Origin of the sequence: Citrobacter sp. Cb004, assembly GCF_030337065.1 — a bacterium.
GTDB lineage: Bacteria > Pseudomonadota > Gammaproteobacteria > Enterobacterales > Enterobacteriaceae > Citrobacter > Citrobacter braakii.
The window spans coordinates 1-57,671 of sequence record NZ_JAOWCH010000023.1 but is presented as its reverse complement, the minus strand read 5'-3'; the positions used below and the strand labels follow the sequence as shown (position 1 = coordinate 57,671).

53 protein-coding genes, 1 rRNA gene and 1 pseudogene (1 of these 55 running past the window's edge) are annotated in these 57,671 nt (G+C 52.2%); 29 read left to right on the top strand and 26 right to left on the bottom strand.

The genetic code is table 11. The features are described 5' to 3' along the window. A protein-coding gene (gene codB / locus OGV65_RS00395) for a cytosine permease (protein ID WP_286454486.1) crosses the window boundary here: on the top strand, positions 1-94 show its 3' portion. Its footprint begins 1,157 nt before the window's first position; only the last 94 of its 1,251 coding nucleotides appear in the window; its start codon lies off the left edge, out of view; its stop codon occupies positions 92-94. Further along, a complete protein-coding gene (locus tag OGV65_RS00390; protein WP_016157577.1) occupies positions 84-1,364 on the top strand; it encodes a cytosine deaminase in 1,281 nt (426 codons plus the stop codon). The genes codB and OGV65_RS00390 overlap by 11 nt, the downstream gene beginning before the upstream one ends. 60 nt (positions 1,365-1,424) lie before the next feature. Here the strand turns inward: OGV65_RS00390 and nanQ are convergent, their stop codons facing one another. From nanQ to nanR, 6 genes are all read right to left on the bottom strand, one after another. Further along, positions 1,425-1,892 carry an N-acetylneuraminate anomerase gene (gene nanQ, locus OGV65_RS00385; RefSeq protein WP_131380176.1) on the bottom strand — a complete coding sequence of 156 codons (468 nt, stop codon included), beginning with the start codon at positions 1,890-1,892 and terminating at the stop codon, positions 1,425-1,427. Between the two features lie 2 nt (positions 1,893-1,894). After that, on the bottom strand, positions 1,895-2,764 hold the full coding sequence (gene nanK, locus OGV65_RS00380; RefSeq protein ID WP_286454485.1) for an N-acetylmannosamine kinase: 870 nt from the start codon (positions 2,762-2,764) through the stop codon (positions 1,895-1,897). Beyond that, positions 2,761-3,450 (bottom strand): N-acetylmannosamine-6-phosphate 2-epimerase, encoded by a 690-nt coding sequence (locus tag OGV65_RS00375; protein WP_019077794.1) that lies wholly within the window; start codon positions 3,448-3,450, stop codon positions 2,761-2,763. Before OGV65_RS00375 ends, nanK begins: the two co-directional genes overlap by 4 nt. 47 nt (positions 3,451-3,497) lie before the next feature. After that, positions 3,498-4,988 carry a sialic acid transporter NanT gene (gene nanT, locus OGV65_RS00370; RefSeq protein WP_279265463.1) on the bottom strand — a complete coding sequence of 497 codons (1,491 nt, stop codon included), beginning with the start codon at positions 4,986-4,988 and terminating at the stop codon, positions 3,498-3,500. A gap of 116 nt (positions 4,989-5,104) precedes the next feature. Continuing rightward, positions 5,105-5,998 (bottom strand): N-acetylneuraminate lyase, encoded by an 894-nt coding sequence (nanA, locus tag OGV65_RS00365; protein ID WP_279265462.1) that lies wholly within the window; start codon positions 5,996-5,998, stop codon positions 5,105-5,107. A 134-nt stretch (positions 5,999-6,132) separates the two neighbouring features. Continuing rightward, on the bottom strand, positions 6,133-6,924 hold the full coding sequence (gene nanR / locus OGV65_RS00360; RefSeq protein WP_016154704.1) for a transcriptional regulator NanR: 792 nt from the start codon (positions 6,922-6,924) through the stop codon (positions 6,133-6,135). 359 nt (positions 6,925-7,283) lie between these two features. On the opposite strand from nanR, the gene dcuC reads away from it, so the two are divergent. Continuing rightward, on the top strand, positions 7,284-8,651 hold the full coding sequence (gene dcuC / locus OGV65_RS00355; RefSeq protein ID WP_019077796.1) for an anaerobic C4-dicarboxylate transporter DcuC: 1,368 nt from the start codon (positions 7,284-7,286) through the stop codon (positions 8,649-8,651). Positions 8,652-8,695: 44 nt separating this feature from the next. Here the strand turns inward: dcuC and sspB are convergent, their stop codons facing one another. The 5 genes from sspB to zapE all read right to left on the bottom strand — a co-directional run bounded on the left by sspB (position 8,696) and on the right by zapE (position 12,342). Next, the gene (gene sspB, locus OGV65_RS00350) at positions 8,696-9,199 is read right to left on the bottom strand and encodes a ClpXP protease specificity-enhancing factor (protein WP_200052110.1); all 504 of its coding nucleotides are present in this window, start codon (positions 9,197-9,199) and stop codon (positions 8,696-8,698) included. A 5-nt stretch (positions 9,200-9,204) separates the two neighbouring features. Continuing rightward, entirely contained in the window at positions 9,205-9,843 is a 639-nt protein-coding gene (gene sspA / locus OGV65_RS00345; protein ID WP_003025132.1) for a stringent starvation protein SspA, read from the bottom strand. Between the two features lie 316 nt (positions 9,844-10,159). Next, positions 10,160-10,552: a 30S ribosomal protein S9 gene (rpsI, locus tag OGV65_RS00340; protein ID WP_003025138.1), complete on the bottom strand. Its 393-nt coding sequence runs from the start codon at positions 10,550-10,552 to the stop codon at positions 10,160-10,162. A 15-nt stretch (positions 10,553-10,567) separates the two neighbouring features. After that, positions 10,568-10,996 (bottom strand): 50S ribosomal protein L13, encoded by a 429-nt coding sequence (gene rplM, locus OGV65_RS00335; RefSeq protein ID WP_003025141.1) that lies wholly within the window; start codon positions 10,994-10,996, stop codon positions 10,568-10,570. A gap of 218 nt (positions 10,997-11,214) precedes the next feature. Next, a complete protein-coding gene (gene zapE, locus OGV65_RS00330; RefSeq protein WP_286454482.1) occupies positions 11,215-12,342 on the bottom strand; it encodes a cell division protein ZapE in 1,128 nt (375 codons plus the stop codon). Positions 12,343-12,534: 192 nt separating this feature from the next. On the opposite strand from zapE, the gene zapG reads away from it, so the two are divergent. The 3 genes from zapG to degS all read left to right on the top strand — a co-directional run bounded on the left by zapG (position 12,535) and on the right by degS (position 15,626). Next, positions 12,535-12,933: a Z-ring associated protein ZapG gene (zapG, locus tag OGV65_RS00325; RefSeq protein ID WP_003025147.1), complete on the top strand. Its 399-nt coding sequence runs from the start codon at positions 12,535-12,537 to the stop codon at positions 12,931-12,933. A 168-nt stretch (positions 12,934-13,101) separates the two neighbouring features. Then, positions 13,102-14,469 (top strand): serine endoprotease DegQ, encoded by a 1,368-nt coding sequence (gene degQ / locus OGV65_RS00320; protein ID WP_046276025.1) that lies wholly within the window; start codon positions 13,102-13,104, stop codon positions 14,467-14,469. An 89-nt stretch (positions 14,470-14,558) separates the two neighbouring features. Continuing rightward, positions 14,559-15,626 (top strand): outer membrane-stress sensor serine endopeptidase DegS, encoded by a 1,068-nt coding sequence (gene degS, locus OGV65_RS00315; RefSeq protein WP_286454481.1) that lies wholly within the window; start codon positions 14,559-14,561, stop codon positions 15,624-15,626. Positions 15,627-15,746: 120 nt separating this feature from the next. On the opposite strand, the gene mdh is transcribed toward degS, so the two are convergent. Further along, on the bottom strand, positions 15,747-16,682 hold the full coding sequence (mdh, locus tag OGV65_RS00310) for a malate dehydrogenase (RefSeq protein WP_008785953.1): 936 nt from the start codon (positions 16,680-16,682) through the stop codon (positions 15,747-15,749). A 436-nt stretch (positions 16,683-17,118) separates the two neighbouring features. On the opposite strand from mdh, the gene argR reads away from it, so the two are divergent. Both argR and yhcN read left to right on the top strand, forming a co-directional pair. Further along, complete coding sequence (gene argR / locus OGV65_RS00305) at positions 17,119-17,589, top strand: transcriptional regulator ArgR (RefSeq protein WP_003025162.1); 471 nt, start codon at positions 17,119-17,121, stop codon at positions 17,587-17,589. A 376-nt stretch (positions 17,590-17,965) separates the two neighbouring features. Continuing rightward, positions 17,966-18,232, top strand: a complete 267-nt coding sequence (gene yhcN / locus OGV65_RS00300) for a peroxide/acid stress response protein YhcN (protein WP_003025165.1) — start codon at positions 17,966-17,968, stop codon at positions 18,230-18,232. Positions 18,233-18,288: 56 nt separating this feature from the next. Here the strand turns inward: yhcN and OGV65_RS00295 are convergent, their stop codons facing one another. From OGV65_RS00295 to aaeX, 4 genes are all read right to left on the bottom strand, one after another. Continuing rightward, positions 18,289-18,567 (bottom strand): barstar family protein, encoded by a 279-nt coding sequence (locus OGV65_RS00295; RefSeq protein ID WP_016154709.1) that lies wholly within the window; start codon positions 18,565-18,567, stop codon positions 18,289-18,291. 119 nt (positions 18,568-18,686) lie between these two features. Beyond that, positions 18,687-20,654: a p-hydroxybenzoic acid efflux pump subunit AaeB gene (aaeB, locus tag OGV65_RS00290; RefSeq protein ID WP_286454480.1), complete on the bottom strand. Its 1,968-nt coding sequence runs from the start codon at positions 20,652-20,654 to the stop codon at positions 18,687-18,689. 5 nt (positions 20,655-20,659) lie between these two features. Beyond that, on the bottom strand, positions 20,660-21,592 hold the full coding sequence (gene aaeA / locus OGV65_RS00285; protein ID WP_016154711.1) for a p-hydroxybenzoic acid efflux pump subunit AaeA: 933 nt from the start codon (positions 21,590-21,592) through the stop codon (positions 20,660-20,662). A 7-nt stretch (positions 21,593-21,599) separates the two neighbouring features. After that, on the bottom strand, positions 21,600-21,803 hold the full coding sequence (gene aaeX, locus OGV65_RS00280) for a p-hydroxybenzoic acid efflux pump operon protein AaeX (protein ID WP_003025177.1): 204 nt from the start codon (positions 21,801-21,803) through the stop codon (positions 21,600-21,602). 184 nt (positions 21,804-21,987) lie between these two features. Between aaeX and aaeR the strand changes: the two genes are divergently transcribed. Continuing rightward, positions 21,988-22,917: an HTH-type transcriptional activator AaeR gene (gene aaeR / locus OGV65_RS00275; protein WP_016157586.1), complete on the top strand. Its 930-nt coding sequence runs from the start codon at positions 21,988-21,990 to the stop codon at positions 22,915-22,917. A gap of 94 nt (positions 22,918-23,011) precedes the next feature. On the opposite strand, the gene tldD is transcribed toward aaeR, so the two are convergent. From tldD to csrD, 8 genes are all read right to left on the bottom strand, one after another. After that, complete coding sequence (gene tldD, locus OGV65_RS00270; RefSeq protein WP_016154713.1) at positions 23,012-24,457, bottom strand: metalloprotease TldD; 1,446 nt, start codon at positions 24,455-24,457, stop codon at positions 23,012-23,014. A 148-nt stretch (positions 24,458-24,605) separates the two neighbouring features. Beyond that, the gene (gene yhdP / locus OGV65_RS00265; RefSeq protein ID WP_286454479.1) at positions 24,606-28,406 is read right to left on the bottom strand and encodes an AsmA2 domain-containing protein YhdP; all 3,801 of its coding nucleotides are present in this window, start codon (positions 28,404-28,406) and stop codon (positions 24,606-24,608) included. Positions 28,407-28,520: 114 nt separating this feature from the next. Further along, entirely contained in the window at positions 28,521-29,990 is a 1,470-nt protein-coding gene (gene rng, locus OGV65_RS00260) for a ribonuclease G (RefSeq protein WP_003828822.1), read from the bottom strand. After that, the gene (locus OGV65_RS00255) at positions 29,980-30,573 is read right to left on the bottom strand and encodes a Maf family protein (RefSeq protein WP_016157589.1); all 594 of its coding nucleotides are present in this window, start codon (positions 30,571-30,573) and stop codon (positions 29,980-29,982) included. The genes rng and OGV65_RS00255 overlap by 11 nt, the downstream gene beginning before the upstream one ends. Positions 30,574-30,580: 7 nt before the next feature. Continuing rightward, positions 30,581-31,069 (bottom strand): rod shape-determining protein MreD, encoded by a 489-nt coding sequence (gene mreD, locus OGV65_RS00250; protein WP_047499764.1) that lies wholly within the window; start codon positions 31,067-31,069, stop codon positions 30,581-30,583. Continuing rightward, entirely contained in the window at positions 31,070-32,092 is a 1,023-nt protein-coding gene (mreC, locus tag OGV65_RS00245) for a rod shape-determining protein MreC (protein WP_047499766.1), read from the bottom strand. A gap of 64 nt (positions 32,093-32,156) precedes the next feature. Next, the gene (gene mreB / locus OGV65_RS00240; RefSeq protein ID WP_000913396.1) at positions 32,157-33,200 is read right to left on the bottom strand and encodes a rod shape-determining protein MreB; all 1,044 of its coding nucleotides are present in this window, start codon (positions 33,198-33,200) and stop codon (positions 32,157-32,159) included. Positions 33,201-33,506: 306 nt separating this feature from the next. After that, entirely contained in the window at positions 33,507-35,447 is a 1,941-nt protein-coding gene (gene csrD, locus OGV65_RS00235; protein ID WP_286454478.1) for an RNase E specificity factor CsrD, read from the bottom strand. Between the two features lie 225 nt (positions 35,448-35,672). On the opposite strand from csrD, the gene acuI reads away from it, so the two are divergent. From acuI to OGV65_RS00170, 13 genes and pseudogenes are all read left to right on the top strand, one after another. Next, positions 35,673-36,647, top strand: a complete 975-nt coding sequence (gene acuI, locus OGV65_RS00230) for an acrylyl-CoA reductase (NADPH) (RefSeq protein ID WP_286454477.1) — start codon at positions 35,673-35,675, stop codon at positions 36,645-36,647. A 119-nt stretch (positions 36,648-36,766) separates the two neighbouring features. Beyond that, positions 36,767-37,771, top strand: a complete 1,005-nt coding sequence (gene msrP / locus OGV65_RS00225) for a protein-methionine-sulfoxide reductase catalytic subunit MsrP (RefSeq protein ID WP_016157591.1) — start codon at positions 36,767-36,769, stop codon at positions 37,769-37,771. Then, complete coding sequence (msrQ, locus tag OGV65_RS00220) at positions 37,772-38,371, top strand: protein-methionine-sulfoxide reductase heme-binding subunit MsrQ (RefSeq protein ID WP_016157592.1); 600 nt, start codon at positions 37,772-37,774, stop codon at positions 38,369-38,371. A gap of 392 nt (positions 38,372-38,763) precedes the next feature. Next, the gene (gene accB / locus OGV65_RS00215) at positions 38,764-39,234 is read left to right on the top strand and encodes an acetyl-CoA carboxylase biotin carboxyl carrier protein (RefSeq protein WP_003025210.1); all 471 of its coding nucleotides are present in this window, start codon (positions 38,764-38,766) and stop codon (positions 39,232-39,234) included. A 10-nt stretch (positions 39,235-39,244) separates the two neighbouring features. Next, positions 39,245-40,594, top strand: a complete 1,350-nt coding sequence (gene accC, locus OGV65_RS00210; protein ID WP_003828838.1) for an acetyl-CoA carboxylase biotin carboxylase subunit — start codon at positions 39,245-39,247, stop codon at positions 40,592-40,594. Positions 40,595-40,701: 107 nt separating this feature from the next. Next, positions 40,702-40,944 carry a YhdT family protein gene (locus tag OGV65_RS00205; RefSeq protein WP_047499777.1) on the top strand — a complete coding sequence of 81 codons (243 nt, stop codon included), beginning with the start codon at positions 40,702-40,704 and terminating at the stop codon, positions 40,942-40,944. Continuing rightward, complete coding sequence (panF, locus tag OGV65_RS00200) at positions 40,934-42,385, top strand: sodium/pantothenate symporter (RefSeq protein ID WP_016157593.1); 1,452 nt, start codon at positions 40,934-40,936, stop codon at positions 42,383-42,385. Before OGV65_RS00205 ends, panF begins: the two co-directional genes overlap by 11 nt. 12 nt (positions 42,386-42,397) lie before the next feature. Beyond that, the gene (gene prmA / locus OGV65_RS00195; protein ID WP_047499780.1) at positions 42,398-43,279 is read left to right on the top strand and encodes a 50S ribosomal protein L11 methyltransferase; all 882 of its coding nucleotides are present in this window, start codon (positions 42,398-42,400) and stop codon (positions 43,277-43,279) included. A 128-nt stretch (positions 43,280-43,407) separates the two neighbouring features. Continuing rightward, a pseudogene (locus OGV65_RS00190) lies at positions 43,408-44,184 on the top strand (carbonic anhydrase). Positions 44,185-44,482: 298 nt separating this feature from the next. Further along, positions 44,483-45,448, top strand: a complete 966-nt coding sequence (gene dusB, locus OGV65_RS00185; protein ID WP_003025224.1) for a tRNA dihydrouridine synthase DusB — start codon at positions 44,483-44,485, stop codon at positions 45,446-45,448. Between the two features lie 25 nt (positions 45,449-45,473). Continuing rightward, on the top strand, positions 45,474-45,770 hold the full coding sequence (gene fis, locus OGV65_RS00180; RefSeq protein WP_000462905.1) for a DNA-binding transcriptional regulator Fis: 297 nt from the start codon (positions 45,474-45,476) through the stop codon (positions 45,768-45,770). A gap of 88 nt (positions 45,771-45,858) precedes the next feature. Next, entirely contained in the window at positions 45,859-46,743 is an 885-nt protein-coding gene (gene yhdJ, locus OGV65_RS00175; protein ID WP_047499792.1) for an adenine-specific DNA-methyltransferase, read from the top strand. An 82-nt stretch (positions 46,744-46,825) separates the two neighbouring features. Beyond that, positions 46,826-46,990, top strand: coding sequence for a DUF2556 family protein (locus OGV65_RS00170; protein WP_141875717.1), 165 nt, complete (start codon positions 46,826-46,828; stop codon positions 46,988-46,990). Between the two features lie 46 nt (positions 46,991-47,036). On the opposite strand, the gene envR is transcribed toward OGV65_RS00170, so the two are convergent. Beyond that, the gene (envR, locus tag OGV65_RS00165) at positions 47,037-47,693 is read right to left on the bottom strand and encodes an acrEF/envCD operon transcriptional regulator (protein WP_047359095.1); all 657 of its coding nucleotides are present in this window, start codon (positions 47,691-47,693) and stop codon (positions 47,037-47,039) included. Positions 47,694-48,106: 413 nt separating this feature from the next. Between envR and OGV65_RS00160 the strand changes: the two genes are divergently transcribed. The 7 genes from OGV65_RS00160 to OGV65_RS00130 all read left to right on the top strand — a co-directional run bounded on the left by OGV65_RS00160 (position 48,107) and on the right by OGV65_RS00130 (position 57,505). After that, positions 48,107-49,270, top strand: coding sequence for an efflux RND transporter periplasmic adaptor subunit (locus tag OGV65_RS00160; RefSeq protein WP_286454475.1), 1,164 nt, complete (start codon positions 48,107-48,109; stop codon positions 49,268-49,270). Positions 49,271-49,281: 11 nt separating this feature from the next. Then, positions 49,282-52,395, top strand: coding sequence for an efflux RND transporter permease subunit (locus tag OGV65_RS00155; RefSeq protein WP_047499797.1), 3,114 nt, complete (start codon positions 49,282-49,284; stop codon positions 52,393-52,395). A gap of 272 nt (positions 52,396-52,667) precedes the next feature. Beyond that, complete coding sequence (locus tag OGV65_RS00150) at positions 52,668-52,889, top strand: lipoprotein (RefSeq protein ID WP_003025292.1); 222 nt, start codon at positions 52,668-52,670, stop codon at positions 52,887-52,889. A gap of 460 nt (positions 52,890-53,349) precedes the next feature. After that, on the top strand, positions 53,350-54,375 hold the full coding sequence (locus tag OGV65_RS00145; protein ID WP_003025295.1) for an amino acid ABC transporter substrate-binding protein: 1,026 nt from the start codon (positions 53,350-53,352) through the stop codon (positions 54,373-54,375). 69 nt (positions 54,376-54,444) lie between these two features. After that, a complete protein-coding gene (locus tag OGV65_RS00140; protein WP_286454474.1) occupies positions 54,445-55,626 on the top strand; it encodes an amino acid ABC transporter permease in 1,182 nt (393 codons plus the stop codon). A gap of 9 nt (positions 55,627-55,635) precedes the next feature. Further along, positions 55,636-56,739, top strand: coding sequence for an amino acid ABC transporter permease (locus tag OGV65_RS00135; RefSeq protein WP_016154731.1), 1,104 nt, complete (start codon positions 55,636-55,638; stop codon positions 56,737-56,739). 7 nt (positions 56,740-56,746) lie between these two features. Then, positions 56,747-57,505, top strand: coding sequence for an amino acid ABC transporter ATP-binding protein (locus OGV65_RS00130; protein ID WP_016154732.1), 759 nt, complete (start codon positions 56,747-56,749; stop codon positions 57,503-57,505). A gap of 84 nt (positions 57,506-57,589) precedes the next feature. On the opposite strand, the gene rrf is transcribed toward OGV65_RS00130, so the two are convergent. After that, positions 57,590-57,671, bottom strand: a 5S ribosomal RNA gene (gene rrf / locus OGV65_RS25455); the annotation flags it as partial.

The following is a 57,671-nucleotide window of genomic DNA, read 5'->3' as shown; positions in this document are numbered from 1 at the left end:
CGCCGTACTCGGCGGCGTATTCAGCTATATCCTGCTGAACCCACTTTTCAATCGCAGCCTTGCTAAATCACCAGAGGTCAGCCATGCAGAATAATAACATCACCATTCGTCAGGCGCGTTTACAGGGACGCGAAGGATTGTGGCAGCTCACGGTTGAAAACGGGCGCTTCAGCCGAATTGAGGCTCAGGACGCAGCTACGTTGCCGCAGGGGGAAGTGCTTGATGCCGAAGGTGGCCTGGCAATCCCACCGTTCGTAGAGCCACATATCCACCTGGATACCACGCAAACCGCGGGGGAGCCGAGCTGGAACCAGTCTGGTACGTTATTTGAAGGCATTGAGCGCTGGGCCGAACGTAAGGCAATGCTCACTCACGATGACGTGAAAGCGCGCGCCATGCAGACTCTTAAGTGGCAGATGGCCAACGGCATTCAGTATGTTCGCACTCACGTTGACGTTTCCGACCCAACGCTGACCGCGCTGAAAGCCATGCTGGAGGTGAAGCAAGAAGTCGCTCCGTGGGTAGAGCTACAGATTGTCGCGTTCCCGCAAGAGGGCATTCTTTCTTATCCCAACGGTGAAGCGTTATTAGAGGAAGCCGTGCGTTTGGGGGCCGACGTCATTGGCGCTATCCCCCACTTTGAATTTACGCGTGAATATGGCGTGGAGTCGTTGCACAAAATTTTCGCCCTCGCGCAAAAATACGACAGACTTATCGACGTGCACTGTGACGAAATTGACGATGAGCAATCACGCTTTGTTGAAACCGTCGCGGCGCTGGCCCATCGCGACAATATGGGCGAGCGCGTGACCGCCAGCCATACTACGGCAATGCACTCCTATAACGGCGCGTATGCTTCCCGTCTTTTCCGCCTGTTGAAAATGTCCGGCATTAACTTTGTCGCGAATCCACTGGTGAATATTCACCTGCAAGGGCGCTTTGACACGTATCCTAAACGCCGCGGCGTCACACGCGTCAAAGAGATGCTGGAGGCGGAGATCAACGTCTGCTTCGGCCATGATGACGTCTTCGATCCGTGGTATCCGCTGGGCACCGCGAATATGCTGCAAGTACTGCATATGGGGTTACATGTGTGCCAGCTGATGGGATACGGACAAATTAACGATGGCCTGAATCTGATCACCACCCACAGCGCGAAAACCCTGCACCTGCAGGACTACGGTCTGAGCGTGGGGAATTCCGCGAACCTGGTGATTTTACCGGCAGAGAATGGGTTTGACGCGGTTCGTCGCCAGACGCCTGCACGTTATTCCATTCGTCACGGGCGAATCATTGCCGAGACTGTGCCGAGCCAAACGACGCTGCATCTGACGCAGCCGGAAGCGGTGACGTTTAAGCGCTAGGTTGTAATATCCGGTGTCGGATGGCGCAAGCCTTGCCATGCGACACCGTCACTCTCATCGTCAGGTGTGTAATAAACTGGCGCGCACCTTGATCACCACCTTTTTGATGTCCATCGGAGCCTGTACCACACAGCCCGGCTTATGCGGCTCGCCCGGCATAAAAATCACAAATCTTCCCGGCTTCAGTACCATCGCCTGCTCATCGGCAATCTGGCTACACAGCTGATAATCATCCTCAACGTGCATCTCTTCGCACTGACGAGCAGAATCAGTCATCCCGAACAGAATGCGTTCTTCACCAGATAACAGCACCTGAATATCAATGTACTCCCTGTGCAGTTCCGCTTTCTTTTGCTCCGGGCTCTGCGTTGCAAATTGCATAACATTCATAAAAATATTATCGCCCTGCAACTCGTAGCGCCCTGGCGTTTTCTCCTGCGGATTCGCCGCAACAGCCAGCGTTAACGCCTGCTGCAAAACCGGATGTAATCCGGCAGAAGGCAATGAACGCAACTCAGCTGACATCATAATCAATATCCCTGGGCCAACAGCGCGGCCCCCAGTAATCCAGCGTCATGACGGTAATGCGCCGCCCGTAATTCTACGTGGTAAGCCGAAGGCTCTTGTGCCAGATAGTTTTCCACCAGCGCCAGATACCCTTCTGCCAGCCCCACGCTGCCGCCAATCACCACAATCTGGCAATCGATCGTGGCCTTCACATCGGCGACAAGCCTTGCCAAAGTACGTGCCGAACGATGGATCAACCGACTGGCCTGCTCATCACCCTGCCCGGCGCGGCTAAAAATGGTTTTGGCGTCGCATCCAGCAAGCGCGCCTTCGGCAGCCGCCGCGATCCCACGACCGGAAGCGATCGCCTCGACACAACCCACACGCCCGCAACCGCACACCGGCCCATGCGGATCAGCCAGCGTATGTCCCAGATGCCCGGCCAGACCGCCAATCCCGGTCAGCAACTTCCCATCACTTACCACCCCGCCGCCTACACCGGTGGAGACGGTGATAAACACCATATCGCGGTACTCGCCGCCAAGCGCATGATACTCAGCCCACGCCGCGGCCTGCGCGTCATTGACTGCCAGCGTCGGCAAAGCGGTGAGATCTTTTAGCGTTTGCACCAGAGGAAAATGCAGCAGCCCGCCGAGGTTGTGCGGGTTCAGCGCCAGTAGAGAACCGTCGCGGATAATCCCCGTTGAGGCGATCGCCACCCGCGTTGCCTGCCCCTGTAGCAGCGCAACCAGTGCTTGTAACGCGGCACGCAGAGCATCCGGTGTTTTGCTGGCGGGCGTCGGCAATTCATGACGCTCTTGAATTTGCAGGCTGCTGTCTACCAGTGCGACAGCCAGTTTGGTGCCGCCAATATCAATCGACAGCGTGGTCATAGCACCGCCTTTTTAAGCGCTGTGTTGTACCACTGGCAAATGTGCTCCAGCCGGGTAATGGCTGAGCCGACTGTCACCGCCCATGCGCCATGACGCATCGCCTCAGCGGCCTGCGCTGGCGTGTTGTAACGTCCTTCAGCAATCACCCGACAACCCGCGTCGCTTAAAGACTTCACCAGAGCCAGATCCGGTTCTTCGGGCGTTTCTGGCGTGGTATAACCAGAAAGGGTAGTGCCAATGATTTCGGCACCGAGTTTCTGGCAGGCCATGCCATCCGCCATGGACGAACAGTCAGCCATCGCAAGGCGTTGGTGATGATGAATACGTGCCAGTAAGGTTTCTACAGGTACCGGACGTACGCGATCGGTACCGTCGATGGCGATGATGTCAGCGCCTGCCTGCGCTAACGCATCAACATCCTCCAGATATGCGGTGATGCGGACCGGAGAGTCATCAAGGTCACGTTTGAGAATGCCGATAATCGGCACCGAAACTACCGCCCTGGTCGCTTTCAGGTTTTCCACCCCTTCAATGCGTAACGCCACCGCGCCAGCCTGTTCTGCGGCCAGCGCCATCGCCGCAACAATTTCCGGTTTATCTAACGGGCTGTCAGGAACAGGCTGGCAGGAGACAATCAGCCCGCCGTTCGCGGCAATCTTGATATCCAGTTGTTCAAGTAACGACATGCTTATTCCCTTATGACTATTGCCCGGTGCAGGACCGGGCAAACGGATTAACTTTTGGATTTCACCATGGTGCTTTTGTCGCCGCCAAACGGCACGGCCCCGCTAAACGGTTTGCCATCAATGGCATCATGCGTACGCAATGCTTCAGGCCGCAGCCAGCGCTGTACGCGAGACGGCATATCGAGACCAATCAGCAGGATCACCACAAATGTCAGGCCGAAAGAGAGCGATCCCAACGCGGTGCCCAGATCCAGTCGTTGGGCAATCAGCGCACCGATGATCGGTGCCAGCGCCCCGCCCAGTGCACCCACGTTGTAGGTGAAGCCCAGACCCGCCGCACGCTGGTCGGTATCGAAATAGCCGCCAATCAGTTTTGGTAAGATCCCGGAGATCCCCTGACCGAGCATTTGCTGGAAAAACAGCAGTAAACCCAGTACCCAGACGTTTGAGCCGCCAATCGCAAACACTGGAATAATCAGCAACTGCGAAGCCAGCAGACTGCAGACATAGGCCTTACGCGTGCCCAGCCAGTCGCCAAGAAAACCACCGACGCAACAACCGACCGCCGCGCCAAAGCCGCTAAAGAAGAGCACCCTGGCGACAGTGGAAGGGTCATACAGCAATTCGGTTTTCAGATAGGTTGGCAGCAGCGCCTGAATCGGCCACGAGTAAAGGAAGGCAAACAGCACAACCACCATCAGCATGACGCCCGTCGGCCAGCGTTTCCCGCTGCTTTGCACCATAAAACTAATGAAGATAAACGCGCATATCAGGCCAAGGACCGCCACGATAGCCGCATTTTGCAGGTTGCCTGCAAAGCAGAACCACAGCGCGGTTGCGGCGGCGAGAGTCATCACAATATTGATAACCCGATGTTCACCCCGGTAGAGAATGTCCACCATCGTGCGTACCGGCGCTTTGCCTTCGTGTTTCTCTTTCCAGTCTTCCGCTTCCGGAATATTTTTACGCAGCCAGAGGGCGAAGATAATCGGCAAAATGCCGATGAAGAACAGCGCGCGCCATCCCCAGACCGGGACCACCAGGCTGTAGACCTGCGCGGCGATCACTGCGCCTACAGAGAAGCCGGAAATCAGGAAGCCGCTGGCTTTGTTTCGCAGGTGCCTGGGCCAGCTTTCAATAACATAAGTTGCGCTGGAGCCGTACTCACCAGCCATCCCCATACCGATAACCAGGCGGGCGATAAACATGGTGGTGTAGCCCGGCGCGAAGCCGCAGGCCAGCGTCCCCACAGAGAACAGAATGATACTGGTGACCATCGCCAGGCGGCGTCCATAACGGTCGCCCATCGCGCCCAGCATTAACCCGCCAAACCAGCGGGAGATAAAAGCGGCCGAGATCAGACTGGCCGCCTGCACCGTCGTCAGTCCGAATTCGCCTTGTACTTCCGTCAGCACAAGGGCGATTAATACAAAATCAAAACCATCAAGCAAATATCCCAGCCAGGCGGCAGAAAATGCCCGCCATTGTGCCCGATTGAGATGGCGATACCACGGGATGCTCAGGGTAGAAGTACTCATTTTACTCTCCCGACGATCTTTATTTTCGTTGTGGTGCCGGATGGCGGATTCGCCTTATCCGGCCTACGAGTCTTGTTTTTGCAGGCCGGATAAGCATTGTGCTATCCGGCGTCCGATCAGTCGCGTTCCAGCATTAATTGCTGGGCCAGCGCTTTCAGTTCCGGCAGATATTGTTCATCTACCGGGGCAAATGGTTTACGGCACAGCGGAACAGAAACCACGTCCATATAGTGCAATACCGTCTTCAGGCCGCGGAACACGCCAACCTTAATGAGCAGATCGATAACCTTATTGCACTCGGTTTGCAGCTTTTGCGCCGTCTGGATGTCGCCTTCTTTGAGCGCTTTCACAATTCCCTGATAACGCCATCCCATAATGTTGTAAGTGCTACCGATACCGCCATCTGCGCCCGCCAGCAGACCAGAAGCGAAGATCTCGTCATAACCGTTATAAAGCACCAGATCGGGGTGAGCGCGGCGGATCTGTTCCATCTGATAGAGATCGCCTGAGGTTTGCTTCAGCGCGCCAACGCCCGGCAACGTCACCAGCGTGTTGATCTGAGCCAGCGTCAGTTTTACGCCGCTCAGCGCCGGGATGTTATAGACCACCATCGGCAAGCCATCAGCGGAATCAATAATTGCACGGTAGTGATCGCAGTGCTCTTCAAAGCTGAACGGATAGTAAAACGGTGTGACGGCCGAAACCGCATCAAAGCCGTAGCGATGCGCGGCACTCGCCAGCTGTTGGCTCTCTTCGGTACTCACTGTGCCAACGTGAGCGATCAGCGTCACCTTGCCTTTCGCTTCTTCGGCAACAATTTCCAGTACCTGCTCTCTCTCAACGCGGTTTTGGACAAATGCCTCACCCGTAGACCCACCGACATAGAGCCCGTCGATCCCTTGCCCAATGTTGAAACGCACCAGGCGGCGCAGGCTCTCAATGTCCAGTCGCTGTTGGCTATCGAATGGGGTTAACAACGCTGGCATTACGCCTTTTAAATCTCTTGCCATAGCTACCTCTGATGATGATTAGTGTTATCTGACTGCATACCTTTATACCTGTTATACCAGATCAAATAAGCAGCAATACAATACAGAACGCTTATAGTGCGATCTGCCTCACTAAACGATCGTCAGGATCGCGATTACTTACGCAATTTTTTACTTTTGCTGAAGGCGTGCCAGGTAGCGGAAACGCTGTTGAGATGTTCTTGCAGTGCGCGGTCAGCTTCCTCAGGGTCGCGCTGACGAATCGCGTCGACAATAGCGATATGCTGCTGATAACTCACGTTATTGTGCTCATACAACTCTTGGTCGGCTACGGTCGGACGGGCGGCAATCAGCCAGTCTAACAGCGCAACATGGATAGCCATAAAGATGGGATTGCCCGGGATCTCCGCCAGTATGCGGTGAAAATCAACGTCCGAGCGAATGAACAGCGTATTGTCATCGAGCGACTGGCTGTTGATCTCCAGTGCTTTCGCCAGTCTGTCGATTTGCTCATCCGTCGCATGTTCTGCGGCGTATCGTACCAGGCTGGATTCAAAGAACAGTCGCAGCTGTTCGAAGTGGGCAATGCCGCCGGGATGCGCGAGGAAATCTTTCGCCATACCGGACAGCTCGCTGATAATGGTATCAGCTGAAGGACGCGAAACGCGGGCGCGCTCGCCATTGTTGATTTGCACCAGACCTTTGCGTTTTAACGCTGCCAGCGCTTCTCGTACAGAAGGACGGCCCACGTTAAAGAAGGCCATCAGCTCCCGCTCAGACGGTAACTGTTCGCCCTCGCCAAATTCCCGACGACGAATCATCTGCTCCAGTTCTTCTTCAACCATTTCAGACAGTTTTTTACGCGCCAGCGGGCGATTGCGTAAGCTACGGCCAATGGTGGATGGAGAGTCTTCAGCTTGCGAATCAAATGCGTTCATAGGGCCCATTCAGCTAAGTCGTGGTGACAAATAACAGCGGGTTTATCCTAACACAGGATCGAAAGCAGGGTGAAATGATGGTCAATCAGACTGTCGGGCTTATTGGCGGTCTAACGCATCCGGATATTTTGTTACGCTAAAACATTCAGCTTATCTTTAATTGAAAACAATCATATTCGCTTCGTGAAATTTATGAATATGAACGTGATAAATTATCATAACCATCTATTTTATAACGATAAATAATTTAAACATCGAATTAAAAATAAGATATTCACTCCATAAAAATCGCCCGAAAAAATATAACATCCGTTTGGACAACAGCGTTATTACCGGATTTATCTTCTTCTCTGGCATGGAGTGAAACAATGTTCGGCATCATTATCTCTGTCATCGTTTTATTAACGATGGGTTACCTGATCCTCAAAAACTACAAACCGCAGGTAGTGCTGGCAGCCGCGGGGATCTTCCTGATGATCTGCGGCGTCTGGCTAGGCTACGGCGCGCTGGTCGCTAACGACAAGAGCAGCGGCTATCTACTGGTCGATATTTACAACGAAATTCTGCGTATGCTTTCCAATCGGGCGGCCGGACTAGGGTTATCAATCATGGCAGTAGGTGGTTATGCCCGTTATATGGACAGGATGGGGGCCAGCAGAGCGATGGTTAGCCTGTTAAGCCGCCCGCTTAAGCTAATCCGCTCACCCTATGTTGTTCTTGCCGCCACCTATGTGATTGGTCAGATCATGGCGCAGTTCATCACCAGCGCTTCCGGTTTAGGCATGCTGCTGATGGTGACGCTGTTCCCGACGCTGGTCAGTCTTGGCGTGAGCCGTTTATCCGCGGTGGCGGTCATTGCCACTTCAATGTCAATTGAATGGGGCATTCTGGAAACCAACTCTATTTTTGCCGCGCAGGTGGCGGGCATGAAAATCGCTACCTACTTCTTTCACTATCAGTTACCCGTCGCATCGTGCGTTATCGTCGCCGTCGCTATTGCACATTTTTTCGTTCAGCGGCAGTTTGATAAAAAAGCATTCCCGGAAAGCAACGGATTCGCTGAACAAAAGACGCTGGAAAACGTGCCACCTCTCTATTACGCCATTCTACCCGTCATGCCGTTGCTTCTGATGTTGGGCTCGCTTGCCCTGGCGCATATGGGGTTAATGAAAACAGAGCTGAATCTGGTGGTGGTCATGCTGATGAGCATGACGCTGACGATGTTTGTCGAGTTCCTACATAAACATAATCTGCGCGAAACGATGGATGACGTGCAGGCCTTCTTTGACGGCATGGGAACCCAGTTTGCCAACGTTGTCACGCTGGTGGTCGCCGGTGAGATCTTTGCGAAAGGGTTGACGACTATCGGGACTGTCGACGCTGTAATAAAAGGTGCAGAGCATTCCGGCCTTGGCGGTATCGGCGTGATGATCATCATGGCCGTGGTCATTGCCGCCTGTGCGATTGTCATGGGGTCAGGTAACGCCCCGTTTATGTCTTTTGCCAGCCTGATTCCAGATATTGCCGCCGGACTACATATTCCTGCGGTAGTGATGATTATGCCGATGCATTTTGCTACTACGCTGGCCCGGGCGGTATCTCCCATTACAGCGGTCATTGTGGTGACATCAGGTATTGCGGGCGTATCGCCCTTTGAGGTGGTAAAACGTACGGCCATTCCGATGGCGGTGGGATTTGTGGTCAATATGATAGCCACCATCACGCTGTTTTACTGATCCCGAAGGCAGAAAACAGAACAGGCCCCAAAGGGCCTGTTTTTTTATTTCACTACGCGTAGCGCTGGACGCCCACCGCGAGGCGGCGGCGGAGTGTCATCCGGATCGTTGTCCTCGCCATTGTCAGGCTTATCGCCATCAATGACCGACATGACCGTTTCACTCTCAAAACCAGGTGCGTCGTTGTCGTCATCATTTAAGCTGGCGACATCTTCGTCGTAGGCGGCTTCCGGCTCGAACATAGTACCGGCGCCATTTTCACGAGCATAAATTGCCAGAACTGCCGCCAGCGGTACAGAAACCTGACGCGGCACACCACCGAAGCGCGCGTTAAAGCGCACTTCATCGTTAGCCAGTTCCAGGTTACCCACCGCACGCGGTGCGATATTCAGAACAATTTGCCCGTCACGCGCATATTCCATAGGAACCTGCACGTCCTGAAGCGTCACATCCACCACCAGGTGCGGCGTAAGCTGGTTGTCTAACAACCACTCATAGAATGCGCGCAGCAGATACGGACGGCGTGGTGTTAGCTGTGGCAAATCCATACAGGTTAACCCCGGCCCAGACGCATTTCACGTTCAGGCTCAGTCAGAGAAGCCAGGAAAGAATCACGTTCAAAGACGCGAGTCATGTACCCTTTCAGTTCTTTCGAACCTGCACCGTTGAATTCAATGCCCAGCTGCGGTAAACGCCACAGCAGCGGCGCCAGGTAGCAGTCTACCAGGCTGAACTCATCGCTCAGGAAGTAAGGTTTCTGGCCAAATACTGGTGCAATTGCCAGCAGTTCTTCGCGCAGACGCTTACGCGCGACTTCGGCTTCAGAAGCAGAACCGTTCACGATGACGTTCATCAGCGTGTACCAGTCTTTTTCAATACGCTGCATGTACAGGCGGCTTTCACCACGCGCAACCGGGTAAACCGGCATCAGCGGCGGATGCGGGAAGCGCTCATCCAGGTATTCCATAATGATGCGAGATTCCCACAGGGTCAGCTCACGATCCACCAGTGTCGGTACGCTCTGATTCGGGTTGAGGTCGATCAGATCCTGCGGTGGATTGTCCTTCTCCACATGCTCAATCTCGAAACTAACACCTTTCTCAGCCAGCACAATGCGGACCTGATGGCTATAGATGTCAGTAGGACCAGAAAACAGCGTCATTACCGAACGTTTGTTGGCAGCGACAGCCATGAAAACCTCCAGGTATATTCAGAATTTTTACTGCTACCAGCCACTAAGTGGCCAGCCAGAAGTGATGTCACCCATATTCGGGAAAGCCATTACTGTTCAAAATACAAACAAAAAATGAACGATACCGGACATTTGGGCAGAAAATTGGATGATAGTTTACCAGATTTTGTGACCTTTGTGGTGAGTCGATTCTTGAAATGGGGAAAAAGAGGTGGCAATCAGCGGATTACCGTGGTTATACGGAGAGCAGTAACGATAAAAAAACCCGCCGAAGCGGGTTTTTTCGCAAATTGTCGTCTGCCGAAGCAGAGTACAATTAACGTTTGGAGAACTGAGGACGACGACGTGCTTTACGCAGACCGACTTTCTTACGTTCAACCTGACGAGCATCACGGGTAACGAAGCCAGCTTTACGCAGTTCGCCACGCAGGGATTCGTCGTACTCCATCAGAGCGCGGGTGATACCGTGACGGATCGCACCAGCCTGACCAGAGATACCACCACCTTTAACAGTGATGTACAGATCCAGTTTCTCAACCATGTCGACCAGTTCCAGCGGCTGACGAACTACCATGCGGGCAGTTTCACGACCGAAGTACTGTTCCAGAGAACGTTGGTTGATTACGATTTTACCACTGCCCGGTTTGATGAAAACGCGAGCTGCGGAACTTTTGCGGCGACCAGTGCCGTAGTATTGATTTTCAGCCATTGCCTATAATCCCGATTAGATGTCAAGAACTTGCGGTTGCTGTGCCGCGTGGTTGTGCTCGTTGCCAGCGTAAACTTTCAGTTTACGGAACATAGCACGACCCAGCGGGCCTTTTGGCAGCATGCCTTTAACCGCGATTTCAAGCACACGCTCAGGACGGCGAGCAATCATCTCTTCAAAGGTCGCTTGTTTGATACCGCCGATGTGACCGGTGTGGTGATAGTACACTTTGTCAGTACGCTTGTTGCCAGTTACAGCAACTTTGTCAGCGTTCAGAACGATGATGTAATCACCGGTATCTACGTGCGGAGTATATTCCGCTTTGTGCTTACCGCGCAGGCGCAGAGCCAGTTCGGAAGCCAGACGGCCCAGAGTTTTACCGGTCGCGTCAACAACATACCAGTCGCGTTTTACGGTTTCTGGTTTAGCTGTAAAAGTTTTCATTAAAAGCTTACCCAAATAAATAAGTTACACGTTGGTGAACACCCAAACGTTTTGTCAGTTGAGGTTCACACGACATTGTCCAGCAAACCTACCCCTTCGAATAGCCTATGCCGGCGCATAGAAAGTTTTGGGAAAAAAACTCTCTCGTAACGTGGGGTCGCAAGATTATAGAGAAGTCAGGGTCAAAGATCGACCCCTTTATGTGATTTGCAGCAGGTTTAACCGGCTAAATGTTCCCGCTTCAGATACTCTTCGCTTTGCATCTCCTGCAAACGCGACAAACAACGCTGAAATTCAAACTTCAGACGCTCGCCCTGATAAATTTCATAAAGTGGTGAGGCCGCACTGACCACCAGCTTAACGTGGCGTTCGTAGAACTCATCCACCAGTGCGATAAAACGCCGCGCTTCGCTCTCCATCAGCGTCGTCATGACCGGCACATCAGACAACAGCACCGTATGAAACAGACGCGATAGCGCAATGTAGTCATGCTGACTACGCGCATCGACACAGAGCGTGGTGAACGACACCGCCAGCGTTTGGTTTTCGACGGCCAGCGTCTGCATCGGACGATGATTGATCTCCAGCGTCGGCGCATGTTCACTTTTCGTTCCCGCTAATGCCAGCCACAGCTTGTCCATCTGCTGGCGGGTTTCCTCATTCAGTGGCGACAACCACAAATGCGCCTGCGTTAAGGTGCGCAGACGATAATCGACGCCAGCATCGACATTCATGATGTCACAATGCTGTTTGATGGCATCAATGGCAGGAAGAAAACGCGTGCGTTGCAAACCGTTGCGATACAGCTCATCAAGCGGAATATTGGAGGTTGCCACCAGCGTAATACCACGGGCAAACAGCGCCTTCATCAGACCGCCGAGCAGCATGGCGTCGGTGATGTCAGAAACAAAAAATTCGTCAAAGCACAGCACGTCCGTTTCGGCCTTAAAGCGGTCGGCAATAATTTCCAGCGGATCGCTCTGCCCCTGTAGGGCCGTAAGCTCTTCATGGACACGCAGCATAAAACGGTGAAAGTGCAAACGCTGTTTACGCCCGCCCGGCAGGCTATGGAAGAACAGATCCATCAGCCACGTTTTTCCTCGCCCGACTCCGCCCCACATATACAGACCACGCACCGGCGCGTTGGTCGATGACTCACGTTTTCCCAGCAATTTGCCAAAACGCGCCATCAGTCCGCTCTCCTGCGGCGCAGGACGTGCTGGCGTCGAAAGCGCCTGGAAAATTGTTTCCAGTCGATTCACTGCTTCTTGTTGTACGTTGTCGGGCTGATGACTGCCGTCTTTGAGGGCTTGCTGGTAACGCGATGTCGGGGAAAGGCTTTGCATGATGTTATTGTTATTCCTTGAGAATCGATGTGCCGTCGCTCACGGTTGACGAAAAAAAGGCCGTTCTACATTACGTGATATAAACACGGGATTCCACTTCTACGGGATTAGCGGTTATAGTGGCATAATCAGGCGCAGGCATGGAGCCTAAAGCCAACACCCTACGGAAACACAAGACAACGGGAGATGTTCATGACCTGGGAATATGCGCTAATTGGGTTAGTCGTCGGTATCATTATTGGTGCTGTAGCCATGCGTTTTGGTAATCGTAAATTACGCCAACAGCAGGCATTGCAGTACGAACTGGAAAAAAATAAAGCTGAGCTGGAAGAGTACCGCGAAGAGCTGGTGAGCCACTTTGCCCGCAGCGCTGAACTGCTGGATAACATGGCGGACGATTATCGTCAGATCTACCAGCATATGGCGAAAAGCTCCAGCAACCTGCTGCCGGGTATGTCACCGGAAAATAATCCGTTCCGTAATCGTCTGGCAGAATCCGAAGCGGGTAACGATCAGGCGCCGGTTCAGATGCCGCGTGACTATTCTGAAGGCGCATCTGGCCTGCTGCGTAGTGGCGCAAAGCGCGACTAACTGCACATCGTTAAGAAATTTATTGGGCGCAGCAATTGCGCCCTCCGCTTCTCTTCCTGTCCCAGCTATTATTTAGTCGTTAGCCTCATTGTGACCAAACCGAAAATTCAATAACATCAAACTGTTTTGAATCATCTTCCGTTTACTCAAGGTACGAGAGCAGGATCCATGAAAAAACAAACCCAGCTGTTGAGTGCATTAGCGTTAAGTGTCGGGTTAACTCTCTCGGCGCCATTCCCAGCCGCAGCGTCGATTCCCGGCCAGGTTCCCGGTCAGGCTGCGCTCCCCAGCCTCGCCCCGATGCTGGAGAAAGTGTTACCTGCCGTGGTGAGCGTAAGGGTCGAAGGCACCGCCGCTCAGGGGCAGAAAGTCCCGGAAGAGTTCAAAAAGTTTTTTGGTGATGAACTTCCCGATCAACCTGCACAACCTTTTGAAGGGCTGGGTTCCGGGGTCATCATTGATGCCGCCAAAGGCTACGTCCTGACCAATAATCACGTCATCAACCAGGCGCAAAAAATCAGCGTCCAGCTTAACGATGGCCGTGAGTTCGACGCTAAGCTTATCGGCAGCGACGACCAGAGCGATATCGCTCTGCTGCAAATTCAACACCCCAGCAACCTGACGCAAATTGCCATTGCCGACTCCGACAAACTCCGCGTCGGTGATTTCGCGGTGGCCGTGGGTAACCCGTTTGGTTTGGGGCAAACGGCCACCTCCGGCATCGTATCGGCTTTGGGTCGCAGCGGGTTGAACCTGGAAGGTCTGGAAAACTTTATTCAGACCGACGCCTCCATCAACCGGGGTAACTCCGGCGGCGCGTTGCTAAACCTCAATGGTGAGCTGATTGGCATTAACACCGCGATTCTGGCCCCCGGCGGCGGTAGCATCGGTATTGGTTTTGCGATCCCGAGCAATATGGCACGCACGCTGGCGCAGCAACTGATGCAGTTTGGTGAAATCAAACGTGGTCTGCTGGGAATTAAAGGCACCGAAATGACCGCCGATATCGCCAAAGCGTTCAAACTGGACGTGCAGCGCGGCGCGTTTGTCAGCGAGGTTCTGCCTAACTCTGGCTCCGCAAAAGCAGGTGTGAAGTCTGGTGACGTCATTACCAGCCTCAACGGCAAACCGCTCAACAGCTTCGCCGAACTGCGTTCACGCATAGCGACAACCGAACCAGGGACCAAAGTCAAACTGGGCCTGCTGCGTAACGGTAAACCGCTGGAGGTTGAAGTAACCCTGGATACCAGTACATCATCGTCCGCCAGCGCGGAGATGATTGCTCCTGCGTTGCAAGGGGCTACGCTCAGTGACGGTCAGCTTAAAGACGGCACCAAAGGCATCAAAATTGATAACGTTGAAAAAAGTAGCCCAGCCGCGCAGGCCGGTCTGCATAAAGATGACGTTATCATTGGCGTTAACCGCGATCGTGTAAACTCGATCGCCGAAATGCGTAAAGTGCTGGAAACGAAACCGTCGATCATTGCTCTGCAGGTAGTGCGCGGTAACGAGAGTATTTACCTGCTCCTGCGTTAACGCATGCAACCGGACATCAGCCCCCCGTGTGATGTCCGGTAAACTCGTGATATGCTGCTGCCGTTCCCTTTATTAATGACGCCGCCATCATGTTTGTGAAGCTTTTACGTTCGGTCGCGATTGGTTTAATCGTCGGCGCTATTCTGCTGGCCGCGATGCCCTCTCTGCGAAAAATAAATACGCTTACCGCGCCACAGTTCGACAGTGCAGATGAAACGCCCGCCAGCTATAACCCGGCGGTTCGCCGTGCAGCGCCTGCCGTCGTTAACGTTTATAACCGTAGTATGAACAGCACAGCACATAACCAGCTTGAGATCCGCACACTCGGCTCAGGCGTTATCATGGATCTGCGCGGCTATATCATTACCAATAAGCACGTCATTAATGATGCCGACCAAATCATCGTCGCGTTGCAGGATGGGCGTGTATTCGAAGCGCTGCTTGTGGGTTCTGATACGTTAACCGATCTTGCGGTGCTGAAAATCAACGCGACTGGCGGACTGCCGACAATTCCAATTAATAACAAACGCGTGCCGCACATCGGCGATGTCGTCCTCGCCATTGGTAACCCGTACAACCTTGGGCAAACCATCACTCAGGGGATTATCAGCGCCACCGGTCGTATTGGCCTGAACCCGACTGGACGGCAAAACTTCCTGCAAACGGATGCCTCCATCAACCACGGCAACTCCGGCGGCGCGTTGGTCAACTCGCAGGGCGAGTTAATGGGTATTAACACGCTGTCATTTGATAAGAGCAACGATGGCGAAACCCCGGAAGGGATCGGCTTTGCTATTCCGTTTCAGTTGGCAACCAAAATCATGGATAAGCTGATTCGTGACGGACGCGTGATTCGTGGCTACATCGGCATCAGCGGTCGCGAAATTGCGCCACTGCACGCCCAGGGCGGCGGGATGGATCAAATTCAGGGGATTGTAGTTAACGAAGTGGCCCCAGACGGTCCGGCAGCGCAGGCAGGAATTCAGGTTAACGATCTGATTATTTCGGTCAATAACAAACCGGCGGTATCTGCGCTGGAGACCATGGACCAGGTGGCAGAGATTCGCCCTGGTTCGGTTATCTCAGTTGTCGTGATGCGTGATGACAAGCAGTTGACGCTGCTGGTAACGATTCAGGAATACCCGGCTACAAACTAAATCACAAACGAAATGATGTAAAAAAACCGGAGATAGCTCCGGTTTTTTTATGCGTCAAATTCGCGATATTTGTAGGACGGATAAAGTGCTAAACACCGCCATCCGGCCTACATAAAGGCGTTATTTAACGAACTCTTCACCCAGGGTGATATCTTTCTTCAGCGTATCCAGCATACCTTCCAGTGAGCTCTGCTCAAATGCGCTCAGCTTGCCGATAGACTGGCGTTCTTCTACGCCGTTTTTACCCAACAGCAGCGGCTGAGAGAAGAAGCGAGCATACTGGCCGTCGCCTTCAACGTAAGCACATTCAACCACGCCTTTTTCGCCGCTCAGCGCGCGAACCAGTGACAGGCCGAAACGTGCTGCAGCCTGACCCATAGACAGGGTTGCAGATCCGCCACCGGCTTTAGCTTCCACAACTTCAGTACCCGCATTCTGGATACGTTTGGTCAGGTCAGCCGCTTCTTGCTCAGTGAAGCTCACGCCAGGGATTTGTGACAGCAGCGGGAGAATGGTCACGCCAGAGTGGCCGCCAATAACCGGGACTTCAACGTCACCAGGCTGCTTGCCTTTCAGTTCCGCAACAAAGGTGTTGGAGCGGATGATGTCCAGCGTGGTCACGCCAAACAGTTTGTTCTTATCGTATACGCCTGCTTTTTTCAGCACTTCTGCAGCGATAGCAACGGTCGTGTTCACCGGGTTGGTGATGATACCGATACATGCTTTCGGGCAGGTTTTAGCAACCTGCTGCACCAGGTTCTTCACGATACCGGCGTTAACGTTGAACAGGTCGGAACGATCCATACCCGGTTTACGTGCGACACCCGCAGAGATCAGTACCACATCAGCACCTTCCAGTGCAGGGGTAGCGTCTTCGCCGCTGAAGCCTTTGATTTTCACAGCAGTAGGGATATGGCTCAAATCAACGGCCACGCCAGGCGTTACTGGAGCGATGTCGTACAGGGAGAGTTCTGAACCTGAAGGCAGTTGGGTTTTTAACAGTAATGCTAGCGCCTGACCGATACCACCAGCAGCGCCGAGGACTGCAACTTTCATCCTAAACTCCTTATTATATTGATAAGCAAAGTGTCTATTGCTCCGCGGCGGCGACCTTAATTCACAAATCCAACGAATACAACAACCACGCGTCAAGAATGCGTAGTCACGCAAATTTGGCTTTTATGCATTTAACTTACGTAAAATAAAACCTAAGTTACGTAATTCAAAACCACCCGCACAGTAGAGCAACTTTCCAACAGGTGCTGACAATATACCCTACCCACCTCTCAAAACAACATCAATTTGATAACATTTAATTTACTTTTAACCTTATTTGCGAGCCGTGACACAGGCATGTTTCTTGATAACGAAATTTGATAAAATTCCGCTCTTTCATAACATTATTTCAGCCTTGAACAAGGCAGACTGTTTGCATAAAAATTCATCTGTATGCACAATAATGTTGTTTCTACCGCCATATTACGGGTGACTTATGCGAAGCTCGGCAAAACAAGAAGAATTAGTAAAGGCGTTTAAAGCGCTGCTTAAAGAAGAAAAGTTCAGCTCTCAGGGCGAAATCGTCCTCGCGTTGCAGGATCAGGGCTTTGATAATATCAATCAGTCCAAGGTTTCTCGCATGCTGACCAAGTTCGGCGCCGTGCGTACCCGCAATGCGAAAATGGAAATGGTGTACTGCCTGCCGGCAGAGTTAGGGGTACCTACAACATCCAGTCCACTGAAAAATCTGGTATTGGATATCGATTACAACGATGCAGTTGTGGTTATTCATACCAGCCCTGGTGCTGCTCAGTTGATTGCACGTCTGCTGGACTCATTAGGTAAAGCGGAAGGTATTCTGGGTACAATTGCCGGTGACGATACCATCTTCACCACCCCAGCTAAGGGTTTTACGGTAAAAGATTTGTACGAAGCCATTCTGGAACTGTTTGAACAAGAGCTGTAATACTTCCTCCCCGTCGCCTCGCGGCGGGGGAAAAACCTCTGTATCCACCCTCCTCCCTCTATTATCCACTGTCATTGATTTAACAAATGGTGCGTTTAACCGTCAAAAGTCATTCACATAGCGAATATGAAGAGTTAAAAACGCACATTTTGCAAAAATTCATATCTCAATGATTTAATTGAATTTATTATAAAATTGATGTTTAAAACCCTATTTTTAATTCTGTTTGGTTATAAAAAATATTTTTCTTAATACTTAACCCCCATGGAAACAATTAGCGTGGTATTAATTTATCGAGTGATTAGTGTATACTTGATTTTGTGATGAGGGTCACGAAACGCAGACCCCAATAAAAGAATTCGACGAGGTAAATATCATGAAAATCAAAACAACTATTGCAACCTTAAGCCTTCTTTCTGTTCTCTCTTTCGGTGCAAGCGCCGCAGTGACTCAGGTGAACTCACAAGAAGCACAGAACCTGCAATCCATGGGCAGCATCTCCGTATCTCAGATCGGTAGCTCACCAATGGACATGCGTCAGGCCATCGCCGCTAAAGCTGAAAAAGCGGGTGCCAGCAGCTATCGCGTCACTGAACTCCGTGAAGGCGCTCACTGGCACGCGACTGCAGAACTCTACAAATAAACCCTCGTCGTCTAGTCCGACGACTTGCCCCCGCCTGCCGGGGGCTTTTTTATGCCTTACATTGAGTGACGAACGTTAAAGCGCAGCTGTCCTTCCAGCTCTTCTTCCGCTTCATCGAACAGTAAAATCAGCGCGCCGTATCGCCTGCGTAACTTGTCCGGCAAATGAACAAATTCAATCTCCAGCGGCAGCGGTAAAACGTCCCCGATAACCACCTCCCACAGAGAATCTAAATCAACCACCTTTTCCCGGGCGAGACCGAACGCGCGCGTAAACTCACGGTAGAAATCCCCCTGGTCTTCTATCTCGTCAAAATCAAATGTATAGATGTTCATCTATAGCCACCATCCCGACGCCAGTCACTCTACAGACCATCAATATGCAGGAACCTCCTGCATTTTCAGGTAAGTATAGCCATAAAAAAACCGACGCCTTTAGCGTCGGTTTCCAACTCTTAATTACTGGTTAGCGCATGCTGGTATTTGTGCAGCATCCCGCTAAGTCGTTTTACCGGCTCGGTCACCTGCGGTGGCGCTTGCCAGATGATTAATTTCTCCTGATAAATCTCAAGCTCTTCCAGCAACTGGCTAAAGTAGCGTCGGCGCTTGTCGTCGTTGCCTGCGGAAATCACGTGATCCGCAGTGCGACGAAGCTGGCGATGGAACGTGGATAGATCCTCGTTTACCGGTATCGGCGCATCGCGCAGGCGCTGATGCGCAATGATCATCGTCAGCGCCAGGCGAAACTTCGCCAGGTCGCCGGGAAATTTGTTCATCAGCAAATACAGCTGCTGATAAAGCGCCGGGAGATGGTTTTCTTTACGACGTACCACGTTGGTGGTCATCGCTGAAACCGCCGCCGAAACAAACTGGTTGAGCAACACGCGACCCGTTCTGTCACGAGAGTTATCGCGCACCAACAGAATGACGATAAATGCCAGCACGCAGCCAACAATCTGCCCCAGCGCACTGTCAAGGAACTGGCTAAAGTGGAAGGTCATCGGGTTATCCAGCACGATGATATTAATAGTGCTGGCCAGCGCCCCCATTGATCCCAGCCGTCGTTTCTGTACCTCTATACCCAGAAAGAACCCCAGCACCGCCAGGCTCAGGCACAGTAACAACATGCTTTGTTGCGTATTGGGGATAATCACCAGGAAATAGAGCGCCCCGAGCGGTAACGCCGCCAACGTACCGTAAATAAAGTCTATCGCCACCATGCGCGGGTTGGGCAAACGCATTGCCAGCGAAGTGACAACCGCAATCATCACCATTGCGCCGCTGCCGGAGGTCCATCCGGTCCACAGCCAGAATAAAGTTCCCAGCACACAAGAAAGCGTGGTGCGCCAGAAGTTGACCATCGCATGATGGCGCTCGGCAGACTCCACCTTCACCACTGGCTCACCTTGCAGGATCTCTTCTTCCGTGGCGCTAATTTTGGTATTACTCAGTACACCGCGTTTGAGCAACAGGTAGCGCGTCGCGGCGCCTGCCCAACTATATATCGTGATCGGCGTTTCGCGTTCGCCGGTCCAGGCAATCACCCGCCGCATCCGCTTCAACTGTTTATGAACATCCTGCACCGTTTCAACCGGCATATTGAACAACTCGCGGAAGGTATCAGTGATCAGTTCGGGTCGAGTGTTCTGAATAAGATAGGTTTCACAGGACTGCGTGATGAGCGTGAGTGACAGCGTGTTCAATGCTTTGAGCCTGCGGTTAGCCCGCCCCCAGCGTGAGGACTCCATATTCAGGTTACTTCGCATGCCTTCCAGCGCCGCCGTACGCCGGACTAAATCGCCCCAGGCTTTGTCCACTTCTTCACTGTCACCATGCTTAATGCACAGCTGCATAAGCTGATACTGCGCCACCAGCAGGCTGTCCAGTTCGACATCAATCTCCTGTTTCACCGAACGGGGCGAAAAGAGCAGATCGGCCACAATAGCACAGACAATCCCCATCACTATTTCACTACAGCGTTCGAGCGCAAATTGCGGCGTCAGCAGCGGTTCAGCCTGGATGGTAATGACGATGATCAGCGCCGTATAGCCCGAAAGTCCCCAGGCATAGGAGTTTTCGATCTTCACAAGCGACGAGATCCAGGTACAAAAACCGGCCCAGATACAACACACCAGGATCATCAATAACGGGGCGCGGATCATGCTGATGATAATGATCAGTGCAGCAATACAGCCGATAAATGTCCCAACAATACGCAGCATGCCGCGATAGCGTATAGCACCAGAATAGGGCTCTCCGCCAGCGGCAAAGGCCGGGCCAGCCGCCACAATGGCGGCGGTCAGCACTGCCCAGCGCGGGGTCTCAAGTTGGAAGTGAAAGCCAACGAACAGCGCCAGTACAATCGCGCACGCCAGTTTTACCGCAAAGCGGATATGCTGGTTGGCAATAGAGAAAATGCCCATCACGATTAGCCAAACTCGCGCAGGCGGTGCGCCATTTTACGGAAGAAGGATTCCCGGCTTGCATCGCGATCCTGCTTGCCGGTAATGACGACGGTAGCCGTAGTCCCCGCAGGCCACAGGGTTCCCTGCTGCTCATCAAGACGAATTCGCACCGGTACACGCTGCGCCAGACGCACCCATTCAAGATTGGAATCAATGGTCGCCATACCCTTTGCGTCCCGCGTGCTGCTGGCATTCGTTACACCAGCCGCCACGCTATCAACGGTGCCCTTCAGCACATGATTACTGCCCAGCGGGGTGATCTCTGCGCGATACCCAGGGCGGACGCCTTCCAGCTTGGTTTCTTCCATATAGGCCAGCACATAAAAAGAATGCTGTTTGACCAACGCCACCGCCGTAGAGCCGCGAGTAATAAATTCGCCGCTGTAGACGTTCAGGTTAGTCACCCAGCCATCTGCTGGCGCGCGAATGACGGTACGTTCCAGATCTAATTTCGCCAGGTCGCGGGTCGCCTGCGCCTTCGCAAGCTGGTGTAATACGGTTTGCAGGACATTGTTTGACTGGTCGATCTCTTCACGAGACATAGCCTGCACGCCCAGCCGATTACGACGGCTGGCCTCCTGGCGTTTTTCCTGTGATAACACCTGATAGTAGGCGACGTCTGCTTCCGCTTCTTCGAGCGCTTTTTTATAGCGCGGCTGATCGATGGTAAACAGGACCTGGTCTTTCTTCACCAGTTGATTATCATGAACGTTGACGTTAGTGATAAGCCCGGCGACATCCGGGGCTATTGCCACAACGTCGGCGCTGAAGCGCGCATCACGCGTCCACGGCGACTCGGTGTAGAACACCCATGCGCGGAAAATGGCGATGAAGGCCAGAATGACCAGTACGAGAGTCGTGGCCGTACGGGAGAGTTTTCTTGTTAGTGTTTTCACTTCAACCTCAAACGAACAGGCGCGTTATTAAATAGAACAGGCAGCAATACAGCGCGGTGTTAAACAGAGCCGGGTGCCAGACAAAATCATAGATGCCAGTTGGAACCAGTACCCGGCGCACCAGCCAGAAAATCGCCAGTGACAAAAGTAATTCGAAAAAAATCGGTGGGAAGGACAGACCAAACACCACGATAACGGGAAACAGACTCATGTTGACCTTGGTAGCTTAAGAGAGTGCAGGTGATAGATTTTCTAGCGTATGTCACCGCAGAGAAGGGCAAGGATGAGCCAGGCGAGAGCGACATAGCTGTTATTTGAATAATAATATATTAACGTAACTGTTATGCTGTTATCTATATTATGTGATCTAAATCACTTTTAAGTCAGAGTGAACAATGGAACGATTAAAACGTATGTCGGTGTTTGCCAAAGTTGTCGAACTGGGCTCCTTCACCGCCGCCGCAAGACAGCTACAAATGAGCGTTTCATCGATAAGCCAGACGGTCTCTAAACTGGAAGATGAGCTACAGGTCAAGCTGCTAAACCGCAGCACACGCAGCATTGGGCTAACCGAAGCCGGTAAAATTTATTATCAGGGTTGCCGCCGGATGCTGCACGAAGCACAGGATGTTCACGAACAGCTTTATGCCTTTAACAACACGCCCATCGGCACCTTGCGCATTGGCTGTTCTTCAACCATGGCACAAAATGTCCTCGCCGGGTTGACCGCAACGATGCTGAAAGAGTATCCAGGATTGACGGTAAATCTGGTAACAGGCATCCCGGCACCGGATTTAATCGCCGACGGTCTGGACGTGGTTATTCGCGTCGGCGCGTTGCAGGACTCCAGCCTGTTTTCACGTCGCCTGGGAACCATGCCGATGGTGGTCTGCGCCGCTAAAAGCTATCTCGCGCAGTTTGGCGTGCCGGAAAAACCCGCCGATCTCAGTAACCACTCGTGGCTGGAATACAGCGTGCGCCCGGATAATGAATTCGAACTTATCGCTCCGGAGGGGATCTCTACCCGCCTGATCCCAGAAGGGCGCTTCGTGACTAACGATCCGATGACGCTGGTGCGCTGGCTGGCCGCAGGCGCGGGTATTGCCTATGTGCCGCTGATGTGGGTGATCAATGAGATCAATCGTGGCGAAGTGGAGATCCTGCTGCCCCGCTACCAGTCGGATCCACGTCCGGTCTATGCACTGTATACCGAAAAAGACAAACTACCGCTCAAGGTCCAGGTGGTGATTAACTATCTGACGGATTATTTTGTCGATGTGGCGCAGCTGTTTCAGGGGATGTACGGCCGGGGCAAAGAGAAATAAAAAAGCCCGGTAGCGCTTTGCTTACCGGGCCTACATTCAGTGCCAGCGCACATTCCAGGCCGGATACGCTGAGCGCTATCCGGCGACCGGGTCGTTACGCGGTGCCACCTACGGTCAAGTTATCCACCTTCAGCGTCGGCTGGCCCACGCCCACCGGCAAGCTCTGTCCTTCTTTACCGCAAACGCCAACCCCGTTATCCAGTTTCAGGTCGTTACCCACCATCGAAATCTGCTGCATCGCTTCGATACCGGAGCCAATCAGCGTTGCGCCTTTCACCGGTTTGGTCACTTTACCGTTTTCAATCAGGTACGCTTCGGATGTCGAGAATACAAATTTCCCGGAGGTGATATCCACCTGACCGCCGCCAAAGTTAGGCGCATAAATACCGTATTCAACGGATTCGATGATTTCCTGCGGCGTGGATTTCCCCGGCAGCATATAGGTGTTGGTCATACGCGGCATCGGCAGGTGCGCGTAAGATTCACGGCGACCGTTACCCGTTGGCGCTACGCCCATCAGGCGCGCATTCAGTTTGTCCTGCATGTAGCCTTTCAGAATGCCGTTTTCGATCAGCACGTTGTACTGACCCGGTGTCCCTTCGTCATCGATAGCCACGGAACCACGACGGTCCGCCATTGTGCCATCATCCACAACGGTACACAGTTCTGACGCCACCAGCTCACCCATGTGACCGCTGAATACCGAGGTGCCACGGCGGTTAAAATCACCTTCCAGACCATGACCGACCGCTTCATGCAGCAGAACGCCAGGCCAGCCAGCCCCGAGTACTACCGGCAGCGTACCAGCAGGCGCTGCTACCGCGGACAGATTGACTAACGCCATGCGTACGGCCTCTTTCGCCCACGCGTCGGCACGGACTTCACCATCAAGGTCGCCAAGGAAATAGTCATAGCCAAAACGACCGCCGCCACCGCTGGCGCCGCGCTCACGCTTACCGTCCTCTTCGACCTGTACGCTTACGGACAAACGTACCAGCGGGCGGACGTCAGCGGCCAGCGTACCATCAGTCGCGGCCACCAGGATCAGTTCATAAACACCGGTCAGGCTGGCGGTCACTTCCTGGACGCGTTTGTCGGCGGCACGGGCCACGTTGTCTACGCGGCGCAGGATATCGAGTTTTTCTTCACGGCTCATGCTCTGCAACGGATCAACCGAGGTGTAAAGCGCCTGATGCTCCACGGCCCCCAGCGTTTTTACTTTGCCGTCACCGTTGTCACGCACGATAGTACGCGCGGCATGAGCGCTTTGTTCCAGCGCCAACAGGCTAATCTGGTCTGCATAGGCAAACCCTGTTTTCTCGCCGCTGATGGCGCGCACGCCAACGCCCTGATCGATATTGTAAGAACCATCTTTAATGATGCGGTCTTCTAAAACCCAGGATTCGTGATAGCTCGACTGAAAATAGAGATCGCCGTAATCAAGACGGCGTTCGGCCAGTTGGCCCAGGATGGCAAACAGATCCTGATGTTTCAGGCCATTTGCCGCTAGCAATTGTTCACTTACCAGGTTCAGACTCATCGTTTTGATTACTCATTTAATTCTGCCGGATAGCGGAAAAAACACCTTATCCGGCCTACGTTGTTAGGCTGCTGTAGGGCCGGATAAGCGCTGCGCCATCCGGCAATACTATGTACTGAGATTGGGGCAATTACTCGCCCCCGTCAAATCATTGCTGGCTTTCTTTGCGCGGCTGACGCAGAACTTCGTTAATTTGCGGCTTATCGACCGGACCGGTGATGCGATAGCGCAGAATCGAGACTTTGCTCCACAGCGGCCCCAGCACCTTACTGGCGGCAAACACCGCCGCACCAACAATCGGGTTGACGGCAAACGCGGCGGCAACCCCTACGGTGGCAGAAATTTCTGGTGCAACGATGGCTTCCATGTCCAGATCCCGGCGTACCAGGTTCACTGAACCTTTCATCGCAATGTCGGCTTCCAGACCGTCCACCAGCGTGTCGTCGGTATGCATCACGCCATCTTTGATCCACGCCGTGCTGCGAATCGAGTCGAAATAGAAGCCTTCGCTGAAGGTGTCGCTAAAATCAAAGCGCAGTTTACGCAGTAACGCATCGAAGCTTAGCAGACGTAACAGTTGCCCCGCATGTCCGGTACTGAGTTCGGTAAGTTCGCCTTTGCCCAGCCGGGTACGCAAAATACCATTCAGCGAGGCTACATCAGGATCCCACGGCGGATTACGCCAATGCAGATCATACTCCACGTTGAATGAAGAATTGCGGATCGGCGTTGATACGCCAAAGAAACCGGCTGCGGAGTCAATTTTATTGCCGCTCAGTTTACCCTTCAGCGACGTTCGCTCCTTGCCCGGCGCATTCACCCACACGCCGTCGGTGGTCAGTCTGGCAAAACCCGTATCCAACAGACCGTTACTCAAGGTGAGCGTGTCGCCTTTAATCGCTACATCGGCGTCAATGCGCCCGTATTTCTGTCCCCACATCCAGCACTCGGCACAGCGCAGCTGAAGGTCCGGCCAGCCACGGAAGCTGACGTTGTCGATGGCTGAGAACGGCGAGGCTGGCGTACTATTTTGTGACGGTTTTGCCGCGCTTGGGTTGTAATAAAGATACTTAATATTGGCCAGCCACGGCGCATTATTGCGCATAGCCAGCGTGGCGTTAATTTCACGGCCCTGCGCCTGCACGGTAGAGCCATTGCTCGCAGGCTCAGAAACGATACTCAAATTATTCCACTGTTGACCGCCCAGGGATAACGATGGCGTACGCACCGTGATGCGCTGCGGGAAGTTAGCGTTGCTGCCCACGTTATCCACAGCGCCTTTCTGGAATAACGCCAGCCATTGCGCGCCATCCATAGGGGGAAGATTAAGCTCTATGCCTTGTTGATCGGGTAACGCTGGCACGGTGCGGCTTTCCGACGCCCAGATTGCGCGGTCAAGCGTCAGTTTCTGATTCAGCAGCCAGCGGCTATTAAAATGATTCTTGCTGCCAGCGTTGCCGGTCAGATCAAAGCTGCGCAGATTGCCGTTGGCCTTAACGTTCACCGGCAACGCCTCACCGGCCGCCTTATTCAGCGGAGAAGGTAAGTGACTACTTACATTCTTGAGGTCGCCCTTTAACTCAACGTTGTAGGTCGGCCCGGCATGATACGGAAGATCGATTCCTACCTTGCCATTCCACGCTATGCTGCCATTCAACGCGTCGTTGACCTGCGTCGGTAAAATCCCCATGCGGCTTGGCTGCCAGTCACCTTGCAGATTCACGGCTACCTGATAGGCTTTCGCCCCTTCGGTCGTGGAAAAGTCGACGTTCAGCGGCTGATTAAACCAGTTCGCGGTCATCGGCTCGCTCTTCAGATCGCCGTTGATAAAGCTGAATTTACCATTCAAATTCTTCAGCGTGCTGTCGAGCGGTTTAATAAACAGGCTGTTATCACGCAGGTTGACGTCACCTTTGGCAGTAACCAGCGAGCCGTCTAGCGGAATATCAAGATGTAAGCGAGCATTCACATCGCCGTCAATCTGCAACTGCTCAAGCGTAGCGCCGAGTGAATCCTTCAATGGCGTCTCATCAAAATAAGGTCCAACCGCCTTGCCCGGCCCGTTGATGTCGGCATCAATCAGCAGTTTTTCTTTTGCATAGTCGGGGATGTTAGCCGTCAGATTACTGGCCTTCACACCGCCCAGATTAACGCTATCGGTCTTCATCCACAGGCCGTCGTTAATGAAGTTCAGTTCAATATTAAGGTCAGTCAGCGCGGGCCAGTCGGGCTGGAAAGCAAACTTCGCATTGCGAAGCGGCACCAGTACCTGGAACTGCCCTTCATTGTGTAGATACGGGAACAGATGCGGGTCGCCGCCATACACCAACGTGGCGTTATCCGCTTCGCCGCCCTGAATAGCGCCGCTGAGGTAATCAACAAGCTCTTTGCCCATCAGGTTTTCCGGGAAGTAACGCCAGGCCTGAGAGCCATCGTCGGTGCTGATACCTGCCAGAATGCCCAACCATGGCTCATCATTGGCGGGCTGCAGATAGCGAAAACCACCGCGTGCGCGTACCGCTTTCGCTTTAACATCAATATTGCGCCCATCTAACTGGAAACCTTTATCATTCTTCAGCCAGCTTAGCGTCGCTACGCCGTCCTCTATTTCCAGCGGTGCGCGAAAGACGGTTTCATACGGCATTTTAGCTTGCTTCATGGAAGCAGTGAGCGCCCCGTTTTCAACGCTGCCCGCAAGCGTACCGGAGAAATGCTCTGCCCCTGGCAGCAGCTTCCACTGTTTCCAGGCCAGATTGGTCCACGAGGACTGGAAGCGGGTTTTTTCTGTTGCCTGTAACGGGATATCCAGCGCCAGCACATCTATTTTGCCGCTCGGCTGCGTAGCCCGCCAGATATCACCCAGCGCAGGCGATAACTTGGCCGCCATCGGACGCAGCCCTTCTAACCCGGCCAGCTCCAGATTGCTGGCGCGGATGCGTAGCTCGTCGCTGCGTTTGTTATTCTCGCCGCCGACTTCCTGTTCAGGGATCCAGGCCAGCGCTAACGCCCCGCTTGGCCAGGGTTTATCATCCATCGTGATACGGGTATCGGGAATGGAGAATTGCCAGCCCGACTGTTCGCGGCTGATGTGCGCCGTCAGGTTATCGACGGAGAGCGTGTGCGTACGACTCTCTCCCAGCCAACTTGCCCCACCTTTTTTCAGCCAGACATCGCCGCCGGAAACGACACCTTTTCTGATCGTCATCCATGCTTCCAGGCTAAAACGCGCGGTTTGCAACGCGACATTATCCTGCATCCATTTACCCAGCCACGGCTTGACGTCGATATCGTCGGCCTGCAGCCAGACCCGACCGTTATTCAACAGCCCGTTGTCATCACGCAGATCCATTCGCACCTGCATAACACCGTGCTGCCCGGTCAGACTGGAGAGACTGACCTGACCTTCAGCGCGATGTCGGTTTTTACCGTTAAGCCAGGTAAGCTGTGGGATCGCCAGTTCTGCACGCTGGCCTGAGAGGGTTAAAAAGCTAATCTGGCTGTCGCGTAGATCGAAATGATCAAACTGACGCAGGAAGAGATCGCTCAGGTGGCCGGCTTCAATTCCATCACCGCTTTCGCTGCGCTGGATGGGGGTGTTGGTACGCAGCTGCAACTGCCAGAAGGTGAGATCGCGAAACTGCCAGCGCATGTGCAGCAAGCTTTGCCAGACATCCAGCGCTAATGTAACGCGCTTTACCGAAAATTCACCGCCATCTTTAAGCTGCGCGTGGATATCACGCGCTTCAAGAGTAGGGCCGAAATTTTGCCAGCTAGCGGAAAGTTGGCTGGCGGAGACGGGCAGACCGGTGGCGGATTCAATCTTGCCAAGGATGGCCGGACGCCAGCTATCAAGATGAGGCAGCGCAAGGCGCAGCCCACTGACCAGCAGCGCTGCGATGACAACGAATGCGGCTCCAGTGAGCAGTAATATCCCCGGCAATCGCCTCACGCGCCTCTCCTTGTCTACCAAAAAATGTGACTCACAAAACCGTCTTGCCGGATGGCGGCGTGAACGCCTTCTCCGGCCTGCAAGGTATCGCCATTGGGCGTTTACCAGGCCAGATTACATCATGACAACGTCGAACTGCTCCTGGTTATACAGCGGTTCGACTTGTACTTTAACCTGTTTGCCGACAAAGATTTCCACTTCTGCCAACGCATGTGACTCTTCACCCTTCAGGGTTTCAGCCACTGCCGGAGATGCATAAACCAGGAAACGATCGGAGTCATATGCATGGTGTACCCGCACGATTTCGCGCATGATTTCATAGCATACAGTTTCCACGGTTTTCACCGTACCGCGCCCATGACAGGTCGGACACTCGTTGCACAACACATGCTCCACGCTTTCACGCGTGCGTTTGCGCGTCATCTCCACCAGGCCCAGCTGTGAAAAACCGTTGATGCTGGTTTTTACGCGATCCTTGCTCAGCGCCTGTTCCAGAGAGTGCAGTACCCGTCGACGGTGGTCTTCATTATTCATGTCGATAAAATCGATAATGATAATGCCGCCGAGGTTACGCAGACGCAGCTGACGAGCAATGGCCTGCGTTGCTTCAATATTAGTATTAAAGATAGTGTCGTCGAGATTACGATGCCCAACAAACGCTCCGGTATTGATATCGACGGTGGTCATTGCTTCAGTTTGATCGATGATCAGATAGCCGCCGGATTTCAGTTCAACCTTGCGTTCCAGCGCGCGCTGGATTTCATTCTCAACGTCAAAGAGATCAAAAATGGGCTGGCGCCCGCTGTAATGTTCCAGCTTGCTGGTCATTTCGGGGATATATTCCGCTGTGAACTCCAGCAACGCTTCATAAGTCAGACGAGAGTCAACGCGGATCCGGTCAAGCTGGGCATCGGCAAAATCACGCAACACGCGCTGCGCCAGCGCCAGTTCGCCGTACATCTGGTAGCGCGTTTGCGGGCGCTTTTTACGCTCCATGACTTTAGTCCAGACGCGCTTCAGGTAGGCAGCATCCGAGGCCAGATCCTCCTCGCAGACGCCTTCCGCCGCTGTGCGAATGATGAATCCGCCCTGTTCATCGCAGTAATCCGCCACCACTTTTTTCAGGCGTTCGCGTTCAGTTTCGCTTTCGATACGTTGAGAAACGCCAACGTGCGAAGCACCCGGCATAAAGACGAGGTAACGGGAAGGAAGCGTGATGTCCGTCGTCAGGCGTGCGCCCTTCGTACCCAACGGATCTTTTACCACCTGCACCATCAGATCCTGGCCCTGGCGCACCAGTTCAGAAATGTCGCGCACGGTGAACTGTTTTTGTTCTTCACCCGCCACGCATTCGGTGTGCGGCATGATGTCTGAAGCGTGAAGAAATGCGGCTTTATCCAGTCCAATATCTACAAAAGCCGCCTGCATACCCGGAAGTACACGACTTACACGACCTTTGTAGATATTGCCTACGATTCCGCGTCGCGCCTCACGTTCAATATGAATTTCCTGCAGAATACCGCCATCAATGTAAGCCACCCGAGTTTCCGATGGCGTTACGTTTACCAACAATTCAGCCGTCATGTTTATCCCTTTTCTCACGCAGTGCGTTAAAATTGGTCAGCAACTCATACGTTTCTACCAGCGGTAAGCCGACTACGGCGTGATAGCTGCCATTGATCTTCCTGACAAAACAGCCACCCAACCCTTGAATACCGTATGCACCTGCTTTATCCATTGGTTCACCGCTGGCAACATAGCCCGCGATGTCCTCATCGGTTAGTGCTCTGAACGTCACTTCCGTCACCACCAGACAGTCCAGACTGTGCCGGCGGTCGGCCAATGCCACGGCGGTCATGACCTGATGCGTTTTGCCCGACAGTTTGCGCAGCATTACTGCGGCATGGGCGGCGTCGTGTGGTTTTTCCAGCACTTCGCCATTAAGGATAACAATGGTATCTGCACCCAATACAGGCAAATCACGCTGCGCCAGCGCCACGCCAGCCTGCGCTTTTTCGCGTGCCAGACGCGAAACATACTGCTGTGCGCTCTCCTGCGGGTGTCGCTGTTCTTCAATCCCAGGCACCAGCCGTTCAAAGGTAACACCAAGCTGAGCGAGCAGCTCCTGACGACGTGGAGAACCTGAAGCAAGATACAGAGTATTCATATCAACCTTATTGCACCGCAAACTGCTGACGGACTTTACGCATCAGTAAGAATAGCCATGGCCAAAGCACACCATTCACTACACTACTCCAGAACACTTCGGGTCTGAAAGAGACATTGATCACTAAAAACTCGGCCCAGAAAACAATAATATCCACGACCAGTGATAACAACATGACCACCAGCGCCTGTTGCCAGAGCGCGAGGTTACGGAATAGCTGGAATTTCAGCGCGACCAGATAAGCAATGATACTCATCGACAATGCGCGCACGCCAAGCGTGGAGCCGCTGATGAGATCCAGTATGGCACCCACCACAAACCCCGTGCCCACATTTACGCGATGCGGCAGCGCCAGGATCCAGTACAACAAGATGAGCAGTACCCAGTTTGGCCGGAAAACCAGAATATCGTCCGGCCAGGGCATGATTTGCAGCAACAGTGCAATAAGGAACGAGAGCCAAATCACCCAACGTCCCTGGCTACGATAGCTTGCCACTTACTGTCCTCCCGGCTTACGCGGAGCAGGTTGTGGCGGCGTGGTGTCCGCAGGCGCTGGAGTCACGCCTGTTGCGGGAGCTGGCACTGGCGCAGGCGGCCCCATGGCATCTGGTGCAGGCAGAACTTGCGGCATCATTTGCATCAGACGTTCATTGGCAACGCGGTGCACTTCCTCTGGCGTCATCGGATTTGCGCCGTTACGATCGGCGCCCCACAACAGCAGCAGATAACGCAGACGCTGCAGACCTGCGGTCGGGCGTGCCTGAATCACGGTATAAGCGCGCTGAGTGTCCAGCTTAACGGAAGAAACAACACCAACCGGATAGCCTTCAGGGAAACGTCCCCCCAGACCCGAGGTAACCAGCACATCGCCAACGCGAATGTCGGTGTTGGCCGGCAGGTGTTCGAGCTGAAGATCGTCGGTGCAGCCGTTACCGGCAGCGATCACGCGGATATCGTTACGCAGTACCTGAATGGGCAGAGCATGCGTCGCATCGCAAATCAGCAGCACGCGGCTGGTCAGTTTAGCCACCGCTACGACCTGACCCACAACGCCTTTGTCGCTAATAACCGGCTGACCTTCGTAGACCCCGTTAACGCTCCCTTTGTCGATCACCACCTGATCGCTGTAAGGGTCATTAACCGTCGAGATGACCTGCGTCACCATCTTTTGTTCGTCCTGACGCAGCGGCGATCCCAGCAGCTCACGCAAACGCGCGTTCTCCTGTTTATATTGCCCCAGCATCAGCAGCTCGCTGTTTTTCAGCAGCAGTTCCTGACGCAACGCCCGATTTTCAAGTTCGAGTTGGTCACGCGAAGCCAGCGTTTGCGAAACGCCGTCGAGTAATTCACGAGGACCATTTGAGATAAAGTAGAAAGGACTGACGGCGGTATCCATGTACGTTCGGATTTGACTAAACGTACCCAGGCGGCTGTCGGCAATAATAACGCCGAGCGCCACCAGCACCGCCAGAATAAGGCGAATCTGTAGCGACGGGCCACGGCTAAAAATTGGCTTCATAGTCTATGCGTATTCTCGTATCAGAGCGGAAGGGCAACCCGCGGGCTACCCTACCTGCATCCGATTACTCTTCGCTGAACAGGTCGCCGCCGTGCATATCGATCATTTCCAGCGCCTTGCCGCCACCGCGCGCCACGCAGGTCAGCGGATCTTCAGCAACAACAACTGGAATACCGGTTTCTTCCATTAACAGACGGTCAAGGTTACGCAGCAGAGCACCGCCACCGGTCAGTACCATGCCGCGTTCGGAGATGTCAGACGCCAGTTCTGGCGGACACTGTTCCAGTGCAACCATCACCGCGCTCACGATACCGGTCAGCGGTTCCTGCAGGGCTTCCAGAATCTCGTTGGAGTTCAGGGTAAAGCCGCGTGGAACACCTTCTGCCAGGTTACGGCCGCGAACTTCGATCTCGCGCACTTCGTCGCCCGGATAAGCGGAACCGATTTCGTGTTTAATACGTTCTGCGGTGGCTTCACCAATCAGAGAACCGTAGTTACGACGAACATAATTAATGATGGCTTCGTCGAAGCGGTCGCCGCCAATACGTACAGAAGAGGAGTAAACCACGCCGTTCAGGGAGATAACGGCAACTTCAGTTGTACCACCACCGATATCCACAACCATAGAACCGGTTGCTTCAGAAACTGGCAGACCCGCCCCGATCGCAGCCGCCATCGGCTCTTCGATCAGGAATACTTCACGGGCACCTGCGCCCTGGGCGGATTCACGGATCGCGCGGCGTTCAACCTGAGTTGCTCCAACCGGTACACATACCAGTACGCGCGGGCTTGGGCGCATGAAGCTATTGCTGTGCACTTGTTTGATAAAGTGCTGGAGCATTTTTTCAGTCACGAAGAAGTCAGCGATAACGCCGTCTTTCATTGGGCGAATGGCGGCGATATTGCCCGGTGTACGACCCAGCATCTGCTTCGCGTCATGGCCCACTGCGGCTACGCTTTTTGGCGAGCCGGCACGATCCTGACGAATGGCCACAACAGAAGGCTCATTCAATACGATGCCTTGTCCTTTTACATAAATAAGGGTATTCGCGGTACCCAGGTCAATGGACAGGTCATTGGAAAACATGCCACGAAATTTTTTCAACATACTAAGGGATAATCCTGAAAGCTGGGGCGGAAAACAAAATCCGCTTACTTTACCAACCACACGCAGCAGCGACAAGGCGCAAAAATCATCTGCTACGGTGAAAATTAGTGCAGTTCGTTTCCTTTGTTACAAAATCGGCCTGAGTCCATCAGGGCTGAATAAATCAGCAGCACTCCTCGCTTTTGTTTGCAACCTGTCAAAGGTCATTCACCTGCATGTTTGCTGTTACAACCTGGCGAGCAGACAAGCACACCCCCAGAAGGCACAGCGCGCGTTATTCTACGTGAAAACGAATTAAACGGCAGGTTAAACCGAGTATCTTTGCGAATATTTTTTCACGTTAGTGTCAAGTGGCTGTGATGCGGCAAAAAAATCCCCTTGCCCACCCGCAACTCCGCGTTCCGTCAGCGTATGCCACTCGCTACGCGAACGAACGCCCGTGGCGTAAACCTGCGTTGGTGTTCCAGAACAAGCCTCCACCAGGCTTTGCACCAGGAGCTGGTTTTCGGTTCGCTTATCAATATTCCTCACCAGGCTTGGATGCAGCTTCAATAACTCAACGTTAAGCTCTTTGATCCAACTGGTGCTCACCAGCGTTAAACCCGCCTGCGTAACGGCAATTCGCACACCCAGCGCATTCATCAATCTGATGACGGGCTGTAACCGGCTGATATGTTGACAGACATCTGCCTCAGCAAGTTCAATAATTATGCGTTTGCGTAATGATTTTTCGCACTGCATCAGCGTATCACGTAGCCAGCGCTGAAAACGTGGGCGAATTAGCGATTCAACCGTTGTCTGCATCGCCAGGTTTTCCTGCGGCCAGTAGCCCAACAGTAAGATCAGACGGCTGATTTGCAGACGGTCATATTCTTCTGCCAGGCCAAACTGCAGGACCATCGGCATATATTCCGCCGAAATAACCTCTTCGCTGCCGTCAAAAATACGGCACATCAGCTCCCGGTGGTGCACCCGTCCTTCACGGGTTACCGCAGGCTTTTGATAAATTCTGGGTCCACCCCGGCTGAGCATCTGTTCGATCAGCGTTCGCCAGCGTACGTTACCCCGACCTTTTTCCGGTAGTGAGTCATCATAGACCGACCAGCTGTTCCCCCCCTGCAATACCGAGTTCCGCGTGGCGGCTTCGGCGTGATCCATCACTTGTTCCGTCGACTGACCGCTGCGGCAAACACAAATGCCAATATGAACCATATCGGCACGGTCGATCATTTTATTAGCCGGAAGCGCATCTACCGCTTTTAATAATTGCCCGGCAATACTTTCCGCCTCTTTCAGCGTGCGATGTGGCAACAGGATGGCAAAATCGCTACGGTGGTAGCGCGCCAGCAACGCGCCCGGATAGCGCGTCAGAAAAGTCGACAACAAATTGATTAGCGTTGAAATTTGTTCTTCAGCAAGGGTAATTCCCCAGCTATCGCGCAGCAGCGTAAAGTCCGGCAGGCGTACCATCATCACGACGCCATGCGATCCCACTTTTTCCTGATCTTCCAGCAGCGTTGCCAGTTGGTTATCAAAGAACAGGCGGTTGCTTAGCCCGGTTTTTGTATCCTGCGCCACATAGGAACGAATCAGCGTATCCAGTCGGCTACGTTGCTCGCGGGCACTTTGAATTTCGGTCAGCAGCATATCGAGCGCGCTACTGGTACGCGCAGGCCATTCATAAACAGTCCCCCGCACGTTCGGTCCACGTTCGCCGTTAAGAATGCGCGTTGAACGAATCTCCAGCAACTCTTGACCTGAAAGCTGACGCTGAAGCCAGCGCACAGACAAAAAGAGCATCAGTATAATGAAAGCAATCGCCAACGTGAGCGGCGCGGTAGTCATCAGCGAATGGAAATAGTTGCCCATGGGATCCTGATAAACCAGACGCAGCGACATGCCCGGGTGTTTGACCAACGGGACGGTGACATCACGATACAGATTGTTCGTCCCCGCCGGGCGGTAGCTGCTGGTTCGGGAGTGGTCATACACCACGTGTTCGCCCTGTAGCAGTTCGACGTGCACGATATCAACCGAAACCATCAGTTCATCGATTTGCGGGGTTAGCGCAACGACATCGCGGGAGACAAGGTGCGTATCAATCGCCGTCGCCACCGCCTGAACACGGGTGGTGAACTTATATTGAATCGCGTTATAGAAACTCAGCGAGCAGCCGATCAGAGTTACGAAGATCGTTAACCCTGTAAGCAGCGTCACAAAAGCTGAAAATTTCGTCGTTAATCGCATCCTTGTGTTAACTCCGACAGTTATGAAACAGGCATGAAAGTGATAAAGCGGCGCGAAAATGCAAAACTGAACGCAAAATCCATCCATTTATACAAACAGTGTGGGCATACTACCAAATTAGGTATATCTGGCAATTTATTGCGCGGAATCGGCATCATGTTTTGATTAGCGAGTATAGTCTTCATTAATAATTTTCCAATCCACTATACGAATTGAGGACAGGTTATGCAGGCTTTGATCTTAGAACAGCAGGACGGAAAAACCCTCGCATCCGTTCAACCCCTCGACGAAAATCAGCTACCGGAAGGCGATGTGACGGTGGATGTCCACTGGTCAAGCCTGAACTATAAAGACGCCCTGGCTATCACCGGCAAGGGTAAAATCATTCGTAATTTTCCGATGATTCCTGGTATCGATTTCGCCGGTACCGTGCGCGCAAGCGAAGATCCCCGTTTTCATGCAGGTCAGGAAGTTTTACTGACCGGCTGGGGCGTGGGTGAAAATCATTGGGGTGGACTGGCCGAACGCGCACGCGTGAAAGGCGACTGGCTGGTTGCGCTGCCACAAGGGCTGGACGGACGTAAAGCCATGGTCATCGGTACCGCTGGCTTTACCGCCATGCTGTGCGTCATGGCGCTTGAAGATGCAGGTATTCGCCCGCAAGACAGTGAGATTGTCGTCACCGGCGCCAGCGGCGGCGTGGGCAGCACGGCCGTGGCGTTACTGCATAAGCTGGGTTATCAGGTTGCGGCGGTTTCGGGTCGCGAAAGCACTCACGACTACCTGAAGAGCCTGGGCGCTAACCGTATCCTTAGCCGCGATGAATTTGCTGAATCTCGCCCGTTGGAAAAACAGCTGTGGGCTGGTGCGGTTGATACCGTTGGCGACAAAGTTCTGGCAAAAGTCCTGGCACAGATGAACTACGGTGGCTGCGTTGCCGCCTGCGGCCTGGCTGGCGGTTTCGCTCTGCCGACGACGGTGATGCCATTCATTCTGCGTAACGTTCGTTTGCAAGGGGTGGACTCGGTGATGACCCCGCCGGCACGCCGGGCAGAAGCCTGGGCGCGTCTGGTTAAGGATCTACCGGACTCTTTCTATGCTCAGGCCGCCACGGAGATTACGCTGGCGGATGCGCCGAAGTTTGCCGATGCCATCATTAATAACCAGGTGCAAGGTCGTACGCTGGTGAAGGTGAAGTAACAAGCTCTGGCGCAGAAATTTACACTTAATTAACGAAATTTCGCGGCATATCTACAGACTCCCTGCCATATTAACTACGCGTCCCCTGTCAGTTATGACGCGTAAGCCGGGAGTCTGTTATGAAGAAATTACGTCCATTTACAGAAGCCGACGTCACTGACGAGTCGGCTTTTTTTATGCAACGCCGCCAGGTACTGAAAGCATTAGGGATCAGCGCCGCCGCGTTGTCTTTCCCCCTCTCTGCGCAGGCTGACCTTCTTAGCTGGTTTAAGGGGAATGACCGCCCGCCCGCGCCCGCGGGTAAGCCGCTTGATTTCAGTAAACCCGCCGCCTGGCAAAATTCGCTTCCTTTAACGCCAGCGGATAAAGTTTCTGGCTACAACAACTTCTATGAGTTCGGTCTCGATAAAGCGGATCCGGCAGCCAATGCTGGCAGTCTGAAAACCGATCCGTGGACGTTAAAAATCAGTGGTGAGGTGGCAAAACCACTCACCCTCGATCACGATGCGCTGACCGCCCGTTTCCCACTGGAAGAACGGATTTACCGGATGCGCTGTGTGGAAGCCTGGTCAATGGTCGTGCCGTGGATTGGTTTTCCGTTACATAAACTGCTGGCGCAGGTTGAACCCACCAGCAACGCAAAATATGTCGCCTTCGAAACGATCTACGCACCGGATGAGATGCCCGGACAAAAAGATCGCTTTATTGGCGGCGGGCTGAAGTATCCCTATGTTGAAGGACTGCGTCTGGATGAAGCTATGCATCCACTCACTCTGCTTACCGTGGGGGTTTATGGAAAAGCTCTTCCTCCACAAAATGGCGCGCCCATTCGCTTAATTGTGCCCTGGAAATACGGATTTAAAGGCATTAAGTCGATCGTGAGTATTAAACTAACCCGCGAACGCCCCCCGACAACCTGGAACCTGGCCGCCCCCAATGAATATGGATTTTATGCCAACGTGAATCCGCATGTCGATCACCCGCGCTGGTCCCAGGCCACTGAACGTTTTATTGGCGCAGGCGGTATTCTGGACGTTCAGCGCCAACCCACGCTGCTGTTTAACGGTTACGCCGACGAGGTCGCTTCGCTGTACCGTGGTCTTAACCTGCAGGAGAATTTTTGAGTGCGCCTGACTGCAAAGCACATTACCGGGCTGAAAGTTTGCCTGCATCTTGCCGGCTTTTTACCGTTTGTCTGGCTATTTTGGGCGGTGAATCACGGTGGTCTGAGCGCAGACCCGGTCAAAGATATCCAGCACTTTACCGGTAGGACAGCTCTGAAATTCTTGCTGGCGACCTTGCTGGTCTCTCCCCTCGCGCGCTACGCTAAACAGCCATTATTGATACGCACACGGCGCCTGTTAGGGCTATGGTGTTTCGCCTGGGCAACGTTGCATTTAACCAGCTACGCACTCCTGGAACTGGGCATTCATAATCTGGCGCTGTTAGGACGGGAATTAATCACGCGACCTTATTTGATGCTGGGCATTGCCAGTTGGGGCATATTATTCGCCCTCACGTTAACCTCCACCCAGTCGGCTCAGCGAAAACTGGGCAAAAATTGGCAGTATTTGCACAACTTCGTCTATCTTGTGGCGATCCTGGCACCCATACATTATCTGTGGTCGGTAAAAATTATCTCCCCTCAACCGATTATTTATGCAGCACTCGCTGTGGTGTTGTTAGCCTGCCGTTACAAGAAGTTTCGCCAGTGGTGGCGGTAGTTTCACGTTATGTGCAGTGCGTTACAAAATGTGGACGATCCGATTTTCTTTACATGTTAACGGTTGATTATCTTCCCTGATAAGACCAGTATTTAGCTGCCAATTGCTACGAAATAGTTATAATGTGCGACTTTGCTATCCTCGGTAGCGTTTTTAGAGCGCTGAAAGGGTGACATTCGCATGTTGAAGGTATATTTTGTCTTTTACCCGAAAATGGCAGAAGATAGCCGCACAATGACTAACAAGTCTGGCAATCTCACTTAATGGCAACCGCACCCAGTGCAATGCCTGAGATGCGTGGCATCTTGTCACTCACTGTTATAAAAATGCTATACAGACGGCGGTAAAACGCTTGTCACAATCTCACTAAACAAAGAGTACGGAACCCACTCATGGATATTCGTAAGATTAAAAAACTGATCGAGCTGGTTGAAGAATCAGGCATCTCCGAACTGGAAATTTCTGAAGGCGAAGAGTCTGTACGCATCAGCCGTGCGGCGCCAGCTGCAAGTTTTCCAATGATGCAACAGGCTTATGCTGCACCAGTGATGCAGCAGCCAGCTCTGTCTAACGCTGTCGCACAAACTGCCTCTCCAAGTATGGAAGCTCCGGCAGCAGCGGAAATCAGTGGTCACATCGTACGCTCCCCAATGGTTGGTACGTTCTACCGCACCCCGAGCCCAGATGCGAAAGCGTTCATCGAAATCGGCCAGAAAGTGAATGCGGGCGATACCCTGTGCATCGTTGAAGCCATGAAAATGATGAACCAGATCGAAGCCGACAAATCCGGCGTAGTGAAAGCGATTCTGGTAGAAAGCGGTCAACCGGTAGAATTTGACGAGCCGCTGGTCGTCATCGAATAACGAGGCGAACATGTTGGATAAAATTGTTATCGCCAACCGCGGTGAGATCGCCCTGCGTATTCTGCGTGCCTGTAAAGAGCTGGGCATCAAGACTGTCGCTGTGCATTCAAGCGCGGATCGCGATTTAAAACACGTATTGCTGGCGGATGAGACGGTCTGTATTGGCCCGGCTCCGTCCGTAAAAAGCTATCTGAACATCCCGGCTATCATTAGCGCTGCTGAAATCACCGGCGCAGTGGCAATTCACCCGGGCTATGGCTTCCTCTCTGAGAATGCCAACTTTGCTGAACAGGTAGAACGTTCCGGCTTTATCTTCATCGGCCCGAAAGCCGACACCATCCGCCTGATGGGCGACAAAGTGTCCGCAATTACCGCGATGAAGAAAGCTGGCGTACCGACAGTCCCAGGCTCTGACGGCCCGCTGGGCGACGACATGGACGCTAACCGCGCTCATGCGAAGCGCATCGGTTATCCAGTTATTATCAAAGCCTCCGGCGGCGGCGGCGGTCGCGGTATGCGCGTCGTGCGCAGCGATGCCGAACTGGCGCAATCCATCTCCATGACCAAAGCGGAAGCGAAAGCGGCTTTCAACAACGACATGGTTTACATGGAGAAGTACCTGGAAAACCCACGCCACATCGAAATTCAGGTGCTGGCGGACGGTCAGGGTAACGCGATTTATCTGGCAGAACGTGACTGCTCCATGCAGCGTCGTCACCAGAAAGTCGTCGAAGAAGCACCAGCACCGGGCATTACTCCGGAACTGCGTCGCTACATCGGCGAGCGTTGCGCCAAAGCGTGCGTTGATATCGGCTATCGCGGGGCAGGTACTTTCGAGTTCCTGTTCGAAAACGGCGAGTTCTACTTCATTGAAATGAACACCCGTATTCAGGTTGAACACCCGGTAACCGAAATGATCACCGGCGTTGACCTGATCAAAGAGCAGCTGCGCATCGCTGCGGGACAACCGCTGTCCATCAAGCAGGATGAAGTTGTGGTTAAAGGCCATGCGGTAGAATGCCGTATCAACGCCGAAGACCCGAACACCTTCCTGCCAAGCCCGGGTAAAATCACGCGTTTCCACGCGCCGGGTGGCTTTGGTGTGCGCTGGGAGTCTCATATTTACGCAGGCTACACCGTACCTCCGTACTATGACTCAATGATCGGTAAGCTGATCTGCTATGGCGAAAACCGCGACGTAGCGATCGCCCGTATGAAAAACGCATTGCAGGAACTGATCATCGACGGTATCAAAACCAACGTTGATCTGCAGATCCGCATCATGAATGACGAGCATTTCCAGCACGGTGGAACCAATATCCACTATCTGGAGAAAAAACTCGGACTTCAGGAAAAGTAAGCGTGCGTTAACTGAAAAGGCCGGAAATTCCGGCCTTTTGTTTTTCTCCCCTCCCGCACGTGCCATAAGGTACAATCCCCGCTTTCTTTATCCACAAGGGACAAAAAATGGACACTCGTTTTGTTCAGGCCCATAAAGAGGCGCGCTGGGCGCTGTGGCTGACCCTTTTATATCTTGCCACATGGTTAGTGGCCGCTTACTTACCAGATTCCACGCTCGGTTTTACCGGCTTACCACACTGGTTCGAAATGGCCTGCCTGCTAACGCCGCTGGTTTTCATCGTGCTGTGCTGGGCGATGGTGAAGTTTATCTATCGCGACATTCCGTTGGAGGATGACGATGCAGCTTGAAGTTATTTTGCCGCTGGTCGCCTATCTGTTGGTGGTCTTCGGTCTTTCCGTTTACGCCATGCGTAAGAGATCGACCGGCACTTTCCTGAATGAATATTTCCTCGGCAGCCGCTCGATGGGCGGGGTCGTATTAGCCATGACGCTAACGGCAACCTACATTAGCGCCAGTTCGTTTATTGGCGGTCCTGGCGCCGCTTACAAATACGGGCTGGGATGGGTGCTGCTGGCGATGATCCAGTTGCCCGCCGTTTGGCTTTCTCTGGGGATTCTTGGTAAGAAATTCGCGATTCTGGCGCGCCGTTATAATGCCGTTACCCTCAACGATATGCTGTTTGCCCGCTACCAGAGTCGCCTGCTTGTGTGGCTGGCAAGCCTTAGCCTGCTGGTCGCGTTTGTCGGAGCAATGACCGTACAGTTTATTGGCGGCGCACGTTTGCTTGAAACCGCTGCAGGTATACCTTACGAAACCGGTTTGCTTATTTTTGGCGTCAGTATCGCATTGTATACGGCGTTCGGCGGTTTTCGCGCCAGCGTACTGAACGATACCATGCAGGGTATGGTGATGCTGATTGGTACTATTGTTCTGCTGGTCGGCGTCGTTCATGCTGCCGGTGGCCTCAGCAATGCGGTGGTAACCCTGCAAACTATCGACCCTAAACTGGTCTCGCCGCAAGGCGCGGATGACATTCTGTCACCCACGTTCATGACCTCATTCTGGGTACTGGTGTGCTTTGGCGTAATTGGGCTGCCGCATACAGCAGTACGCTGCATCTCTTATAAAGACAGCAAAGCTGTACACCGCGGCATTATCATCGGCACCATCGTAGTGGCAATCCTGATGTTTGGTATGCATCTGGCGGGTGCGTTGGGGCGTGCGGTGATCCCTGATCTGACAGTGCCGGATCTGGTTATCCCTACGCTAATGGTCAAAGTATTGCCGCCGGTAGCTGCTGGGATCTTCCTCGCGGCCCCCATGGCCGCGATCATGTCGACGATCAATGCCCAATTGCTGCAAAGTTCCGCTACGATCATTAAGGATCTGTACCTGAACCTGCGTCCGGAACAGCTGAAAAACGAAACCCGGCTGAAGCGCATGTCGGCAGTGATTACCCTGTTGCTCGGCGCGTTACTGCTACTGGCTGCCTGGAAACCACCAGAAATGATTATCTGGCTTAATCTGCTGGCGTTTGGCGGGCTGGAAGCCGTCTTCCTGTGGCCGCTGGTACTGGGCCTGTACTGGGAGCGGGCAAACGCGGCGGGCGCTTTGAGCGCGATGATTATCGGCGGCGTTCTTTATGCCGTACTCGCTACATTTAACATTCAGTACCTGGGTTTCCACCCGATTGTGCCCTCGTTACTGATAAGCTTGCTGGCTTTCCTGATCGGCAACCGTTTCGGTTCTGCCGTCCCGCAAGCCGCCATATTGACTACTGATAAATAAAAGAGTTTTGCCATGCCATGGATCCAACTGAAACTGAACACGACCGGTGCCAACGCTGAAGAGTTGAGCGATGCGCTGATGGAAGCGGGCTCCGTTTCCATTACTTTCCAGGACACGCATGATACGCCGGTATTTGAGCCTCTGCCGGGCGAGACTCGCCTGTGGGGAGATACCGACGTTATCGGCTTGTTCGATGCAGAAACCGACATGAAAGAAGTGGTTGCCATCCTGGAGCAGCATCCGCTGCTGGGTACAGGCTTCGCGCATAAAATCGAACAGCTCGAAGACAAAGACTGGGAACGCGAATGGATGGATAACTTCCACCCGATGCGCTTTGGTGAACGTTTGTGGATTTGCCCAAGCTGGCGCGATGTCCCGGATGAGAATGCCGTCAACGTGATGCTGGACCCGGGTCTGGCGTTTGGTACCGGCACTCACCCCACCACCTCCCTATGCCTGCAATGGCTGGACGGTCTCGATCTTAACGGCAAAACCGTCATCGACTTCGGCTGCGGCTCCGGCATTCTTGCCATTGCGGCACTGAAGCTGGGTGCGGCAAAAGCCATCGGCGTAGACATCGATCCGCAAGCAATTCAGGCCAGCCGTGATAACGCCCAGCGTAATGGCGTTTCTGAGCGTCTGGAGCTTTATCTGCCGAAAGACCAGCCAGAGGCGATGAAAGCCGACGTGGTGGTCGCAAACATCCTCGCAGGCCCATTACGTGAACTGGCACCGTTAATCAGCGTACTGCCCGTTGAGGGCGGTTTACTGGGGCTTTCTGGCATTCTTGCCAGCCAGGCGGAAAGCGTCTGTGAGGCCTATGCCGAACTCTTTACGCTCGATCCGGTTATCGAGAAAGAAGAGTGGTGCCGCATTACCGGTCAGAAAAAATAATCCCTTCCGGCGTGGTTGCCTGACCACGCCATTTTCAGACAATTGACCAGCATACTGAGACGTTCTCCAGCGATATAATAATTTATTGATTTTGTTAATCTTTATATTGATTTTCGTTGAGTAAACGTATGCGCTTCAACCTATTTATCACAACATTACTGACAGCATGCCTGATGCCACTGACCGCGCTGGCCGCGCCATGGGGTTATAGCGGAGAATCTGGTCCCGCACAGTGGGGAGAAATCAGCAAAGAGTATGCAACATGCCAGACCGGAATAAATCAATCACCCATTGATATCCAGACCGCCACAACTCGTAAACTTGGACTTCCTTCACTCAGCATGCAATATGTCGATGGTCCGACAAGATTTCGAAGCATTAACCATACTCTGCGGGCAACAATGAGTAGCTATACCTCAAACTCCATTGAAGTTGATGGAAAGATTTATTATCTAAAACACTTAGATTTTCACGCCCCGAGCGAACATACCTTCAACGGTAAAACCTATCCGCTGGAGTTGCAGTTAGTCCACAAAAATCAAAGCGGAGACATCACTATCGTGGCGGTCATGTTTGACGTCGGCGAACCTAACTAGGCGATTCAAAATCTGTGGGAGTCATTTCCAACCATGGAGGACAACAGTATGCCCATCTTCTCGCCAGTCGATATCAACCAACTTTTACCCGACGATAAAACCTATTGGCGCTATAGCGGTTCGCTAACTACACCTCCCTGTACTGAAGGCGTCAGCTGGACTGTCCTGAAAACGCCTGTTGCCCTTTCAGCCGAACAACTGGATAAATTTCACTACATTGTTGGGCCTGCGAACAATCGTCCACCGCAGCCAGTTAATGAGCGCAAGATCATCGACAGCCATTCAGGAGATACCGAGATCCTGTACTAAAATGAGGTAGAGATCACACAATGGCGAGACAATTTGCTGATTAATTCAGCAGAATATCTTGCCAGCACCTTCTGCGGCTGAAGAAAAAATGAGAAGTTACGCAAAATTATATGTGTATATAAAATCGACACATCTTTATAATGCAATGATTTATATGATTAAATATTTTCATGCGTTCATATTTACGGCAATTCATTGATCCACCTCAGTGGATTGGTCAAAGTTTGGCCTTTCATCTCGTGCGAAAAATGCGTAATATACGCCGCCTTGCAGTCACAGTATGGTCATTTCTTAACTCATGCGCATCGGACAATACCAGCTCAGAAATCGCCTGATCGCAGCACCTATGGCTGGCATCACTGACAGACCATTCAGGACGCTGTGCTATGAGATGGGAGCAGGATTGACGGTATCCGAGATGATGTCTTCTAACCCGCAGGTTTGGGAAAGTGACAAGTCTCGTTTACGGATGGTGCACGTTGATGAGCCAGGAATTCGCACGGTGCAAATTGCCGGTAGCGACCCTGTTGAGATGGCCGATGCCGCACGTATTAACGTGGAAAGCGGCGCCCAGATTATTGATATCAATATGGGGTGTCCGGCTAAAAAAGTGAATCGCAAGCTCGCAGGTTCAGCCCTCTTGCAGTACCCGGATCTAGTGAAATCAATACTAACCGAGGTCGTCAATGCAGTGGACGTTCCTGTCACACTCAAGATTCGCACCGGCTGGGCTCCGGAACACCGTAACTGCGTAGAGATTGCCCAACTGGCTGAAGACTGTGGCATTCAGGCTCTGACCATTCATGGACGCACCCGCGCCTGTTTGTTCAATGGAGATGCTGAGTACGACAGTATTCGGGCAGTTAAGCAGAAAGTTTCCATTCCGATTATCGCGAATGGCGACATTACTGACCCGCATAAAGCCAGAGCTGTACTCGACTATACGGGGGCGGATGCCCTGATGATAGGACGTGCAGCTCAGGGAAGACCCTGGATCTTTCGGGAAATCCAGCATTATCTGGACACTGGGGAGCTGCTGCCCCCGCTGCCTCTGGCAGAGGTGAAGCGCTTGCTTTGTGCGCACGTTCGGGAACTGCACGACTTTTATGGTCAGGCAAAAGGGTACCGAATTGCGCGTAAACACGTATCCTGGTATCTCCAGGAACACGCTCCGGATGACCAGTTTCGGCGCACATTCAACGCCATTGAAGATTCCAGCGAACAGCTGGCGGCGTTGGAGGCATACTTCGAAAATTTTGCGTAAACAGAAATAAAGAGCTGACAGAACTATGTTCGAACAACGCGTAAATTCTGACGTACTGACCGTTTCTACCGTTAACTCTCAGGATCAGGTAACTCAAAAGCCCCTGCGTGACTCGGTTAAACAGGCACTGAAGAACTATTTTGCTCAATTGAATGGTCAGGATGTTAACGATCTCTATGAGCTGGTACTGGCTGAAGTAGAACAGCCCCTGTTGGACATGGTGATGCAATACACCCGCGGTAACCAGACCCGTGCTGCCCTGATGATGGGCATCAACCGTGGTACGCTGCGTAAAAAACTGAAAAAATACGGCATGAACTGATACTAATCAGCGAAATGTTTGTTTTAAAAGGCGCTACTCGGCATGGGGAAGCGCCTTTTTTATTAACGTCACACGGGAGGCTTTGGCGATGAACGCAAGATGTGAACCTGTCTATTTTGGCGATGAATCTAAAAAGATAATCCTGGGTGATGCTCTGACCGAACTGAAAAAGCTGCCGTCTGAAAGCGTCGATCTCATTTTCGCCGACCCACCTTATAACATCGGTAAAGACTTTGACGGGATGGTGGAATCCTGGGACGAAGAGGCCTTTTTGGCATGGCTGTTTGAGTGCATTGACGAGTGCCATCGCATTCTCAAATCACACGGCACCATGTACATCATGAACAGTACGGAGAACATGCCGTACATCGATCTCAAATGCCGCCAGCTCTTTACCATCAAGAGCCGTATCGTGTGGTCATACGATAGCTCCGGGGTGCAGGCCAAAAATTACTTTGGTTCGATGTATGAACCGCTTCTGATGATGGTAAAAGATCAGAAAAACTACACGTTTAATCGTGATGATATTTTGGTTGAAGCCAAAACGGGCGCTAAACGTGCACTGATAGACTACAGAAAGAACCCGCCCCAACCTTACAACCAGAAAAAAGTTCCTGGCAATGTCTGGGAGTTTCCACGCGTTCGTTATCTGATGGACGAATACGAAAATCACCCCACTCAAAAACCCAAAGCCCTCCTTGAACGCATCATTCTGGCTTCCTCCAGTCCAGATGACAGCGTGCTGGATCCGTTTGCCGGTAGCTTCACGACCGGTGCCACTGCCGTGGAATTAGGTCGCAAGTTTGTCGGGATTGAAATCAATGCCGAGTACGTAAAAATGGGGCTCAGAAGAATGAGCATTGGTTCGCATTTTTCAGAGAATGAACTTGCAAAGGTGAAAAAGCGGAAGACAAAAAATCTGTCTAAAAAGAGTCGATTAACAGCAAAGAGCGGCGATCTTTCAGCAAAGTAAAGGCATTGTAAGTCTGCTTTTCAGCTTGCAGATTTCGTGTATATTCCCTGCACGCTTGGGCATGAATACACAGGGTTTGGTAATGATTCGCAAGTATTGGTGGCTGGTTGTTTTTGCGATCTTCGTTTTTCTCTTTGATGCGCTGCTCATTCAGTGGATAGAGCTGATGACAACGGAGCACGATAAGTGCCGGAATATGAATTCAGTGAACCCCCTCAAGCTGGTCAACTGCGTCGACCTCGAATAGCACGACGAAAAATACATCGACAGCCGTCAGGCCCTGGCGGCTAAAACTATCCTGGCTGATTTTCACTCTGCATTAATTGCATTACACAGCCGTCTGGGCTTAACATTTTTAATACGTTATCAACTAATACTGGCGCTTGCCCATACAAATCATAACTCACTGGATTCATTAACCAGTTTTTTATTATTCCGCTAAAGCTACCGTGCAGAATAATGATGATGACATCTAAATCCAGACTGGTAGCAATCAGATTTTCATCCACGCACTTTTGCAGTGAATCACGAATGCTTTGATGACTGAGACCTATTTTATCGCGAATGGTCTGTTCTGATATCATATCGTTATGAAATTCACATTTATGATATAAAATTTGCATTAATGCCTGCTGGCGAGGATTCTGTGCAATATATTGCAATCCCACCACAAACTTTTCACGCAGTCGCTGTAAAGGATTATCACCCCAACGACCAATAAGCTTATCCTGAATAAGATCGCGTAATGAAGGTTGTTGTAACCATAGCGCATTGAACAATTGCGTCTTATTTTCAAAATGCCAATAGAGCGCCCCCCGCGTCACGCTGGCGGCATCCGCAATATCGTTTAACGTCGTATTGCTAACACCACGCACGGCAAACTGCATAATCGCTGTTTCTATCAGGTGCTGTCGTGTTTTGAGGGCATCAGCTTTCGTTTTTCTGGCCATGGTTTCGACTGTCTGAGGTAAGGTAGAGAATGATTAACTTTCTTATCTAATATTTGCTAAACGGAACAAATGTATCACTTAGCGTTTATTTAGACGAGTTCTAAAACAGTTAATTATGGACATTGCACACGAATAAACAAAACAAATAACAACCACCAATATATTCACCAACCAAATACTTATTTCAATATGTATTTATGCGCATCATAGCATTACTATTAAAACCATAATGAAACAACCGAAGATTAATCCTTTTTTGTTTTTACGTGCCGTGTATCGCGCCCATAAATAAGTATTGCTTACATCGCAAGCTAATAATTTGTAGGATAGCCAACCATTATTTTCACTTGTGCGCGTTATCGCCTCTGCGTTACCCGGTTAATAACGAGCGTTCGGTTTTTTAAGGAATAGAAATGACGAAAAATGCCAGGTTTTCACTCCTGCCCTCATTCATCATCATGTCCGCTGTATTACTCGCCGGTTGTAACGATCAGGGAGAAACACAAGCTCACCCCGCAGAGCCGCAGGTGACTGTCCATGTCGTCGAAAAGGCGCCTTTAGCCGTGACGACCGAATTACCAGGGCGCACAACAGCATTTCGTATTGCTGAAGTCCGTCCTCAGGTCAGCGGGATTGTACTTAAACGGAATTTCACCGAGGGAAGCGATGTTGAAGCCGGTCAGTCGCTTTATCAGATCGATCCCGCGACTTACCAGGCCGACTACGACAGCGCCAAAGGCGAACTGGCAAAGAGTGAAGCGGCAGCAGCTATCGCACATTTAACGGTAAAACGTTATGTCCCGCTGGTTGGCACTAAGTACATCAGCCAGCAAGAGTACGATCAGGCCATTGCTGATGCTCGCCAGGCCAATGCCTCCGTTATCGCGGCAAAAGCGGCGGTCGAAAGCGCTCGTATCAACCTGGCCTACACCAAAGTGACATCGCCCATTAGCGGACGTATCGGTAAATCTAACGTCACCGAAGGCGCATTAGTCACGAATGGCCAGGCAACTGAGCTTGCTACCGTGCAACAACTTGATCCTATTTACGTCGACGTAACACAGTCCAGTAATGACTTTATGCGCCTCAAACAGTCCGTTGAGCAAGGGAGCCTGCATAAAGACAGCGCCAGCAGTACCGTCGAACTGGTGATGGAAAATGGTCAGTCGTACCCGCTGAAAGGTGCGTTGCAGTTCTCTGATGTCACCGTTGATGAAAGTACCGGATCCATCACCCTCAGGGCCGTATTCCCTAACCCACAGCACACGCTGCTGCCGGGCATGTTTGTGCGTGCTCGTATTGATGAAGGCGTCCAGCCGAATGCCATTCTCGTTCCCCAACAAGGGGTAACGCGTACGCCACGCAGCGATGCAACGGTGATGGTTGTCAATGACAAGAGTCAGGTCGAGGCTCGCACCGTCGTTGCTACACAGGCGATAGGTGATAAGTGGTTAATCAGCGAGGGCTTACAGCCTGGCGATAAGGTTATCGTCAGCGGATTGCAGAAAGCGCGTCCCGGCGTAAAGGTTAAAGCAACCACCGATACCGAAACTCCAGCCGCAAAAACTGCGCAATAAGGTAACCGGACATGGCTAACTTTTTTATCAATCGCCCTATTTTTGCCTGGGTTCTGGCCATCATTCTGATGATGGCAGGGGCTCTGGCAATCATGCAACTGCCCGTTGCACAGTATCCGACCATTGCACCTCCTGCGGTCGCTATTTCTGCCACCTACCCAGGTGCGGATGCGCAGACAGTACAAGACACGGTTACGCAGGTTATCGAACAGAATATGAACGGTATCGATAACCTGATGTATATGTCCTCCACCAGCGATTCCTCCGGGAGCGTCACCATTACTCTGACTTTCGAGTCGGGTACTGACCCGGATATCGCACAGGTCCAGGTGCAAAACAAATTACAGTTAGCGATGCCCTTACTGCCTCAGGAAGTACAGCAGCAGGGAATCAGCGTCGAGAAATCCAGCAGCGGTTTCCTGATGGTGGCGGGTTTTGTCTCCGATAATAACAATCTGACGCAGGATGATATTTCCGACTATGTGGCGTCTAACGTTAAAGACGCAATAAGCCGAACAGCCGGTGTCGGCGATGTCCAGATGTTTGGTGCACAGTACGCAATGCGCATCTGGCTCGACAGCAATGCAATGAACAAATATCAGTTGACTCCGCTGGACGTTATCAATCAACTGAGAACGCAAAATAATCAGATTGCCGCAGGACAACTGGGAGGCGCGCCATCCGTCCAGGGTCAACAACTTAATGCCTCCATTATTGCTCAGACACGCCTGAAAACGCCGGAAGAGTTTGGTCGCATAACGCTGAAGGTGGGCCAGGATGGCTCAATGGTTCACCTCAGAGATGTAGCCCGCATCGAACTCGGCGGCGAAAACTATAACATGGTGACGAAAATTAATGGTCAGCCTGCAACAGGCCTGGGCATTAAGCTGGCGACCGGTGCAAACGCGCTGGATACTGCCGCTGGCGTCAAAGCAAAGCTGGCTGAGTTACAACCTTTCTTCCCGCAAGGTTTGCAAGTGGTTTACCCCTATGACACTACACCATTTGTAAAAATCTCGATTAACGAGGTGGTGAAAACGCTGTTTGAAGCCATCATCCTCGTCTTCCTGGTGATGTACCTGTTCCTGCAAAATCTGCGCGCCACGCTGATTCCAACTATCGCAGTGCCTGTCGTACTGTTGGGAACATTCGCGATCCTCGCCGCATTCGGATTCTCCATCAACACGCTAACGATGTTCGGAATGGTGCTGGCCATCGGCCTGCTGGTCGATGACGCCATCGTGGTAGTAGAAAACGTCGAACGCGTCATGGCGGAAGAGAAACTGCCGCCCAAAGAGGCGACGCAGAAATCCATGGTCCAGATCCAGGGCGCACTGGTCGGGATCGCGATGGTGCTCTCGGCGGTATTTATCCCCATGGCGTTCTTTGGCGGCTCGACCGGCGCCATTTACCGCCAGTTCTCTCTGACCATTGTTTCAGCGATGGCGCTTTCTGTTCTGGTCGCCCTCATTCTTACGCCAGCGCTTTGCGCAACGCTGCTAAAACCCGTTTCCGCCGGACATGTTGAAAAGAAAGGCGGTTTTTTCGGATGGTTTAACGCCCTGTTCGATAAAAGCGTCGGGCATTACAGCAATAGTATCAGCGGTATTCTGCGCAAAACCGGACGCTACTTGTTGCTATATGTTCTTATCGTCGGCGGAATGGCTGTTTTGTTTTTACGCCTCCCTACCTCCTTCTTGCCCGAAGAGGATCAGGGGGTCTTTATGACAATGGTGCAACTTCCTGCCGGTGCGACACAGACGCGCACACAGCAGGTGCTGGATCAGATTCAGAATTACTACCTGAACCAGGAAAAAGCGAACGTAAAATCGGTGTTCACCGTTAATGGCTTCAGCTTTAGCGGCCAGGGACAGAACTCCGGTATCGTCTTTATTAGCCTCAAACCATGGGAAGAGCGTTCGGGCGATGAAAACGGCGTGACGGCTATCGTCGAACGTGCGACCAGGGCGTTCAGCCAGATTAAAGATGGACTGGTGTTCCCGTTCAACATGCCTGCCATTCTTGAACTGGGTACCGCGACCGGCTTTGATTTTCAGTTAATTGATCAGGCTAACCTCGGTCATACAGAACTGACGAAAGCCCGGAACCAGTTGCTGGGTATGGTGAGAGAACATCCAGATTTGCTGGTGCGCGTGCGCCCTAACGGTCTGGAAGATACCCCGCAATTTAAGCTGGATATTGATCAGGAAAAAGCCCAGGCGTTAGGCGTAAGTCTGTCGGATATAAACCAAACGATTTCCACGGCCCTTGGCGGCACCTATGTGAACGATTTTATCGATCATGGCCGAGTGAAAAAGGTATACGTTCAGGCTGACGCGCCGTTCCGTATGTTACCCAACGACATCAACAATCTCTACGTACGTAGTGGGAATGGTGAAATGGTGCCATTCTCTGCGTTCAGTTCGTCGCATTGGATTTATGGTTCACCCCGCCTGGAGCGTTACAACGGTATGCCATCAATGGAAATACTGGGAGAGGCCGCGCCGGGTCGAAGCACCGGTGAAGCCATGGCGCTCATGGAAAACCTGGCAGCACAGCTGCCAACCGGTATCGGCTATGACTGGACGGGAATGTCATATCAGGAACGGCTCTCCGGCAATCAGGCACCTGCGTTATACGCTATTTCGTTAATCGTTGTCTTCCTGTGTCTCGCCGCATTGTATGAGAGCTGGTCTATTCCATTTTCAGTCATGTTGGTTGTACCGCTTGGCGTGGTCGGTGCGCTTCTGGCGGCGTCCATACGCGGTCTGAATAACGACGTTTACTTCCAGGTAGGTCTGCTGACTACCATCGGTCTTTCCGCCAAAAACGCTATCCTTATCGTGGAGTTTGCTAAAGATCTGATGGATAAAGAAGGTAAAGGGTTAATTGAAGCCACACTGGAGGCATCACGCATGCGTCTTCGTCCAATCCTGATGACATCCCTGGCGTTTATTCTGGGGGTTATGCCTCTTGTTATCAGCCGCGGAGCAGGTAGCGGGGCGCAGAATGCGGTCGGAACAGGCGTAATGGGAGGCATGCTGACCGCGACATTGTTGGCAATCTTCTTCGTCCCCGTCTTCTTCGTTGTCGTCAGACGGCGTTTTAGTCGGCGCAACAATTAATTTGTAAAATAAAGGCGTCTTCGGACGCCTTTTTCACCTAAGATGGCCCTCTTTATTTATTAATAAGATAGCCATTTATTTCTAATAAACCCTTCCTGAAAAACTCGCCAGTCACCTTTCTTTTTATCCATTATTTTTACAATCCACATGAATTGAGATTATTCCTCATGTCAGTCTTTTTTTAAGAAGTGGTAAAATAATCGCCGAGTTCGCAGATGGCTTAGCGTTTGTCTTTGCTCAATTAGCGAAACGCTTATTTTTGAGGTAACACCATGAAAAGATTAATATCCGTTGCATTGCTTACCGCATTCCTGGCCGGCTGTGCACACGATTCTCCTTGCGTACCTGTATACGACGATCAGGGACGCCTGGTTCATACCAATACCTGTATGAAAGGCACCACGCAGGATAACTGGGAAACAGCCGGTGCCATCGCCGGTGGCGCAGCAGCCGTTGCCGGGCTGACGCTTGGGATAGTCGCCCTGACCAAATAAATCTTCTTAAAAGCGCGGTGGGTACCGCGCTTTTTGCAATAAGAATTAAATCTTCATATAAGACAAAACGTTGGTATATAGCACTCAACGTATAATAAAATTATTATAGATTTTCCTCACATACCCACGATTTGAAATTAGCATTTTTTCAGTTCTTCGTAACAGCGCGCTTTCTTTTCATTATTCTCACGTCATCAATATTAACGTACGAAATCGTTATCACGCGTCCGGTTTGATTTTTAAATTTTTTGCGCCGAAATGTGGCTTACGTTTCAATTTTGCACCACTTCAGGGCGCTGCATTTATTTTTTCCTGTCTACACTCTGGATATTGCGTCGAATAATCGTGCGCAAAAACCTGGCACTACCTTTGCTTAAAAGAGTATGGCCATAGCCACAGACAGGTAAAAGACGTTTTCAGAACGTTTCCATAACAATAATTCCTCCACACAGGATGCTCTATGAAAAAGATGATAATAGCCAGCCTGGCAGCGGCCGGCGTGCTGCTTGCGGTTGCAAATCAGGCACATGCCGGCGCAACTCTTGATGCCGTAAAGAAAAAAGGTTTTGTGCAGTGTGGGATCAGTGACGGGTTGCCTGGCTTTTCTTATGCCGATGCAAGCGGTAAGTTCTCAGGTATTGATGTCGACGTATGTCGTGGCGTTGCCTCCGCCGTATTTGGCGATGATAGCAAAGTAAAATATACCCCGCTCACCGCCAAGGAACGCTTTACCGCACTACAATCAGGTGAAGTCGACATGCTCTCTCGTAATACCACCTGGACCTCCTCTCGTGACGCAGGAATGGGAATGTCTTTCACTGGCGTAACGTATTACGACGGCATTGGTTTTCTTACCCACAATAAAGCGGGTCTTAAGAGTGCTAAAGAGCTGGATGGCGCAACGGTTTGTATCCAGGCAGGAACAGATACCGAACTGAACGTGGCTGACTACTTTAAAGCCAACAACATGAAGTACACCCCTGTCACCTTTGACCGCTCGGATGAATCAGCTAAAGCTCTGGAATCTGGACGCTGCGACACGCTGGCTTCCGACCAGTCTCAGTTGTACGCCCTGCGAATCAAGCTGAGTAATCCTGCGGAGTGGATTGTCCTGCCAGAAGTTATTTCTAAAGAACCGCTGGGACCTGTTGTACGTCGTGGAGACGATGAGTGGTTCTCCATTGTTCGCTGGACGCTGTTCGCCATGCTGAATGCGGAAGAAATGGGCGTTAACTCGAAAAACGTCGATGAAAAAGCGGCTAATCCTGCAACGCCGGATATGGCACACCTGTTAGGCAAAGAAGGGGATTATGGCAAGGATCTGAAGCTTGATAACAAATGGGCTTACAACATTATCAAGCAGGTAGGTAACTACTCGGAGATCTTTGAGCGTAACGTGGGATCGGAAAGCCCACTGAAGATCAAACGTGGACAGAACAACCTCTGGAATAACGGTGGCATTCAATATGCGCCACCGGTGCGCTAATGCGTAGTGATGTAACGGGCGCCGCGACTGCGGCGCTCAGTCCAGAGCCATAGTTACCGAGGTTTTCTTATGTTCCATCGCCGCTCAATCGTAAAAGGATCGTTATCCTTTTCTAACCCTGCGGTCCGCGCCTGGTTATTTCAAATACTTGCCGTCATTGCGGTCATCAGCATTGCGGTCTATCTCATCCATAACACGATAAATAACCTGAATAATAGCGGTATTACCTCGGGATTCTCTTTTCTCGATCGCAGCGCCGGATTTGGTATTGTCCAGCATCTGATCGATTACGAGCAAGGCGATACGTATGGCCGTGTCTTTATCGTTGGCCTGCTCAATACGCTATTAGTTTCTGCACTGTGCATTGTTTTCGCATCAATTCTCGGTTTCTTTCTCGGACTGGCACGCCTGTCAGATAACTGGTTATTACGAAAGCTCTCGACGATCTACATCGAAACGTTCCGCAATATACCGCCGCTGCTGCAGATCTTCTTTTGGTATTTCGCCGTATTACGTAACCTGCCCGGCCCACGTCAGGCCGTTAACGCGCTGGACTTGATGTTTCTGAGTAACCGGGGACTCTATATTCCGGCACCGCAAATAGGAGAAGGATTTTTTGCCTTTTGCTGCGCTGTAATTATCACAATCGTCGTCGCTATCGGGCTATTTCGCTACAACAGAATGCACCAGACTAAAACCGGTCAGCTACGCCGGACCTGGCCCACGACTCTGGCGCTGATCGTGCTTTTACCGATGATCTCACAGTGGCTGTTTGGCGCAGCGCTTCACTGGGATATCCCCGCCCTTCGCGGTTTTAACTTCCGTGGCGGTATGGTGCTTATTCCCGAACTGGCTGCCCTGACGCTGGCGCTTTCAGTGTATACCTCGGCGTTTATAGCAGAAATTATTCGAGCGGGAATACAGGCCGTTCCTTATGGCCAACATGAAGCAGCACGCTCGCTGGGTCTGCCAAATCCGGTGACACTGCGCCAGGTGATCATCCCACAGGCGCTGCGCGTCATCATTCCCCCATTAACCAGCCAGTATCTGAATATCGTCAAAAACTCCTCACTTGCGGCCGCTATTGGCTATCCGGATATGGTTTCACTGTTTGCCGGCACGGTACTCAATCAAACAGGGCAAGCCATTGAAACTATTGCTATCACGATGTCGGTGTACCTGATCATCAGCCTGAGCATTTCTCTGCTGATGAATATTTATAACCGCCATATTGCACTGATTGAGCGCTAAGGAGCCATGATGACAAAAGCACTGCTGTCTCACCCCTCGCGTCAGAACAGTAACCCGGCAAGCCGCAGTCTACTCTGGGTGCGTAAAAACCTGTTCTCCAGTTGGTCAAATAGCCTGCTCACGCTGCTGTGCATTTGGCTGATTTGGTCATTTCTTCCGCCACTGCTGAACTGGGTATTCTTTCAGGCCAACTGGGTCGGTTCAACCCGCGCAGACTGCACCAAAGCAGGGGCTTGCTGGGTGTTCATTCATGAACGCTTTGGGCAATTCATGTATGGACTTTATCCCCACGATCAGCGCTGGCGCGTAAATCTGGCCCTGATCATTGGCCTGGCCTCTATCGTCCCTATGTTCTGGAAATCTATTCCTCACCGTGGCCGCTATATCGCCGTCTGGGCCGTCGTTTATCCCGTGGTGGTCTGGTGGTTGATGTACGGTGGTTTTTTCGGACTTGAGCGCGTAGAAACCCGACAGTGGGGCGGATTAACACTGACGCTTATCATTGCATCCGTGGGGATTGCGGGCGCGCTTCCGTGGGGTATTTTACTGGCGCTTGGACGCCGGTCTCATATGCCAGTAGTGCGGATTTTATCCGTCATTTTCATTGAGTTCTGGCGCGGTGTACCGTTGATTACCGTCCTTTTTATGTCCTCGGTCATGCTTCCTCTGTTTATGTCCGAAGGGACCAGTATCGACAAACTTATCCGGGCGCTGGTCGGCGTGATTCTTTTCCAGTCGGCGTATGTCGCAGAAGTGGTTCGCGGAGGGTTACAGGCCCTACCAAAAGGTCAGTATGAAGCCGCTGAATCACTGGCGTTAGGGTACTGGAAAACGCAAGGGCTGGTCATTCTTCCGCAAGCCCTCAAGCTGGTTATTCCGGGTCTGGTTAACACGATTATCGCCCTGTTTAAGGATACCAGTCTGGTCATCATCATCGGCCTGTTTGATCTCTTCAGTAGCGTGCAGCAGGCAACTGTGGACCCTGCATGGTTGGGTATGTCGACGGAAGGATATGTTTTCGCTGCACTGATTTACTGGATCTTCTGTTTTAGCATGTCGCGTTACAGCCAACATCTGGAAAAACGTTTTAACACCGGGCGTACACCGCACTGAGGAATTTATGAGCCAATTATTAATGCCGTCTACCGACGCGATGATTACGCTGGAAAACGTCAACAAATGGTACGGACAGTTTCACGTCCTGAAAAACATCAACCTGAAGGTAAAGCAGGGAGAACGCATCGTATTATGCGGACCTTCCGGTTCGGGTAAATCGACAACTATCCGCTGTATCAACCATCTTGAAGAGCATCAGCAAGGACGTATTGTGGTGGATGGGATCGAACTCAATGAAGATATCCGCAATATTGAGCGCGTCAGACAAGAAGTTGGCATGGTTTTTCAGCACTTTAATCTCTTTCCTCATTTGACGGTCCTGCAAAACTGCACGCTGGCACCGATCTGGGTGCAAAAGATGCCAAAAAAAGAGGCTGAAGCTCTGGCAATGCACTACCTTGAGCGAGTTCGCATTGCTGAACATGCGCATAAATATCCTGGGCAAATCTCTGGTGGGCAGCAACAGCGCGTAGCCATTGCACGCTCACTGTGCATGAAACCCAAAATCATGTTATTCGATGAACCCACATCAGCGTTGGATCCTGAAATGGTAAAAGAAGTGCTTGATACCATGATAGGTCTGGCACAATCAGGCATGACCATGCTGTGTGTTACCCATGAAATGGGCTTTGCCCGTACAGTGGCCGACCGGGTGATCTTTATGGATCTTGGCGAGATTGTTGAACAGGCAGCACCGGATGAGTTTTTTGCTCACCCCAAATCTGAACGCACTCGTGCGTTTTTGTCGCAGGTTATTCATTAAAGTCATGCGCCGGATACAGCCCGGCGTTTAACAGATAAAACAAAAGGCCCGGTCTTTCGACTGGGCCTTTTGTTTTTATTTGATGTCTGGCAGTTCCCTACTCTCGCATGGGGAGACCCCACACTACCATCGGCGCTACGGCGTTTCACTTCTGAGTTCGGCATGG

Bases quoted from the DNA above. Each gene is read 5' to 3' on its own strand.
- OGV65_RS00390 (WP_016157577.1), top strand. From the start codon at position 84: ATGCAGAATAATAACATCACCATTCGTCAGGCGCGTTTACAGGGACGC.
- nanQ (WP_131380176.1), bottom strand. From the start codon at position 1,892: ATGATGTCAGCTGAGTTGCGTTCATTGCCTTCTGCCGGATTACATCCG.
- nanK (WP_286454485.1), bottom strand. From the start codon at position 2,764: ATGACCACGCTGTCGATTGATATTGGCGGCACCAAACTGGCTGTCGCA.
- OGV65_RS00375 (WP_019077794.1), bottom strand. From the start codon at position 3,450: ATGTCGTTACTTGAACAACTGGATATCAAGATTGCCGCGAACGGCGGG.
- nanT (WP_279265463.1), bottom strand. From the start codon at position 4,988: ATGAGTACTTCTACCCTGAGCATCCCGTGGTATCGCCATCTCAATCGG.
- nanA (WP_279265462.1), bottom strand. From the start codon at position 5,998: ATGGCAAGAGATTTAAAAGGCGTAATGCCAGCGTTGTTAACCCCATTC.
- nanR (WP_016154704.1), bottom strand. From the start codon at position 6,924: ATGGGCCCTATGAACGCATTTGATTCGCAAGCTGAAGACTCTCCATCC.
- dcuC (WP_019077796.1), top strand. From the start codon at position 7,284: ATGTTCGGCATCATTATCTCTGTCATCGTTTTATTAACGATGGGTTAC.
- sspB (WP_200052110.1), bottom strand. From the start codon at position 9,199: ATGGATTTGCCACAGCTAACACCACGCCGTCCGTATCTGCTGCGCGCA.
- sspA (WP_003025132.1), bottom strand. From the start codon at position 9,843: ATGGCTGTCGCTGCCAACAAACGTTCGGTAATGACGCTGTTTTCTGGT.
- rpsI (WP_003025138.1), bottom strand. From the start codon at position 10,552: ATGGCTGAAAATCAATACTACGGCACTGGTCGCCGCAAAAGTTCCGCA.
- rplM (WP_003025141.1), bottom strand. From the start codon at position 10,996: ATGAAAACTTTTACAGCTAAACCAGAAACCGTAAAACGCGACTGGTAT.
- zapE (WP_286454482.1), bottom strand. From the start codon at position 12,342: ATGCAAAGCCTTTCCCCGACATCGCGTTACCAGCAAGCCCTCAAAGAC.
- zapG (WP_003025147.1), top strand. From the start codon at position 12,535: ATGACCTGGGAATATGCGCTAATTGGGTTAGTCGTCGGTATCATTATT.
- degQ (WP_046276025.1), top strand. From the start codon at position 13,102: ATGAAAAAACAAACCCAGCTGTTGAGTGCATTAGCGTTAAGTGTCGGG.
- degS (WP_286454481.1), top strand. From the start codon at position 14,559: ATGTTTGTGAAGCTTTTACGTTCGGTCGCGATTGGTTTAATCGTCGGC.
- mdh (WP_008785953.1), bottom strand. From the start codon at position 16,682: ATGAAAGTTGCAGTCCTCGGCGCTGCTGGTGGTATCGGTCAGGCGCTA.
- argR (WP_003025162.1), top strand. From the start codon at position 17,119: ATGCGAAGCTCGGCAAAACAAGAAGAATTAGTAAAGGCGTTTAAAGCG.
- yhcN (WP_003025165.1), top strand. From the start codon at position 17,966: ATGAAAATCAAAACAACTATTGCAACCTTAAGCCTTCTTTCTGTTCTC.
- OGV65_RS00295 (WP_016154709.1), bottom strand. From the start codon at position 18,567: ATGAACATCTATACATTTGATTTTGACGAGATAGAAGACCAGGGGGAT.
- aaeB (WP_286454480.1), bottom strand. From the start codon at position 20,654: ATGGGCATTTTCTCTATTGCCAACCAGCATATCCGCTTTGCGGTAAAA.
- aaeX (WP_003025177.1), bottom strand. From the start codon at position 21,803: ATGAGTCTGTTTCCCGTTATCGTGGTGTTTGGTCTGTCCTTCCCACCG.
- aaeR (WP_016157586.1), top strand. From the start codon at position 21,988: ATGGAACGATTAAAACGTATGTCGGTGTTTGCCAAAGTTGTCGAACTG.
- tldD (WP_016154713.1), bottom strand. From the start codon at position 24,457: ATGAGTCTGAACCTGGTAAGTGAACAATTGCTAGCGGCAAATGGCCTG.
- rng (WP_003828822.1), bottom strand. From the start codon at position 29,990: ATGACGGCTGAATTGTTGGTAAACGTAACGCCATCGGAAACTCGGGTG.
- OGV65_RS00255 (WP_016157589.1), bottom strand. From the start codon at position 30,573: ATGAATACTCTGTATCTTGCTTCAGGTTCTCCACGTCGTCAGGAGCTG.
- mreC (WP_047499766.1), bottom strand. From the start codon at position 32,092: ATGAAGCCAATTTTTAGCCGTGGCCCGTCGCTACAGATTCGCCTTATT.
- mreB (WP_000913396.1), bottom strand. From the start codon at position 33,200: ATGTTGAAAAAATTTCGTGGCATGTTTTCCAATGACCTGTCCATTGAC.
- csrD (WP_286454478.1), bottom strand. From the start codon at position 35,447: ATGCGATTAACGACGAAATTTTCAGCTTTTGTGACGCTGCTTACAGGG.
- acuI (WP_286454477.1), top strand. From the start codon at position 35,673: ATGCAGGCTTTGATCTTAGAACAGCAGGACGGAAAAACCCTCGCATCC.
- msrP (WP_016157591.1), top strand. From the start codon at position 36,767: ATGAAGAAATTACGTCCATTTACAGAAGCCGACGTCACTGACGAGTCG.
- accB (WP_003025210.1), top strand. From the start codon at position 38,764: ATGGATATTCGTAAGATTAAAAAACTGATCGAGCTGGTTGAAGAATCA.
- accC (WP_003828838.1), top strand. From the start codon at position 39,245: ATGTTGGATAAAATTGTTATCGCCAACCGCGGTGAGATCGCCCTGCGT.
- OGV65_RS00205 (WP_047499777.1), top strand. From the start codon at position 40,702: ATGGACACTCGTTTTGTTCAGGCCCATAAAGAGGCGCGCTGGGCGCTG.
- panF (WP_016157593.1), top strand. From the start codon at position 40,934: ATGCAGCTTGAAGTTATTTTGCCGCTGGTCGCCTATCTGTTGGTGGTC.
- prmA (WP_047499780.1), top strand. From the start codon at position 42,398: ATGCCATGGATCCAACTGAAACTGAACACGACCGGTGCCAACGCTGAA.
- dusB (WP_003025224.1), top strand. From the start codon at position 44,483: ATGCGCATCGGACAATACCAGCTCAGAAATCGCCTGATCGCAGCACCT.
- fis (WP_000462905.1), top strand. From the start codon at position 45,474: ATGTTCGAACAACGCGTAAATTCTGACGTACTGACCGTTTCTACCGTT.
- yhdJ (WP_047499792.1), top strand. From the start codon at position 45,859: ATGAACGCAAGATGTGAACCTGTCTATTTTGGCGATGAATCTAAAAAG.
- OGV65_RS00170 (WP_141875717.1), top strand. From the start codon at position 46,826: ATGATTCGCAAGTATTGGTGGCTGGTTGTTTTTGCGATCTTCGTTTTT.
- envR (WP_047359095.1), bottom strand. From the start codon at position 47,693: ATGGCCAGAAAAACGAAAGCTGATGCCCTCAAAACACGACAGCACCTG.
- OGV65_RS00160 (WP_286454475.1), top strand. From the start codon at position 48,107: ATGACGAAAAATGCCAGGTTTTCACTCCTGCCCTCATTCATCATCATG.
- OGV65_RS00155 (WP_047499797.1), top strand. From the start codon at position 49,282: ATGGCTAACTTTTTTATCAATCGCCCTATTTTTGCCTGGGTTCTGGCC.
- OGV65_RS00150 (WP_003025292.1), top strand. From the start codon at position 52,668: ATGAAAAGATTAATATCCGTTGCATTGCTTACCGCATTCCTGGCCGGC.
- OGV65_RS00145 (WP_003025295.1), top strand. From the start codon at position 53,350: ATGAAAAAGATGATAATAGCCAGCCTGGCAGCGGCCGGCGTGCTGCTT.
- OGV65_RS00140 (WP_286454474.1), top strand. From the start codon at position 54,445: ATGTTCCATCGCCGCTCAATCGTAAAAGGATCGTTATCCTTTTCTAAC.
- OGV65_RS00135 (WP_016154731.1), top strand. From the start codon at position 55,636: ATGACAAAAGCACTGCTGTCTCACCCCTCGCGTCAGAACAGTAACCCG.
- OGV65_RS00130 (WP_016154732.1), top strand. From the start codon at position 56,747: ATGAGCCAATTATTAATGCCGTCTACCGACGCGATGATTACGCTGGAA.